This window comes from Rhodococcus sp. O3, assembly GCF_048897285.1.
Classification (GTDB): Bacteria; Actinomycetota; Actinomycetes; order Mycobacteriales; family Mycobacteriaceae; genus Rhodococcus.
Genome location: NZ_JBMBTE010000027.1, coordinates 1 through 53,134 on the forward strand (window position 1 = coordinate 1; position 53,134 = coordinate 53,134).

Below are 53,134 nucleotides of genomic sequence, written 5' to 3' on the forward strand. Positions count from 1 at the left end.
CGCGTCGCGTCCGGTCCGGTGCACGGCGCCCGCGTCGTCGGCACCTCCACCCCCTGACCCTCTCGATCCCCGAAAACCGGAAGGCACTGCTCCGCGTGGCGAATCTGATCAATCTCGAACAGGTCTCGAAGTCCTTCGGCATCAAGCCGTTGCTGGACTCGGTGTCCCTCGGCGTGGAGGAAGGCGAGCGCATCGGTGTCGTCGGCCTCAACGGCGGCGGCAAGACGACGATGCTCGAGGTGCTGGCCGGGCTCGAGGAACCGGACTCCGGCCGCGTCAGCCGCGTCGGCGGCCTGCGGATGGCCGTCGTCACCCAGCGTGGGGTGCTGCCGGCCGGCTCCACCGTCGGCGACGTGGTGCTCGGGCCGCTCGGCGTCGCCGAACACGAATGGGCGGGCGATGCCCGCATCCGCTCGGTGCTCGCGGGCATCGGCATCGACAATCTCGGCCTCGACGCGGTCGTCGACGGGCTGTCCGGCGGTGAACGCCGCCGGGTCGCGCTCGCCGCCGCGCTCGTGCAGGAGCTCGACCTGCTGGTGCTCGACGAGCCCACCAACCACCTCGATGTCGAGGGGGTGCAGTGGCTGGCCGAGCATCTGTTGTCGCGGCGCAGCGCCCTCGTCGTGGTCACCCACGACCGCTGGTTCCTCGACACCGTCGCGACCCGCACGTGGGAGGTCGTGGGTGGCAAGGTCGAAAGCTACGACGGCGGCTACAACGACTGGATCTTCGCGCGGGCCGAACGGGCCCGCCAGGCCGACGCCATGGAGGAGCGGCGCCGCAATCTTGCCCGCAAGGAACTGGCGTGGCTGCGGCGCGGTGCCCCGGCGCGCACGTCCAAGCCGAAGTATCGGATCGAGGCCGCGGAGGCGCTCATCGCGAACGTGCCGCCGCCGCGCGACTCGGTGGCGCTGGCATCCTTCGCCAAGCGCCGGCTCGGGCGGATCGTGGTCGAGCTCGAGGACGCGACCCTGACCACGCCCGACGGGCGGGAGCTGGTGCGTGACCTGACGTGGCGTCTCGGGCCGGGGGAGCGGATCGGTCTGGTCGGGGTCAACGGCTCCGGCAAGACGACACTGCTGCGCACCCTCGCCGGGGAACTCGAACCGGCGTCGGGTCGCCGGGTGCAGGGCCAGACCGTCGAGATCGGTTGGCTGCGGCAGGAACTCGACGATCTGCCCACCGACATGCGGGTGCTCGAGGCGGTCAAGGACGTGGCCGAGCGAATCACCCTGGGCGACAAGGAGATCTCCGCCGGCCAGCTCGCGGAACGACTCGGCTTCACGCCCGCCAAGCAGCGCACCCCCGTCGGCGATCTGTCCGGTGGTGAGCGTCGGCGCCTGCAGCTGACCCGGGTACTCATGGCGGAGCCGAACGTGCTGCTGCTCGACGAGCCCACCAACGACCTCGACATCGACACCCTGCAGCAGCTCGAGGACCTGCTCGACGGCTGGGCCGGGACGCTGGTCGTCATCAGCCACGACCGGTACCTGATCGAACGCATCTGTGATTCGACGTGGGCGCTGTTCGGCGACGGCAAGCTCACCAACCTGCCCGGCGGTATCGACGAATACCTGCGCCGCCGTGCGGAACTCGGAACCGGCGCCGCGCCGTCCGTCGCGTCGACGGTCAAGCAGTCCGGCACGGCGGACGCGGCGGCGGCTCCCAAGCGCGACGGCGCCGCCGAGCGCGCGGCCCGCAAGGAACTCGCCCGGCTGGAGCGGGCGGTCGCGAAGTTCGCCGAACGCGAGGAGAAGCTGCACCACCAGCTCGCCGAGGCGGCAACCGATCCCGATCGGCTCCAGAAGCTCGACGCCGAACTGCGCCAGGTGGTCGCGGAGAAGGAAGCCGCCGAGGAGCAGTGGATGGAGCTCGCCGAAGAACTGGGCTGACGCCCCGGTGTGCCTTTGTGGCGCCCCGGGCCGCCACAAGGGCACACCGGCGGCGAAGCCGCCCTCTTGACCTCGAGTCGACTCGAGGTCGCACGATGAGTCCTGTCAGCAGACAACACTCATCAGGAGGATCGATGTCCACAGTCGAAACATCCAGTTCCTCAACTGTTCTGCACCGTTCGTGGACGACCGGACGGCCCGTCGTCGTGGTCGCAGCGGTCGCGGGAGCGCTCGTTCTCAACCTCGTCCTGTGGCTGATCGGCCTGGCCACGGGTGGTTCGTTCGAGCACACGGACGCCGGCGCGACCGTCAGTGCCGCACCCGGCGGCGTCGTACTCATGACCGTGGTGCCCCTCGGTATCGGACTCACGGTCGCGGTCCTGCTCGGCCTGTGGTGGCGAGGATTCCTGCGGATCGCCCAGGTGGTGGGGGCGTTGCTTCCGCTCGCCACGATCACGGGCACGCTCTCGGCGGACTTCGACGCGGCCAGCACCGTGACGCTGACCCTCATGCACGTGGTGATCGCCGCCGTCGCCGTCCTCGCGCTGGAAAAGGTCCGCTGAAAACCTGCGCTTGAAACACCGAGTGCGTCCTTCGAGCCCCCCATCGGCCCGAAGGACGCACCGGCGCCCGAGACTGGCTACAGCCCCAGAAGCTTGCTGATGATCTCGTTCATGATCTCGTTGGTGCCGCCGCCGATGCCGAGGACGCGGGCGTCGCGGAAGTGGCGCTCGACCTCGCTCTCACGCATGAGGCCGATACCACCGGCGAGCTGGACGGCCTCCATCACGGCGTGGTCGCACGCCTTGACGGCGTTGTTCTTCGCCATCGAGGTCTCGAGCAGCATGCCTTCGCCGTTGACCCACCGCTCGGCGACGGACCGGCAGAAGGTCTTCGCCGCGGTGATCTCCGTGGCGAGCTCGGCGAGGCGGTGCCGCACCACCTGGCGCTTGGACAGCGGACGGCCCATCGTCTCGCGGGACTTGACCCACTCGACGGTCAGGTCGAAGCAGCGCTGTGCGGTCGCGACGGCCTGGAAGGCCAGCGACAGCCGCTCGCCCTGGAACTGCTGCGCGATCTGGGCGAAGGCCGTGTTCTCGGCCCCGATGAGGTTCGAGACCGGAACCCGCACGTCGTCGTAGAACAGCTCGGCGGTGTCCGAGCACTGCCAGCCCATCTTGTCGAGCTTGCGGGAGACCGTGAAACCCGGTGTGTCCGTGGGGACGACGATCAGCGAGATGCCGCCGGCGCCGGCGTCGCCCGTGCGCACCGCGGTGGTGACGAAGTCGGCGCGCGTGCCCGAGGTGATGTAGAGCTTGGCGCCGTTGATGACGTACTCGTCGCCCTCGCGCCGCGCGGTGGTACGGATGTTCGCGACGTCGGAGCCGCCGCTGGGTTCGGTGATCGCGAGGGAGGCGACCATCCGGCCCTCGAGTGCCGGGCGGGCGAACCGGTCGATGAGGTCCTGGTTACCCGAGGCGATGATGTGGGGCGTGGCGATGCCGTGGCTGAACAGCGCCGAGATCAGGCCCGACGAGCCACCGGCGAGGATGATCTCCTCGAGGATCGCGAGCATGTCGAGCGGGTTGCCGCCCGATCCGCCGTGCTCCTCGGCGACGGAGGCGCCCAGCAGGCCCGCGTCCGCGGCCTTGCGGTGCAGTTCGCGCGGGATCTCACCGGTCCGCTCCCACTCGTCGAGGTGGGGGACGATCTCCTTGCGGGTGAAGTCGGCGGCGAGCTGACGCAGTGCCTTCTGCTCGTCGGTGTCCCAGCGAATCACTTCGGTGGTGGTCATGCTCATTCGCCCTTCCAGACGGGTTCGCGCTTCTGCATGAAGGCCATGACGCCTTCGAGAGTGTCGGCGCTGGTGGTGAGACGTGCGAGGGCCTTGTCGGTGAGCTCCCAGGGCAGGTCCTCGGCGGGGATGTTGCCGTCGATGATGCCGCGGGCGACGGTCTTGCTGGCCTGCACGGCGAGCGGCGCGCCCTTCGCGACGTCGGCGGCGAGGGCCAGCGCGGTGTCGAGAACCTCGGCCTGCGGCACCACGCGGTTGACCAGACCCCAGCGCAGGGCGTCGGCCGCGGACATCGGCTTGCCGGTGAGGACGAGCTCCATCGCGACTGCGCGCGGGATCGCCTGGCCGATGCGGAACACGCCGCCGGCGCCGGCGATGAGCCCGCGATGCACCTCGGGCAGGCCGAATTCGGCGCTGTCCGCGGCGACGACGAGATCGCTCGCGAGCGCGAGTTCGGTGCCGCCACCGAGCGCGGTGCCGTTCACCGCGGCGATCACCGGCTTGCGGATGTGGTGCTTGACCACACCGGCGAAGCCCCAGTGCGCGGTCTCGGGAGGGGTGACGCCGTCGGGTCCGGCGGTGCCGAGGGCCTTGAGGTCGGCGCCGCCGCAGAACACGCCGTCGCCTGCACCGGTGAGCACGACCGCCCGGACGCTGTTGTCTTCGTCGGCGCGCTCCCACGCCTCGCCGAGTCCCTGGTGCACCTCCGCGTTGATGCTGTTGGCGGCGCGGGGACGGTTGATGGTGACGAGCAGGGTGTGGTCCCGCTGCTCGACGAGAACGACCGGTTCGGTCACGATGCGGACTCCTCGGAGGGTTGATCGACGAGAGTGATGGTGAGCGCGCCGCCGGCGTCGGCGACGTGGAGGGTCTGGCCGATGATGCCGGGGCCGGCCGCGAGGATCGCGGCGCCCGCGGCATCGGTGTGTCCGGCGACGCGGCGGCCGTCGGGGGTGAGGCCGACGAGGAAGCCGGTGGCCGGATTGCCGTCACGTCCGTATTCGGCTGTGGCGGTGACGACTTCGACGTCACCCTCGTAGTCGAGGGAGGCTTCGGGTCCGGTTGCCGGCAGCAGCACCGGTTCCGGATCGCCGATGTAGCCGTCGGTGTGCGGCGCCGCGGCGAGGATGACGGTGTGCTGGTACGTCAGGTATCCGCCGTTGCCGTGCACGAGGGCGAGCTCGCCGTCGGCGCGCAGCCGTCGCGCGACCGCGACGATCGAGTGCAGCGTGTAGCTGTTGAGCGGTCCGCCGAAGAACGAGTGCCCGCCGGTGACGCTGGGCACGGTCTCGCGCGGCAGCCCGAGATGCTCGACGAGCAGCTTCGGTACCACCGGGAAGCAGCTGTAGGCGTCGACGATGTCGAGGTCGCGGGCCTTGATGTCGGCGCGGGACAGGGTGCGGGCCAGGGCGTCGGCGAGCGCGGTCGAGCGGCCGAACTCGGCGCGGGCGAGCACGTCGGCGGGTTCGGTGGCGCCGGCGCCGCCCCACACGTACACGATCTTGTCCTCGTCGATGCCGAGGTCGCGGGCGACGGCTAGGGACGTGACCACGGCCGCGGCGGCCTGGTCGACGAACGGCATCGCGTTCATCAGCAGCGGGTACGGATCGGTCACCATTCGGTTGCGGGGACCGGGGGTGGCGATGTCCTCGGCGGTGCGCAGGTCCGGGTTCCACGCGGCCGGGTTGGTGGCGGCGATCTCGGAGAACGCCGCGTACAGCTGCGCGGACCAGGCGACGGATTCGTCGTGCCCGTGCCCGGCCTCGAAGCTGAGCCGGTTCTCGAACAGCGGGTAGACCCGGGTCGGGGCGATCATCGCGGCACGCTGCATGGCGAGGCTGCCCAGGTCGTCCGGGTCGAACGCGGGCGGACCGCCGGGCGCGGTTGTCCAGCCGAGTGCGGCGGGGTCGGTGCCGGACTTGGCGGCACCGGTGACCGACGCCTGCGCCTCACCGCCGACGAGCAGCGCGATCGAGCTCGTGCCTGCGGCGATGTCGTGGGCGATCCGGTCGAGCAGCGCCGCGGGCCAGTGCCCGCCGATCGGCGTCGTGGAGGTGCGGTCGGGGTTTGCGCCGAGACGGTCGGCCAGCAGGCCCGGCAGGTCGTCGTACGCCCAGCTCGCGGTCTTGACGGCGCGGATCGTGTCGACCCGGGCGGCGAGGGCGGCGGAGTCGGCGACGCCGGTGTCGGCGAGGGCCGCGGTGGTGGCCTCGTGGATCAGGTCGAGCGGTTCGCGGGGGTCGGCGGGGGAGCCGGCACGACCGGATCGGAGGTCGCCGACACCGATCACGACCGGTACACGGGTGGGGTCTGCCATCACTGTCCTTAGGGAAGACGCGGTGTTGAACTGACCGAAGAGTAATACGGACTGATCCAGTCTGTAAATAATTCCGAGGTCTGGCACACTGCCGGTGTGACCGAAGCATCACCCCGACGCCGTGGCCGGCCGCGTGACGCCGACCTCGAGGACCGCGTGTTCGACGCCGTGCTCGAGGTCTACTCGGAGACGAGCTGGCGCGGCTTCACCCTCGACGCCGTGGGCCGCCGGGCCCGCGTCGGCCGCGCCGCCCTGTACCGGCGATGGGATTCCAAGGACGATCTGCTCGTGCAGGCCCTCGAGGCCCGCAGTCCGCTGCCGGACCCGATCGACACCGGCAGCCTGCGCGCGGACCTGGTCGAGCTCGCGGGCCAGCTGCTCCGCGGCTACCGCACCACCTCCGGGCTGGTGAGCCTGCGTGTCGCACTCGACGCCCGCGCTCATCCGGAGCTGCTGGCCCGGCTCACCGACACGCTCAACCGCAGCCGGGTGCTCGCGGCTCGCACCATCGTGCACCGCGCGGTCGCGCGCGGCGAACTGCGTGCGGACGCGTCCGTGACCCTGCTGCTCGAGATGGTCACCGGGGCGGTGCTCAGCCACGTCCTGTTCGCCCTCGGCAGCCCGGCCACCGCCGCCGAGGACGAGGCGTACGCGGAGACCATCGTCGACGCGACCATCCGGGCGCTGGCCCCGCCGCAGCCGGACCATTAGCACGGCGACACGGACCGGACACGGCGCACGGGCGACCACGTCGGCGACGTAACCGAACTGCAATCGAATTGACCGGCGAGCCTCCGAAACCGATACCCCCCGACGGGAATCCGGGATAGCCTGGCTGTCAGGTACCAAAAGGTTGTACGGGCTCGGGAGGTCGACGATGGATCGGGAGGCCGTCAGTGCGATCGAGCGGGTCAAGTACCGCTATGCTCGCGCGCTCGACACCAAGGAATGGGCCGAGTTCGCGGACACACTGACTCCGGAGGCCACCGCCGTCTACGGCGAGCATCTCAGTTTCGAATCCCGGGACGCCTTCGTGGGTTTTCTCGCGAACACGCTCGGCGCCCACATCGTCACCGAGCACCACTGCAGTCACCCCGAGATCGACGTCGCCCCCGACGGGAAGAGCGCCACCGGCGTGTGGCTGCTCGCGGACACCGTCGTCGTGCCCGAGGACGGGATGCTGCTGCGCGGTTCCGCGTACTACCACGACCGCTACGCGCTGTGCGACGACGGGAAATGGCGCATCTCGCACACCTCCTACGAACGGAACTGGGAGACAGTCGTTTCCCTCGACGACCTGCCGAGTTTCCGGCTCACCTCCAACCGCTGGGATCTGCTGGAGGTTCCGCGCGCATCATGACGTTCGACGGGATCGACTTCCCGAGACCGGGAGCGCTGCCGTATCTCACGGTCTCCGAGGCTCGTACGGCAATCGACTGGTACACAAAGGTTTTCGATGCGCAGCTCGCGGGTGATCCGGTCGTGATGGACGACGGCCGGATCGGTCATGCGGAACTGATCTTCCCGACCGGCATGGTGTACGTCGCCGAGGAGTTCCCGGAGATGGGGCTGACCGCCGCCGAGGCGGGTTCGACGTCGGTGAGCCTGATGCTGCCGGTCGACGACACCGATGCCGTCCTGGCCCGTGCCCGCGACGCCGGCGGCACCGTCGAACGCTGGATCACCGAAAGCCACGGCAACCGCAACGCGACGCTGCTCGACCCGTTCGGGCATCGCTGGCTGCTCATCGGTCCGGTCACGGGCAACCCCACCGGCGACACCCCGTAGTGCGCGAACACCGTGTGTCCGGCCGGTGACGGCCTCGCCCGGTAGGCTCCCGCCCGTGACAGAGTCGTCCTTCATTCGTGCCCGCGTCGCCAACGGCGTCGGCGAGGTGGTGCTCGATCGGCCCGCGGCGCTCAACGCCCTGGACAGTTCGATGATCCGTGACCTGTACGCGCCGCTGTCGCAGTGGCGCGACGACCCGCAGGTCACGGCGGTACTGGTGACCAGCGCCTCCGACCGCGCGTTCTGTGCGGGCGGGGACATCAAATCGGTGCGGGACGCGGCGCTGGCCCGCGACACCGACCGGGTCCGGGCGTACTTCGCCGAGGAGTACCGGCTGGACGAGCTCGTCGCCACCTACCCCAAGCCGTACCTGGCGCTGCTCGACGGCGTCACCATGGGCGGCGGGCTGGGCATCTCCGTCCACGGAGCGGTGCGGGTGGTGTCGGAGAATGCGATGCTCGCGATGCCCGAGACCGCGATCGGATTCATCCCCGACGTCGGCGCGAGCCACTTCCTGCCGCGGCTGCGCGGCACCACGGCACGCTGCGACGCCGTCGGCATGTACCTGGGGTTGAGCGGCGCCCGCGTCACTGCCGGCGACGCCCTCGCGGTCGGGCTGGCCACGCACTTCGTGCCCAGCGACCGCATCGGTGCGCTCGCCGACCGCATCCGCGCGGGCGAATGGCGGGACGCTCTCGACGAGTTCGCCGAGCCGGCCCCCGAGTCGGCGCTCGCCGACCGGTTCACCGACATCGAGCAGGTCTTCGGCGACGGCACCGTCGCCGACATGGTCACGCGACTCGACGACGACACGCTCGGCGACCCCGCCTGGGCCACGCAGACCCGCGACGCGCTGCGGGAGCTGTCGCCGACGAGCCTGTACGCGACCGCCGAACTGCTGCGCCGCGGCGCCGAGAGCACCCTGAGCGAATGCTTCGCGCGGGAGCTCGACGTCGCCGTCCGGATCTGCGGCGAACCGGACTTCGCGGAGGGGGTGCGGGCCGTGCTCGTCGACAAGGACCGCAACCCGTCGTGGTCGCCGAAGACCATCGAAGACATCGACCCCGCGAGGATCGCCGCGCTCTTCGAGGACTAGGGCATGTCTCCCGGTGCATCCGAGAAGAAGGATCGGGAGACACGCCCCCGCACCGGGTGACGGCTTCCGTCACCCGGAGGGCGGGAGTTCGTTCAGCGCGTGGGGCGCTGCGGTGCCTGCAGGTCCACGACGATCGGCTGCCCGCCGAGGGTCGCATGGATCTCCGGCTTCTCGAGACCACCGGCGAGCAGGTACTCGCCGAGCAGGCTCAGCAGTTCGTCGTTGTCGACGGTCGGGTCCGAGGCGTGACTGCGGTGGCTCCGGGTGGCCAGCTCGCCGTGCGCGAGCCGCGCGGCGATCCGCACCGACGCCTGCCCCATCGAGTTGCGCCGTGCCGGGCCGACCGCCGGCCCGGTCGTCGGCAGGCTGCCGAGTTCGGTCGTGGTGGCCGGCGTTGCGCCGATACCGTTGGTGCTCGTGCCGTTCGTGCTGGTGCTGCTCACCGGGGATGTCCCTTCCGTAGTGGTGCCGGCGCCCACCCCGCCGGCCGGGTTGCGATCGGATGCGTGACTGACCTCGGCGCGCGGGCCGGGGCTGCTCGTCATCGGGGTGCTGCTCGGGAGCGGCGTGCTGGGCAGCGGATAGATGAAGGTCCCCGAGCGCTTCGGCGAATCGCTCCGCTTGGCGGAACCGGTGCGGGCGCGCGGCGGTCTCCCGCCCGGCCCGACGGCCGAGGTGTCGTCGTTCATCCACAGCTCCTGAAAATCCCCCGAGCCAGCGTCAGCTCGACGGCAGGAAAATACCAGTAATCGGAGTCACATGCACTGCCGCTGCAACAACCTCAGTCGGTGGTGGCGACCAGCGGTTCCAGCGTGAGATCCGGAAGCTCCTTCTGGATGTACTGCAGTCGCCACTTGTCGCTGACCAACGCGAGCAGTACCCCGTCGGACCGGGTGAACACCTCGACGCCGCGCTGCCGGTTCAGTTCGTCCCGCGAGGCGGCGTCGGTGCGCCGGGCCAGCGCGTAGCCGAGCGGTTCGATCCGCGGTTCGACGTTGTACTCGGCCTTCATCCGCGCCGAGACGACCTCGAACTGCATGGGGCCGACGGCCGCCATCACCGGCGAGGCGTCGCCGCGCACCTCGTTGCGCAGGATCTGCACGACGCCTTCGGAGTCGAGCTGGTCGACGGCCTTGCGGAACTGCTTGTACTTCGACGCGGCGTCGACCCGCAGGACCGCGAAGTGCTCCGGCGCGAACGACGGGATCGGCGGGAACTCGACCTTCCGGTCCACGAACAGGGTGTGCCCGGGCGCCAAGGCGGTCGCGTTGACCAGACCCACCACGTCGCCCGGATAGGCGGCCTCGACCGTGGACCGTTCCCGGCCGAACACCGTCAACGCGTACTTGGTGGTGAACGGCTTGCCGGTCTGGGCGTGGGTGACGACCATGCCGCGCTCGAACACCCCGGACACCACGCGCATGAACGCGAGGCGGTCGCGGTGCGCGGTGTCCATGCCGGCCTGCACCTTGAACACGACCGCGCTGAACGGGTCGTCGACGTTGCGCGGCTGGTCGTCGATGTCGAGGCGGGCGCGCGGCGGCGGCGCGAGGGCGACGAGGGTGTCGAGGATCTGCCGCACGCCGAAGTTCAGCATCGCCGACGCGAAGATCACCGGCGACGTCTGACCGGCGAGGAACAGTTCCTGGTCGTGGTCCTGGCCGCTCGCCGACAGCAGTTCCGATTCCTCCGCGGCCTCGGCCCACGCGTCGCCTTCGCGCTCCAGCGCGGCGTCGGAGTCCAGGTGCTCCTCGGGGGCGATCTTCGCGCCGCCCGCGGTGCGGGTGAACTTGATGTACTCCTCGGCCGCGCCGTCCTCACCGCGCCGCAGCAGGCCGCGGAAGTCGCCGGCGATGCCGACGGGCCAGAACAGCGGGGTCGGGGTCAGGCCGATCCGTTCGTCGATCTCGTCGAGCAGTTCGAGCGGTGCGCGACCGGGACGGTCCCACTTGTTGATCACGGTGATCACCGGGATACCGCGGTGGCGGCACACCTGGAACAGCTTCAGCGTCTGCGGCTCGAGGCCCTTCGCAGCGTCGATGAGCATGACCGCGGCGTCGACGGCGGTGAGCACGCGGTAGGTGTCCTCGGAGAAATCCGAGTGGCCGGGGGTGTCGACGAGGTTGATGACGTTGCCCGGGTCGTCCTCGTCGGCGGTGGACTCGCTCGAGCGGTAGTTGAACTGCAGTGCGGTGGAGCTGACGGAGATGCCGCGGGCCTTCTCCATCTCCATCCAGTCCGAGACGGTCGACTTGCGGCCGGCCTTGCCGTGCACGGCGCCGGCTTCGGAGATCACCTTCGCGTGCAGCGCCAACGCCTCGGTGAGCGTGGACTTACCGGCGTCCGGGTGGGAGATGACGGCGAACGTGCGGCGCCGAGCGGCCTCCGCGCGCACTTCCTTGGACAGGGCGGCTGTGCCGGAGTCGCTGATGGCGGTGCCGGTATCGCCGGTGGCCGAGGCGGGCGGGGTACTCAACGCGGAACTGACCTCTCGAAACGGGGGTGGGGTGCGGGTATCGCAGGCAACTTCTCCATGTTACTCGGCGATTCGATGTCGATTTTCGTGAGATTCGGTCACGTTTGCCGGGACACCGTTCCTCATCGGTCCCGGCGCGGGGACCCTGGACCACAGAGCCACCGGATCGAGGAGTGCCCGTGAGCAGATTCACCGACGAGATGTACGCGACGGCGGAGAGCACACGCCGTGGGCTGATCACCGGGGAGCCGGACGAGCCGCTGCGGCAGACCTGGGGCGAGATCCACCGGCAGGCGCGCTGCATGGCCGGGGCGCTGGCCGCGGCCGGCATCGGGCACGGCGCCGCGGTCGGTGTGCTGGCAGGCAATCCCGTCGACATCGCCCCGGTGTGTCAGGCCATCTGGATGCGGGGCGGCAGCGTCACAATGCTGCACCAGCCGACGCCGCGCACCGACCTGGCCGCGTGGGCGCGTGACACCGAAACGGTCGTCCACATGATCGACGCGCAGGTGGTGGTGCTCGGGGCGCCGTTCGACGCGGCCGAACCCGTGCTGCGCGAACGCGGCATCCGCGTCGTGACGGTCGCGCAGATGCGGGCGGGTTCGCCGATCGACCCGGTCGACACCGCCGAATCGGATATCGCGTTGCAGCAGTTGACGTCCGGATCGACCGGATCGCCGAAGGCCGTGCTGATCTCGCACGAGAACTTCTATGTCAACGCCTACGCGATGATCGACCGCATCAAGTACTCCCTCGACGACGACGTGATGATCAGCTGGCTGCCGCTGTTCCACGACATGGGGATGGTCGGGTTCCTCAGCGTGCCCATGCAGGTCGGCGCGGAGGTCGTGTCGGTGACACCGCTGGAATTCCTCAAGGCCCCGCTGCTGTGGGCGCAGCTGATCGGCAAGTACCACGGAACAGTCACGGCCGCACCGAATTTCGCGTACTCACTGCTCGCCCGCAAGCTCGCACAGGCGCCGGACGGCGCCGTCGATCTGTCGTCGATGCGGTGGATGTGGAACGGCGCCGAACCGGTCGATCCCGACACCATGATCACGCTCGCCGAGGCCGGTGCGCGTTTCGGGCTGGACCCGATGGCCCTGGCCCCTGTCTACGGCATGGCCGAGACAACCCTGGCGGTGTCGGTCCCGGACCCGGGGCACGGGCAGGTCCTCGACATCGTCGACCCGGATCTGCTCGAAGCCGGCGGCATGGCCGTGCCCACCACCCGGCCGAACGGGCGGCGGCTGGCCACGCTCGGGCATCTCGTCCCCGGGCTCGAGGGGCGCGTCGTCGGCCGCGACGGGCAGGTTCTTCCCCCGCGCGGTGTCGGCATCATCCAGCTGCGCGGCAAGGCCGTGACCTCGGGTTATCTCACCGTGGACGGGCCGGTCGCGGCGCAGGACGCCGACGGCTGGTTCGACACCGGCGACGTCGGCTACTTCACCGAGGAAGGCCGCGTGGTGGTGTGCGGGCGGGTCAAGGACGTCATCATCATGGGCGGCCGGAACGTGTATCCGACCGACATCGAACGTGCCGCGTGCAGCGTCGACGGGGTGCGGCCCGGGAACGCCGTCGCGATCCGTCTCGACGCCGGCGACAAACGCGAATCCTTCGCGGTCGCAGTCGAAACCAACCGGATCGACGACCCTGCCGAGGTCCGCCGCATCGAACACGAGGTGGTGCACGCCGTCGTCGCCGAGGTCGGGGTGCGGCCCCGGACGGTCGCGGTGCTCGGTCCCGGCAGCATCCCGAAGACGTCGTCCGGCAAGCTGCGGCGCGGCAGCTCGGCCGCCCTCCTGGCCCGGTGACCCGTGCGCGTTCTCGGTAGCACCCGCTACCGAAAACGCGCACGAGGGGCAGCGCTCAGTGGATGCGGTTCTGCGCGCCCTCGAGGCCCAGGCGCAGCAGCAGCTCGACGGCGTCCGCCCCCTCCTCGCAGAACACGTCGAGTTCCTTGCGCTCGGTCGTCGAGAACGGCTTGAGCACGAAATCGGCCGGATCCTGCCGGCCCGGGGGACGGCCGATGCCCATCCGCACCCGCAGGTAGTCCTTCGTACCCAGCGAACTCGACGTCGACCGCAACCCGTTGTGCCCGTTCTCGCCGCCGCCCAGCTTGAGCCGGATGGTGCCGAAATCCAGATCCAGCTCGTCGTGGATCACCACGATGTTCGCCGGGTCGACCGAGAAGAACTTCGCCAGTCCCGCGACCGGGCCACCCGACAGGTTCATGTAGGTGCGCGGTTTCGCGATGATCACCTGCCTGCCGTCGAGGCGGGCCTGCACGATGTCCGAGTTGCTGCGCTTGTGCGCGCCGAACGAACCGCCCACGCGCCCGGCGAGCACGTCGGCCACCATGAAACCGATGTTGTGACGGGTCTTCTCGTACTTCGGCCCGGGATTGCCGAGGCCGACGACGAGCGCGGTGTCCTCGCTCACGTTCGTGTGTTCCTTCCCGACCGGTGGCGGTTGCGGCGACCGGTCACACGCGCGCGGCGCGCCATCCCGCGGGGGATGACGCGCCGCAACGAATCATGTGGAGCCGTGGGTGGCTCAGGCCTCCTCGGCCGGAGCCTCGGCCTCGGCGCCCTCGACCGCTTCGCCCTCGAGGGCCTCGGCGGACGGTGCCACGACGATGTTCACGAGCAGCAGATCGGCCTCGTCCTGCAGCGACGCGCCCTTGGGCAGCTCGACGCCACCGGCGAGGATCTGGGTGCCGGCCTCGGCGCCCTCGATGGAGACCTCGACCTGCTCGGGGATGTGCAGGGCCTCGGCCTCGAGCTTGATGGTGGTGACCTCGTTGACGACGAGGGTGCCGGAAGCGGCCTCACCGGTGATGACCAGCGGCACCTCGACGACGACCTTCTCGCCCTTCTGGACGACGAGCAGGTCGGCGTGCTCGATGTAGTTGCGGATCGGGTGCACGACGACCGACTTGGTCAGCGCCAGCTCCTCGGAACCGTCGACATCGAGGGTGAGCACGGCGTTGGTGCCGTGGGCGCGCAGCACGGCCGCGAACTCGCGGGCCGGGAGGGCGAGGTGCTTGGGCTCGGTGCCGTGGCCGTACAGCACGGCGGGGACCTGTCCGTCACGGCGGGCACGGCGGGCAGCGCCCTTGCCGAACTCGGTGCGGACGGCGGCTACGAGACGGTTCTCGTCGGACATGATGTAACGGCTCCTACGCTTGTGGCTCTCACTGGGTCGGTCTTCTCGACGATGCGGGACCGGACGCGCGCGGGCCGGGAGCGTGGAACGCTCGAGCGGAGCCGCAGCCGCGTCGATCACGGTGAGCCAGCGATTTCGCGGTTCACCCTCGCCGAGACAACTCGAAGTACTTTACCGGATCGGCGGGGGTAAAGCGAACGGCCCCCACCCCGTCACAGGCTCCGCACCGCGGCGAGGAATCGGTCGACGTCGGCGGGGGAGACGAAGTAGTGCGGTGACGCGCGCACCACCGCGTCGAGTGTCCGCGCGGTCATGTCCAGCAGCGTCGAACTGCGATGACTGACGGTCACCGTCATCGACTGCTCGGCGAGCGCGTCGCGTACCGCCGTGGGTTCGCGACCGTCCACGGTGAACGAGACGATGCCGCTGCGGGGATCACCGAGGTCGCGGACCTCGACCCCGGGGATGCGGCCTAGGCCGTCGCGCAGGTGTTCGGAGCGGTAGGCGATCGCCTCGGTGACCGCGTCGATCCCCAGGTCGAGCAGGTAGTCGACTGCAGCCCCCAAGCCCAGGCGCGCGGCGACGTCGGCTTCCCACAGTTCGAAGCGGGTGGCGTCGGGTGCGATCTCGTATTCGTCGGCTCCCGACCACCGGGCGCTGTGCAGGTCCAGCACGGCGGGCTCGAGTTCACCGATCAGCCGCGGCCGCACGTACAGGAATCCGGTGCCGCGCGGGCCGCGCAGCCACTTGCGCCCGGTCGCGGACAGCGCGTCCACGTCGAGTTCGGGCACGCTGACCGGGAGTTGCCCGACGGACTGGCACGCGTCGAGCAGCACGAGCGCCCCGACCTTGTGCGCCGCATCCGCGACCTCCCGCACCGGGTTGATCAGACCGCCGTTGGTGGGGGCGTGCACGAGCGACACCAGTTTCACGCGCTCGTCGAGCATCGCGGTGAGTGCGTCGACGTCGATGCGACCGTCCGGGCCGGACGGGATCTGCTCGACGGTCGCGCCGGTGGCGCGGGCGCGCTGCAGGGCGGCGACCGCGTTGGCGGCGTATTCGACGCGGGAGATGAGGATGCGATCGCCGGGGTGCAGCGGCACCGCGTAGAAGAACGACGTCCACGAGCGGGACGCGCTGTCGGTGAGCGCGACCGAGGTGGGATCGACGTCGAGCAGCCGGCCGATCGACGTCTTCACGGCGTCCAGCGCGTCGAGCCGCTCGTTCGCTGCGACGTAGCCGCCGACCTCGGCTTCGCGGCGCAGGTGCGCGACGACGGTGTCGAGTACGGGTGTCGGGGGCAGCGACGAACCGGCGCTGTCGAGGAACACGCGCTCGAAGCAGCCGGGGGTGTCCCGGCGAACCCGTTGCAGATCGAGCACGGTGCGACCACCTCTTCCGCGTCCGGTACGGACAGTCCGTACGCCTGGAATGTAACCCCGGACCGCGTGTCGCGGCCGGTGTTCTCACGGCGCTGCGGCAACGGGCGCGTTAGGCTCGTCCCAGTCCTGGCTCGGCGGCGAGAGAGGGTGATCGAGTGGCGACTGCGATCAACACTGCGTACTCGCGCGCTGCCCTCACGTCGCGGGCGGAAGCGGTGGCGCACGTTCGCCGCAGCAGTTTCCGGTTCGGGCCGCCGCGGTTGATCGGGGTGGAGCTGGAATGGCTCACCGCCCGTGCGGACGGCACGGCGGCCCGTCCCGAACTCCGGTCGATCGTCGATTCACTCGGTTCGCATGCCCCGCGGACGGTGGCTCCGACGTCGTCGGCGCGACCGTTGCCGTCGGGCAGTGTGGTCAGCCTCGAACCCGGTGGCCAGGTCGAATTGTCCAGCGTGCCGTGTGCGTCGGCGCGGCAGGTGTGCGACCGTCTCGTCGCGGATGCCCGGATGCTGCGCTCGCTGCTGGCCCGACGGTCGCTGCTCATGCTCGATTCCGCCGGTGACGGCGTGCGGCCGCCGCACCGCTTGCTGCGCACTCCGCGTTACAGCGCGATGGAACTGCGGTTCGACCGGATCGGCCCGATGGGGCGGCTGATGATGAACAGCACCGCCGCGGTGCAGGTCAGTGTCGACGCCGGCGCGGACGACGACGAAGTGCGCCGCCGCTGGCACCTCCTGCACGCGATCGGTCCGGCGATGATCGCCGCGTTCGCGTGTTCGCCTGCGCTCAACGGTGTTCCGGACGGCAGCTGGGCGTCGCAGCGCATGCGGACGTGGCTGAACCTGGACCCCGGACGCACCACCCCGGTCTCCGACCCTGCCGACTACCCGGCGTGGGCGCTCGACGCGCCGCTGCTGTGCGTCCGATCGCCCGGCCCCGACTGGAATGCGCCACCGGATGCGTCGTTCGCGGACTGGCTGGACGGCTCCCTGGATGCGGATCTGGGTCGCCGCCCCACCGTCGAGGACCTGGACTATCACCTGACGACGCTGTTTCCGCCGGTGCGGCCGTGCGGGCACTTCGAGGTGCGTTATCTCGACGCGCAACCGGGGGATCTGTGGCAGGTCCCGGTCGCGGCGATCGAGGCGTTGCTGAGATCCCGTGCGGTGATGGACGAGGCAAAGGCGATCGCGGCCCCGGTCGCGGACCGGTGGGAGGAAGCCGCGCAGCACGGCCTCGCCAGTCTCGAAATACGTGCTGCGGCAGTCGGTTTGCTGGCGCTGGCGGCGGAGGCGTCGCCGGACATGAGATTCACGGCGGCGCTCGATGCCGCGGCGGTCCGGTGCTGCCGCGGTCGCGGACCGGAGGATCAGAGCCGGTGAGCGCGCTGCGGGCACAGGTGATGCGGGATCTCGCCCGCGCCCGTGTCCGCACGGCTGCGCTGACCGACCTCGACGATGCGGAACTGACAGCGCAGCATTCGCCGCTGATGAGCCCGCTGGTCTGGGATCTCGCGCACATCGCGAACCAGGAGGAACGCTGGCTGCTGCGCGAAGCCGCCGGACTGGAGGCCGAGCGCGCCGATCTCGACGATCTGTATGACGCGTTCCGTCATCCGCGGGCCACCCGGAACGGTCTGCCGCTGCTCGATCCCGCGCAGGCCCGCCGGTACGCCGACGATGTGCGAGCGCGGGTGTCGGAATCGTTGGAGACGTGCGCATTCGACACCGATCTCACCCGCGACGGATTCGTTTATTCGATGATCGCGCAGCACGAACAGCAGCACGACGAGACGATGCTCGCGACCCACCAGTTGCGTTCGGGCCCACCGGTGTTGTTCGCCCCGGAGGCGCCGCGCACCGGACGTCCGGTCGCGGCGGACGAGATCGCGGTCCCGGCTTGCGAAGTCGAGATCGGGACGTCCACCGATCCGGCAGCGCTGGACAACGAACGGCCCGCGCACCGCGTGCACGTGCCGGCCTTCCGCATCGACACTTTCCCCGTCACCAACGGCCGCTACCTCGAGTTCATGGCCGACGGCGGATACGACCGCCCGGAACTGTGGAGCGAAACCGGTTGGGAGCACCGGCTCCGCGCGGGTCTCGAGGCCCCGCAGTTCTGGACGCGGCAGCACGACGGCACGTGGTGGCGACGCAGTTTCGGGGTCATGGTGCCGGTGCATCCCGACGAACCGGTCGTCCACGTGTGTTTCCACGAGGCCGACGCCTACGCGCGCTGGGCCGGGAAGCGGCTTCCCACGGAGGTGGAGTGGGAGACGGCAGCGCGGTGGAACCCAGCGGAGCAGCGCAGCACTCGATACCCTTGGGGTGACGCCGAACCCGGCCCCGAGCACGCGAATCTCGGGCAGCGTCACCTCGGGCCCGCGGTCGTCGGCGCGTATCCGGCGGGGGCGTCGCCGCTCGGGGTGCAGCAACTGATCGGTGACGTGTGGGAGTGGACGTCGTCGGGTTTCGAACCCTATCCGGGGTTCCGGGCGTTTCCGTATCGTGAGTACTCCGAGGTGTTCTTCGGCGGCGACTACCGGGTTCTGCGCGGTGGTTCGTTCGGTACGGACGCGGTGGCGTGCCGCGGGACCTTCCGCAACTGGGACCATCCGATCCGGCGCCAGATATTCTCCGGATTCCGTTGTGCCCGAGACGTTCCCGACACGCCGGACGTCGCGGATGTGTAGGCACCTGGGCTACCTGGGCCCGGTGCGTACGGCCCGGTCGCTGATCACCTACGGTCCGCACTCGCTGTTCCGTCAGTCGTGGGCGCCGAAGGACATGCGCGGCGGCGGCACCGTCAACGCCGACGGGTTCGGGGTGGCCTGGTGGACCGCCGACGGCATCCCCGGCCGGTACCGGAGCGAGAAGCCGATCTGGTCTGATCCCTTTGTCACCGAAGGTTTGTCCTCGATCCGGACCGGGGCGATGATCGCCGCGCTCCGATCCGCGACCGAGGGTATGCCGGTGGAGCGGTCGGCGGCCGCTCCGTTCACGGACGGCCGGTGGGCGTTCAGTCACAACGGGCGGGTCGTCGGGTGGCCCGGGACGCTCGTGTCGCTCGCGCAGCGGCTCCCGGTGTCGGAGCTGCTGCGGCTCGAATCGCCCACCGACGCGGCGACATTATGGATGCTGCTGCGATCGCGGCTGCGCACCGACAGGCCCGAGGCCGCGCTCATGCGGCTCGTCCGTGACGTGATCGACCTTTCGCCGCATTCTCGTCTGAACCTGTTGTTGGGCAACGGGTCCGGACTGTGGGCGACCGCGTGGTACCACTCGCTGTGGGTGCTCGTCGACGAGCGCATCGCGGTGGTGTCCTCGGAACCGTACGACGATGATCCGCGCTGGAAGCAGGTGCCGGACCGGCATCTGGTCAGCGCCCGACCGGGACACCTGATCGTGTCCCCCCTGGAGGTGCCGAGCGTATGACCGTCGACGTCTATCTGACCCCGGCCGAACTCGACGAGGCGTTGCGGGCCGACGCGCGCCGCGGCCTGACCGCGACCCCGAAGTGGCTGTCGCCGACCTGGCTGTACGACGAGCGCGGCGGCGATCTGTTCGAACAGATCACCCGGCTGCCCGAGTACTATCCGACCCGCACCGAACGTGCTCTGCTGAAAGCGTTCTCGGCGGACATCGCGGACGCGATGCGGCCCGAGCTGCTCGTCGAACTGGGGTCCGGATCGTCGGAGAAGACCCGGTTGCTGCTCGACGCGCTCGCCCCCTACCTGCACACCTACGTACCGCAGGACGTGTCCGAGTCCGCCCTGCAGGGCGCGGTCGCCCGCCTGTCCGCCGACTACCCCGACCTCGCGGTCCGCGGGGTGGTCGGGGACTTCACCGGTTCGCTGAGCCATCTGCCCGACGGGGGCCGGCGGATGATCGCGTTTCTCGGTGGCACCATCGGCAACCTGGTCCCGGCCGAGCGGGCCGAGTTCCTGGCCGAACTCGCCGCGACCCTCGACAAGGGGGAGTGGCTGCTGCTCGGCGTCGGTCTCGTCGTCGACCCGGAGATCATCGTCCCCGCGTACGACGACGCCGCCGGCGTCACCGCCGAATTCGACCGCAACGTGCTGCACGTGCTCAATCAACGGCTGGGAGCGAACTTCGAACCGGACCGTTTCCGGCACGTGGCGCTGTGGGACGCGGACAACGAGTGGATCGAGATGCGGCTCGAGGCCACTGCGACGATGACAGTGCAGATCCCCGGCCTGGGGCTCGAGGTGTCCTTCGACGAAGGCGAGCAGCTACGCACGGAGATCTCCGCGAAGTTCCGCCTCGACGGCATCGCCCGCGAACTCACCGACGCCGGGTTCGTCGTCCGCCACGAGTGGGTCGACCCCGACGACCGGTTCGCGCTGATCGGGGCGTCGCGTCGCTGATCCGCCTTCCCCGGTTGGATCTCGCTGTGTTCGCCAGCGGCCCTGTAGGTGCTGGACAACGCGACTCCATTTATATCATGATGAATATGCGCTACTGTGGTGCAGGTAACAGTCGCGACGGAACGTCGGCGACGCCGCGAGAAGAGGTGAAGCGTGCCGTCCATCGGTCTGAGCGCGTACGGGGCGACCTGCGCAGAACTCGTCGAACTCGCCGTGTGCGCCGAGGAGGTGGGATTCGACGCGCTGTGGTTGGGCGAGCACGTCCTGCACCCGGTCGGTCATCAGAGCGAGCATCCGTCGACGGGTAGCCGGCAACATCACACCGGCCCCCTCGTCGACCCCACGACGGACCTGCCGGACCCCCTGGTCGTGCTTGCGGCCGTCGCGGCGGTGACCGAAACGCTCGAGCTCGGGACGGCGGTCTACCTGGCACCGCTCCGTCATCCATTGCTGTCGGCGCGCGCGGTCGCCACCCTGCAGGAATTGTCCGGAGGCCGGGTTCGTCTGGGCGTAGGAGCGGGATGGCTCGCGGAGGAGTTCGAAGCGCTCGATGTCCCGTTCCGCAGTCGCGTCTCGCGCACCGAGGAGTGTGTCGAGATCATGCGTAGGGCGTGGGTCGGTGTCCCGTTCTCCCACGAGGGTGCGCATTTTCGGTTCGACGAGGTGCAGGTTCACCCGCGACCGGTGTCGGTGCCGGTGGTCTTCGGTGGCAACGGACCGAAAGCGCTCGCTCGCGCGGCCGTTCTCGGGGACGGTTGGTTTACTTCGGGCACACCGGATTTCGCCGAGTCGTACCGGATGGTCCGGGAGATCGAGCGCCTCCGATCCGAAGCCGGTCGCGCCGACGAATTCCGGTGCTATGTCCGCGTCGACCCGGCTGATGCCGGCGATCTGCATCGCTATCGGGAGAACGGGATGGACGATCTGGTGTTGTGGGCGGACAAGTTCTGGGTCGGGGAGACTCTCGCCGAACGGCGAGCGTCGCTGGCCGCGGCGGCCGAGAGGCTGGAAGTCGGGTGCCGGGTGAGCCGGTAGATGCCGGTGCGTCGATAGCATCGACGGGCACAGACGGAGCAACGCCCGCTCGGACGCCGCGTGCGGCAGCCGAGCGGGACGCGAGTACGGAGGGGAGACCATGCCGAGAACCGGGGTTCGGCGCAGCAACAACGGAAGTGAGGGCGGTGGCCGAGAGGTATCGCTGCTCCGGCCGTTGAAGGCCGCGGAAATCGTCGCACGCTCGATCGTGGGGGACATCCAGACCGAGGGGCTCGAGCCGGGAACATGCCTTCCGTCGGAAGCGGCGATGCTGGACAAGTACGGGGTCAGTCGTGAATCCCTCAGGGAGGGATTGAGACTGCTCGAGGTCCAGGGAATGATTACGATCAGGCGCGGCCCGGGGGGTGGACCGGTGGTCGGCTCGGTCGATTCGGCTCACCTGGGCCGGGTTTCGGCCCTTTTCTACAACATGTCCGGAGCTACGTACGGGGAGTTGTTCGAGGCATGGGTCTGGGCCGAGGGTGAGCTCGCGGATCGGGCCGCTCGTAATCCGGATGCTGCGTTGCGCGTAAGCACGATGAGTCGTTTCGTCGTGGACGGTGCCCATGTCGAGCCCGAGAGCCTGGATTCCTACCTCGAGGCCCACGCGGGCTTCCATCATGCGGTAGCAAAGTTGTCCGGAAATCGTGTTCTGGCATTGAGTCTCGAAGCGTATGGGCAGATCGTTGCACACCATGTCGCGATGGTGGACGATCCGCGCAAACTCAACGATGTGCTGTTGGACGATCACCAGCATGTGGCGAAGGCGGTCAGTGCAGGTCATTCGCGTAGGGCGCGTGAACTGATGGAGGAACACCTGCGCCGTGTCGTCGAGTACTGCAGTGAACGCTTGAACGGAACTCTCGAATCTGCTGTCGAGTGGTTGTAGCTTCGCGACCCGCACTGCAGTAGCGAAACCGATCGCACTCTCACAGATGCCCGGCCGTGAATTACGCGGCCGGGCATCGTGTTTCTCCCGAATCGGGACCTTCGACGCGGGACCGACGTCCCCGTTGCGCAAGCTGCGGAGGGGAATCCGGGATATATCGAGCGATCCCTTGACTTCCAAGTTCATCATGAGCAATATGGGTTTCATTGAAACCAAGTGATTTCCGTCACCGGTCGATCCGGTTGCTGTTCTCGTAGTGGACGGCGGCATCTCTTCTCGTTCCCCGCAGGACTCGGTGTCCGGTTGCAGGCAATCCACAGCAGCGCTCAGGAGGCGTACATGAAACGGTTGGAGGGCAAGGTCGCATTCATCACCGGTGCGGCACGTGGTCAGGGCCGCACCCACGCGGTGCGACTGGCGCAGGACGGCGCGGACATCGTTGCCGTCGACCTGTGTAGGCAGCAGGATCAGCTGGACTACTCCCAGGGCACCCCGGAGGATCTCGAGGAAACCGTCCGTTTGGTGGAGAAGGAAGGCCGACGGATCATCGCGCGCGCCGCGGATGTCCGGGATCTCTCCTCGCTCCAAGCGGTGACGGACGAGGCCGTCGCCGAGTTCGGGCGCATCGACATTCTCGTGTCGAACGCCGGCATCTCGAATCAGGGTCAGGTTGTCGGTCTGTCCGACCAGCAGTGGTCCGACATCCTCGACACCAACCTCGTCGGTGCCTGGCATGCGTGCCGCGCCGTGCTTCCTCAGATGATCGAGCGCGGCGAGGGCGGGTCCGTCATCTTCGTCAGTTCGACAGTCGGACTGCGCGGTGCCCCGGGACAGTCGCACTACGCCGCCTCCAAGCACGGTCTCCAAGGACTGATGCTGTCATTGGCAAACGAAGTGGGAGCGCACAACATTCGGGTCAATTCGGTCAATCCCGGCGCGGTCAACACCCCTATGGCGATCAACGAGAGCCTGCTCAAGATGTTCCTTCCGCACCTCGAGAATCCGACCGCGGACGACGCGGCCGACCTGTTCGCTCAGCTGACGCTGCTGCCGATCCCGTGGGTCGAGCCCGAAGACGTCAGCAACGCGGTGGCGTGGCTGGCGTCGGACGAGGCGCGATACATCCACGGCGTGGCCATCCCGGTCGACGGCGGCCAGCTGGCTCGATCCTAGGAGGTGACGATGTCCAGAATTGCTGTAGACGTCGACTACTGCCAGGCCCACGGACGCTGCTACGCACGATTCCCCGAACTGTTCGATGCCGACGACGAAGGCCGGGCCGTCCTCCTCGGTGGAGGCGCGGTACCTGTGAACGTCGATCCGGAAGAGATCGTATCCGTGTGCCCCGAAGCGGCAATCACTCTGGTGTGAAAGGGATCCGAACATGACAGAACAACTGACCCCCGACGTGCAGGCGCGGACCGGATGTCCCGTCGATCTCTGGTCCGGTGAATTCAACCAGAATTTCTGGCCCGAAATCAGCCGGATGCAGGACTCCGACACGCTCGACGTGCACATGCAGGGCGATACACCGTGCTACGTCGCCACGCGCTACGAGGACGTCTTCAAGATCCTGCGGGACTGGAAGCGGTTCTCGTCCGAGTACGGTGTTGCAATCCTGGGCGGGGACAACCGTTCCGAAGCCCCGAAGAACGAGGGCCGATTCCTACCCGAAGACCTCGATCCGCCCGCGCAGACCGACTGGCGCAAGCTTCTCAATCCCGAGCTGACCGAAGAAAAGATGCGTCGCTTCGTGCCGACGTTCACCGCTGCGATCGACACATTGCTCGATGCCGGGATCGCGGCCGGCCGCTTCCGCGTAATGGAGGATTTCCTGCGCCCGCTCCAGTTGCGGGCTGTGTTCACCAACCTTCTGCTGCTGGGTGACGACCGGATCGACGACTGGATGCGGTGGGCTCACGACATCTTCGTTGCCGAAACGCCCGAGGCCTCGGGCGAGGCCTATGTGAGCCTCTACACCGCCATCGAGGAACTTGTCCAGGAACGGATGGCGAATCCCATCGACGGGGACCTCGTCAGCATGGTCGCCACTGTCGAGACCATCGACGGCCGCGAACCCACCCTTTCCGAGCGTGTCGCGGTCGTCCTGCCCTTGTCGATCGCCGGCCTCGAATCCACCGGAACCGTCCTCGGCGGAACGATCCACCACTTCGCAACGCACCCTGACGACTGGGCCGAAATCGTTGCCGACCCCAGCTTGGTCCCCGACGCGGTCGAAGAAGGATTGCGCATGTTTGCGAACGTCACTGTTCTCCAGCGCACCACGACTTGCCCCGTCACGATCGGCAGCACCGAGCTCGCCGAAGGAGCAAAGGTCTGGACGTCCTACAACGGCGCGAACCGTGATCCTCGAAAGTTCGACGACCCCCACACGTGGAACTTGCACCGCAAGGAGAAGAACCACATTGCTTTCAGTATCGGTCCGCACCGCTGCCTCGGATCCAACTTCGCCCGCGTCATGATGACGACGGTCCTCGGACGAATGGTCGAGCGTCTCCCGAAATTTGCGCTCTCGCAGGGACAGGAGATCGAATACCACTCCATGCCGACGCGCGGAATTCACGAGTTCACCGTGGACGTCGTCTCCGATTGACGAGCGGATTCCGGTAACGCGTAACTCCGGCGCCCGCGACGGTCGCGGTCGCGATGATCTAGCCCGACCTACCCCTTCCCCCATAGGACATTTCATGACAACCACTCAGCCGCAGGAACTCCTGGATCTGGCGCTGGCAGTCGTCGACGCCTGGAACCGCGTCGACCTCGACACATTGCGTGAACTCGTCGACGAGAACATCACCGTGGTCCACCAGAACCGCGGGGTGGCCGCGACCGGCCGTGACCTGATGCTCGAGACCGTGGAGCAGATGAAGGCGGTATTCCCGGACCGCTCGATCGGTGAGACGACCCGTTGGGCCGCCACCGGCAACTCGATCATGCGTGAGACAACCTGGCAGGGAACCGCGACCGCCGACGTGCCGGGTTTCGGCCAGGCAGGCGAGTTCTGCAAGCTCAACGTGCTCTCGATCATGTCGTTCGAGAACGGTCGCCTCACCGAGTGGTGTGACTACGGATGATTCACGTGCGCGCGGTGCCGGCCTCTGTCGGCACCGCGCGCCACCCACCCTCCCCGCAGTGTGAACCGGAAAGTGAACCATGGATCTCGAACTGTGTGTCGTCGCGCGCCGTCTCGTCGCGGACTCCGTCGTCGAACTGACTCTCGCCCTGCCCGAGGGCGGCGACCTGCCGTGCTGGGAACCCGGCGCACACATCGATCTGCACGTCGGTGATCTCGTCCGGCAGTACTCTCTGACCGGTCTGGAGACCACGCCCGACACGTGGACCGTCGCGGTCCTGCGGGAGCCGAACAGTCGCGGTGGGTCGGATTACATCCACGACCGTCTCGTCGAGGACAGTCGCGTCGTCTCCGCCGGTCCGCGCAACCACTTCGCATTCCGGCCCGGCAACGGCGGAGTGCTCTTCGTCGCCGGGGGAATCGGCATCACGCCCTTGCTGCCGATGATCGCCCGGGCAGACGAGGCCGGAACCGACTGGCGCCTGGTCTATCTCGGACGTGCCCGAACCGGGATGGCGTACATCGACGATCTCGTGAAGTACGGCGACCGCGTCGAGGTCCGCCCCGACGACGAATACGGGCTTCCGGATGTGGCCGCGCTGATCGCGGCCACTGCACCGGATACTTCGATATATGCGTGTGGGCCCGAGGGGCTGCTCTCGGCTCTGGAGTCGGTGTGCTCGTCGGCGGAGTCACCGCGCCCACTTCGCCTCGAACGATTCGTGCCGAAGGTTGTGGAGACGGACGGACCCGAAAACGAGTTCGAGGTCGAGTTCGCCCAGAGCGGCCTGACGGTGCTCGTGCCCGCGAACCGCTCGATCCTCCAGATCGCGGAGGAGGCGGGCGTCGTCATCATCTCCTCCTGTAGCGAAGGCACTTGCGGGACCTGTGAGACAGCGGTTCTCGACGGTACTCCGGATCACCGAGACTCGGTCCTGACCGCCGACGAGCAGGAATCGGGCATGACGATCATGCCCTGCGTCTCTCGGTCGAGGACTCCGAAATTGGTGCTCGACGTCTGAGTGCTGTTACACCACAACCTTTCCCTTTCGACAGGAGATTCCATGACAGCGGACATCACGGCATCCGGCGTGTTGGCCGGCCAGTACGCATTGATCACCGGCGCGAGTGAAGGCATCGGACTGGGTATCGCCGAATCCATGGTGCGCGCGGGTGCGCATGTGATGATCGCAGCCCGGCGCCGCCCGCAACTCGAGATCGCCCAGAAGAACCTGCGTGAATTGGCCGGACCCGCCCAGCGGGTGGAGATCGCGGAGGTGGACATCCGGGAGCCGCAGTCGGTCGCCGCGTTGTTCGAGCAGGTGGACACGGTGTTCGGCGAATTGAACGTCTTCGTCGCCAATGCGGGCAGCGGGTCGATGGTGAAGTTTCTCGACATGACGGAGGAGATCTGGCAGTCCACCATGGAACTGAACATCAACGGGACCTTCCGCTCGTGCCATCAGGCCGCCACGCGGATGGCAGCACGCCCCGACAAGTCCCGGAATGCGTCGATTCTCGTCGTATCCTCGATCCGCGCTCTCGGTACGCGTCCGGGCACAATCCACTATGCGACTACGAAGGCCGGACTGAACCAATTCGTGCGGGTCGCCGCCTACGAGCTCGCCGAGTACGGCGTTCGTGTGAATGCGTTGTCACCCGGCATCACCGCAACTCCGATGGCACTGAACCGGAATCCCGAGGTTTTCGAGAAGATGGCTGCGACGGTGCCGATGGGCCGCGCAGGCAGTATCGACGACATGGGTGCAGCCGCGGTGTATCTCTGTGGCGCCGGCTTCGTGACCGGCGTCAATCATATCGTCGACGGCGGCGAATCGCTGTACTGATGTAGCGAGCCGGGGCACACGGTTCCCGGCTGGGAAAGGCGTGATCGTGACGATCGACCGAAACAACTTGCAGGGCAAGGTTGTCCTGATCACTGGGGGCAGCCGCGGTCTCGGCGCGCAGATGGCGTGGGCGTTCGCCGAGGAGGGTGCGCACGTCGTAGTCGCGAGCCGGAAGGCGGGATCCTGCATCGAACTCGCCGCGGAGATCGAAAGGACGACCGGCGTCGAGGCGCTCGGACTCGCCGGCCATGTGGGGGATTGGGACTCGCTTCCCGCCATGGTGGACGCGGTGTACGAACGGTTCGGCCGGATCGACGTTCTCGTCAACAATGCCGGCATCGCACCACTCTACGACGAGGTCGTCGGAGTGGGGGAGGCGCTGTTCGACAAGATTATCGACGTCAATCTCAAGGGGCCCTTCCGTTTGTGTGCGTTGGTCGGTGACCGGATGAAGGCCGCTGGAGGCGGTTCGATCATCAATATCAGCAGCAACGCGTCGGAACGGCCTGCGCCCGAGTATGTACCGTACGGTGCGGCGAAGGCCGGACTGAACTCGCTGACGAAGGGATTCGCGGCCGCGTACGGGCCGGAGGTGCGGGTCAACTGCATCATGGCCGGCGCCTTCTTCACGGATATCAGCAAGGGTTGGGACCGTGACGCATTCGAGGATCTGGCATCGAACTGGCCGATCCCCAGGGGTGGAGATCCCCGCGAAATCGTAGGAGCGGCCCTCTATTTCGCCGGAGATGCGGCCAGCTACACGACCGGAACGATTCTGCCCGTGGACGGTGGGCGTATGGCCGTGGGCTGACCGATCGGCCTGCGCGCGGAATCTGTTGGGACACTGATAAACCCCACACACCTAGGTGTGTGGGGTTCGGTGTTTCCAGGCTTGAATAATTCATCATGACGATTTAGTGTGAGTGCATCGAGGGTGACCGTGATCACCCGCCTGGGCGGCGCGCGATCGCGCCGATCCGCACATCGAGAGAAAGGCACGCGATGACTGCAGTGGAAAGCCCCTCGGAGGTGGATCGGAGGCCGCGCCCGCGTGTCGGTCCGCTCTCGGGTATCAGGATCGCCGACTTCTGCTGGATGGGCGTAGGCGCCGTTGCGACGCGCATGCTCGCGGACTTCGGTGCCGAGGTCATCAAGATCGAAGCGCGCGATCGCCTGGACATGCCCCGCCGGCTACCCATCTACAAGGGCGAGGCACGTTCCTACGGCGAGGAAGATCCGAACCCGGATCCGAACAAGGGTGGCTTGTTCAACAACTACAGCCGGAACAAGCTCGGCGTGACGATCAACATGAAAACCGAACGGGGCCAGCAACTCGTTCGGCAGTTGATCTCCGCGAGCTCGGTGGTCACCGAGAACTTCGCACCCGGTGTGATGGAGAAGTGGGGCCTGACCTACGAAGAGCTCAACCGGCTGAGTCCCGAGGTCATCTACGCCCGCATGAGCGGCTTCGGTCACGACGGCCCGCACCACCAGTACAAGAGCTACGGCCCCGTCGTGCAGGCGGTTTCAGGGATTTCCTTCATCTCAGGACTGCCCGACCGCGAGCCGTCGGGCTGGGGTCTGTCCTACATGGACAATCAAGCGGCCTACTACAACTCGGCGGCTCTGCTGATGGCGGTGCTGCATCGCAATGCCACCGGCCGCGGGCAGGAGATCGACGTGTCGGCAGTCGAGGCGGGGATCAACCTGCTGGGCTCCGACCTGCTCAATGCCTCCGTCAACGGAGTGGCAACCCGGCGTCCGGGCTACCCCGCAGGCAACCGTCTGCTCGACCGGCCGGCAGCACCGCACGGGGTGTACCCCGGATCCGCCGAGGACACCTGGGTTGCCGTGGCGGTGTTCGACGACGAGCAGTGGACGCGGCTGGTGGGGGTGCTCGGCGACCCGGAGTGGGCGCGCGCTCCTCGGTTCGCGGATCGGGAGTCGCGGTTCGTACATCAGGAGGAACTCGACGAGCACCTGTCCCGGTGGACGGCCCAGCACACGCCACACGAGACGATGGAACTGCTACAAAATGCGGGCGTACCGGCCGCGGCGGTCCAGAATGCGCGGGATCTCGCGGAGACCGATCCCCAGATCGCGCACCGGGGCACATTCTTCGAACTCGACCACCCGGTGATCGGCGTTGCGAAGTTCGAGGGCACTCCGATCCGATTCACCGAGACGGTTCAGGAGAACTGGCGTTCGGCGCCGTTACTCGGTGAGGACAACGAGTACGTGTTCGGCGAGATCCTCGGGCTCGATCCCGACGAGATCGCGCGGCTGAGCGAAGAGGGTGTGATCTGATGGAACTGATCTTCAACGGACTGGTGGTCGTCGAGATTGCTGACGACCCCGGCGGGGAATACACCGGAAAGTTGTTCGCGGATCAGGGCGCGACGGTTATCAAGATCGAACCGGGGGACGGGGTGTCGAGTCGGCACATCGGTCCATGGGCGGGTGACACCGAAGACCCGGATCACAGTCTGAATTTCTGGACCTACAACACCTCGAAGCGGTCCGTCGTGCTGACGGACGACGACGAGGGGCGTGCGCGTCGCGCCGAACTCATCGCGACCGCGGATGTTCTCCTCACGACGGGCCGACCGGTCGACCTCGCCGAAGCAGGTCTCGACCTCGAGGACCTGTGTGCACGTCACGAAAAGCTCGTTGCCGTCTCGGTGTCGCCGTTCGGGCTGACTGGCCCTTGGGCGAACTACCTCTCTTCGGACCTGGTAGGTCTCGCCGCGGGTGGCCTGCTCAACAGTTGCGGATACGACGATCACACCATTCCCCCGATCCGTCCGGGTGGAAACCAGGCCTATATGACAGCGGCGAGCTTCGCGTTCTGCGGAGCGTTGCTGGCACTGATCGAGCGGCAGGGGACGGGCCGGGGCCAGCTCGTCGACGTGTCGATGCACGAGTCCGTCGCGGTGACCGGAGAGCTCGCCAACCCGTACTGGTTCTATCCGAAGGCCATCGTCCAGCGGCAGACCTGCCGGCACGCCCAACCCACTCTGACACAGCCGGCGCTGTTCCAATGCGCGGACGGGGTCTGGGTCTACTTTGCGCTCATTCTCGCCGACCAGTTCGCCTGGAAGGCCCTGACCTCGTGGATGGACGAGGTCGGCGTCGCCGCAGACCTCGTCGACGAGGCCTACCTGTCGCTTGCCCACCGGCAGGAGAACTTCCCGCACATCCAGGGCCTGCTGGAAGCGTTCTTCCTCATCCAGGATTCCGACACCATCTACCGGGACGGACAGCGATGGGGCCTGCCCATCGGTCCGCTGCGTGCCCCCGAGGAGGTGCTGCGCGACGAGCATCTCGCCGCGCGCGAGTTCTTCGTCCCGGTCGAGATGGCGGACGGCAGCACGGCGACCTTCCCCGGTGCGCCGTTCCGCTTCTCGGGCGGATTCGGCAATCCGATTCGTCCTCCGCTGCTCGGCGAACACACCGAAGAGGTGCTGACCCATGGTTGACGGATGGAAGCGCGACGCGTGCGCGATCGTCGGCATCGGCGAATCCGCGTATACCAAGAACTCCGGCACCAGCGTCACGGCGCTGGCAGCCGAGGCTACGCTCGCCGCGCTCGCCGATGCCGGAATCTCTCCGTCCGAGGTGGACGGTGTCGTCCGCAACGATATGGACCGTGTGTCCTGCGCCGCGCTCGCCGACGCGATCGGTGCCCGGAACCTGACGTACTACGGCGACGCGGGGCCTGGAGGATCCGGACCGTGCGCGATGGTCGCGCAAGCGGTGGGTGCGGTAGTGAGCGGGCAGGCCGAGACGGTGGTGGTCTTTCGATCACTCAACGGCCGCTCCGGCACCCGGTTCGGGCTGTCGTCCGAGCTGGCGCGCACAACCGGTGGCGGCGAGAGCATGACCGAGTTCTACGGGCCGTATGGTTTGCTCTCACCCGGACAATTCTTCGCTCTGCTCACGCGGATGTACATGAACCGCACCGGTTTGACGTCCGAGCAGCTCGGTCATGTCGCGCTCGCAGCGCGGCGTCATGCGAACAATAATCCGCGCGCCCAGATGTACGGGCGCAAAATGACACTCGACGACTATCTCGGATCCCGGATGTTGTCATCGCCGCTGCGCCTGTTCGACTACTGCCTCGAAACCGATGGCGCGGCCGCAGTCGTCGTCACCAGTTCCGCGCGGGCTCGGGATCTCCGCCAGGCTCCTGCTCTGATCCGGGCGGCGGCAATGGGGACGGGCCCGAGCCCGCAACCCGGCATGATGTACCCGGTCCTGAACCGCAGGGACCCACTGTCCATGCCCTCCCGATATTGCGCGGAAACACTGTATGCACGAGCAGGTCTCGGACCGGAAGACGTCGACTCGGCGCAGATCTACGACTGCTTCACAATAACGGCGCTTCTACAACTCGAAGACTATGGCTTCTGCGCGCCGGGTGAGGCGGGCGACTTCGCGGCGGCCGGTGAACTCGAGATCGGCGGAGCGTTGCCGTTCAACACCAGTGGGGGCCATATGTCCGAGGGATACATCCACGGAATGAATCACATCGTCGAAGGTGTCCGCCAGATCCGCGGAACCTCGACGACTCAGGTCGACGGAGCCGAAGTTTCGCTGGTCACTTCGGCGCCGCCGCCGGCTACGTCCGCTCTGATGCTGGTGGCGGCATGAACGAGCGGCTGGCTCCGGTCGTGAACGATCCGGCGACCCGGGGATATTTCGAGGCGGCGGCGCAAGGGCGTCTCGTGGTGTCGACATGCGTACAGTGCCACGCTCACAATCATCTGCCGCGACCTCGGTGCGTGAATTGCGGTGGTATCGAACTCCGTTGGGAGGACGTACCGAAGCGTGGCCGGGTGGTGTCATGGACGGTTGTCGAACACCAGGTGCACCCCTGGTTCCCGGTGCCGTACACCATCGTAATCGTCGAGATCGACGATTGTTCGGGCGTGCGTATGACCGGCTATCTGGAAGGGCGTGTGGAAGTAGGCGAATCTACTTACCTTACAGCAGATTTCGAAGAACTAGGCAGTGACGACGAGGGAAACGTGGTTGTCCTGCCCCGGTGGAACATCGAGGTAAGTCGATGACGGATGAACAGACCCTCACCGAGCTGGCTCCGGTCCGCTCGGGTGAAGAACTCGAGTGGGACAGACTGGAGAGCTACCTCCGAGCGACTCTTCCCGAACTCGAGGGAGAGTTCTCGGTCCTCCAGTTCCCCAGGGGTTCTGCCAATCTCACCTACCGTGTGCAGTTCGGCGACACCCACCTGGTCGTACGCCGACCTCCCTTCGGGAAGCTCGCACCCGGCGCGCACAGTATGGAGCGTGAGTACCGGGTTCTGTCGCGGCTCCACGCGGCGTATCCGCGTGCACCCCACGCGCTGCTGCACTGTGCGGATCCCTCGGTGATCGGCGCGGAATTCTTCGTCAACGAGTACCGCAGTGGAACCGTGGTCTGGGATTCGGTACCCGACTCCATGGCCTGTCTTCCCGACGTCGGCCGTCGGCTCGGTCTGGCCGTCGTCGACGCACTGGCCGATCTCCACGAAGTAGACGCCGACGAGGTCGGGCTGTCCGACCTGGGGCGTCCCGAAGGCTACCTCGAACGGCAGCTGACGGGCTGGCAGAAGCGGTGGGCAGCGGTCGAAGCGCAGTGTAGTGACGGCGAGACGATCCGAGTAGTCCGCGAGGTCGCGACACGGTTGATCGGCCGTGTGCCCCGCAGTCAGCGGAGCGGCATCGTGCACAACGACTACAAGGTGGACAACTGCCAGTTCGCTCCGGGTGACCCGGATCGGGTCACGTCGGTGTTCGACTGGGACATGGCGACGCTCGGAGACACCCTCGTCGATCTCGGGACCTTACTCAACTACTGGCCGGATACCACCGTCGACCAGTCGTCCGACGATGCGTTCATCGTCGTTCCTGGGATGCATGCCCTGGGGCTTCCGAGTCGTCGCGAGGTGGTCGAGCGGTACGCGACGAACAGTTCGCACGATCTGAGCGATATCGCGTGGTACGAGGCGTTCGGTTGTTGGAAGACCGTAGTCATCCTCCAGCAGCTTTACGCCCGATATGTGCGCAGTGAAACCGCAGACGAGCGGATGCGGGAACGCGGTGACGACGTGGCGCCGCTCGCGCGGCGTGCACTGGGACTGTTGTCCGGAAGCGGAGGTATCTGATGCGCGACTCGGCACTTGCGGAGTTTCGGGAGCAGGCGCGGAGCTGGCTGGCGAGTTCCAGAGTCCCCTACCGTGCGACGTTGTCGGACGGTACGGACGAGACGGTCGGATCTGACGACGTTTCGGTGTTCCACAATCTCTCGTTCGACGACGAGAAGCGATTACTGGACCGGCTCTGTGCCTGGCAGCGGGTCAAGTTCGACGCCGGCTACGGGGCGCTGACCTGGCCCGAGGAGTTCGGGGGGCGGAGCCTGACACCGGAGTTCGAGGATGCGTTCGCCATCGAGGAGCGTGCTTTCGACACGGGCGGATCCCACGAACTGCTCTCGGTTACCCTGCATCTGATCGCCCCGACGATCCGCCTCCTGGGCACGGACGAGCAGCGGCGCCGGTTCATCGTGCCGCTGCTCAGGGGTGAGGAACTGGCATGTCAGCTGTTCTCCGAGCCGTCCGCAGGGTCGGATCTCGCTTCGCTGGGCACCCGTGCGGTCCGCGCCGGCGACGACTGGATCGTCACGGGTCGGAAGGTGTGGACCTCTGGTGCCCGGTTTGCGCAGTGGGGCGAGCTCATCGCGCGCACCGACCCGGATGTCCCCAAGCATCAGGGAATGACTGCTTTCATGGTGCCGATGGATGCGCCGGGCGTGGAGATACGGCCACTGCGTCAGATGTCGGGTGGTACGAGTTTCAATGAGGTCTTCCTCGATCGTGTGCGGATACCCGACGGTCAGCGGCTCGGTGCCGTGGGGGAGGGTTGGAAGGTCGCGTTGACCACCTTGGGTTTCGAACGCGGCGCCAGTTCGACGAGCGGTGGAGTGGGTGGCAGCCTGCAGCAGACGTTGGCCCTCGCGTCCTGTACCGGGGCGGACGCGGATCCCGTGCACCGCCAGCGTCTCGCGGACATCGTCATCGCGCACAAACTCGGCGAGATCGCCAATGCGCGCGACAAGCAGGCTCGGGAGTCGGGGGAACCACTCGGTGCGATCGGTTCGGTACGCAAGATGCAATGGGTGGGAAGGATGCTCGGGATCTCCGACTTCGTCGTGGCGGCGTTGGGGCCTCGGCTGGTTGTCGATTCGGGCGAGTGGGGTACCTATGCATGGGGACAGCATGTGCTCGGTGCTCCCGGTTACCGCATCGCGGGTGGATCCGACGAGATACAACGCAACATCATTGCTGAACGGATGCTGGGCCTGCCCGCCGAGCCTCGCGGCGACCGAGTCACGCCGTGGCGGGATATTCGTCGCTGAGGGGTAACCAGGTGTTGTCATATTTCATCATGAGGATTACTGTGAGCATCATCGGGATGTGACCCGGATCATTCTCTCGACCGGATTCCGCCGCAGTGAAGACGCGTGAAAGTGGCGCATCCGGATATCGGGTTTCAAGTCATCCCAGACGATTTCAGACGAGGAGCATCGCCGATGACGGCATATCGGTTGGTCGATCGCACGCTGTTCGCAGAACTCGTCGCGGCAGACCCGGATTCGCAGCCGACGCTCCGTGGTGGGCGGTGCGCCGAATGCGCAACGGTGACGTTTCCCTTTCAGGACGGGTGCCCCCGCTGCGGAACCATCGGGATGGAGGCGACCGATCTTCCGGCGGAAGGCGAGTTGTGGTCCTTCACCGTTCAGGGATTCGAACCGAAGGCCCCGTACCGAGGCGACGGGCCCTTCGAACCCTACGGTGTCGGCTACCTGGATCTCGGAGACGTTCTCGTCGAGTCGATCCTGACGGAGAACGACCCGAACGAACTTCGCATCGGGAACCGCATGCGACTGCGTCTGGTGCCGAGCTTCACCGACCCCGACGGAACCGTGGTGCTCACCTTCGCGTTTGCACCCGTCGATCCGGAAGACGAGGTCGTCCGATGAGTACACCGGATATCGCCGTGGTCGGTATCGGCATACATCCCTTCGGCCGGACTCCGGGGGTCAGCGGGCGGGCACAGGGTGCCTTCGCGGTACGTCGGGCATTGGACGACGCCGGAATTCAATGGAGTGACGTGCAGTTCGCGTTCGGTGGCAGCTACTCCGCCGGTGACGCAGACTCGCTGGTGTCGGATCTCGGTATGACGGGCATACCCTTCATCAACGTCTCGAACGGTTGCGGCACCGGCGGATCGGCGTTGACCGCGGCGTGCGATTCGATCCGTTCCGGGCGCTACGACCTGGGTATCGTCGTCGGCTTCGACAAGCATCCGCCGGGCGCGTTCAACGAAGATCCCGAGAACCTGGGTCTGGGTTCGTGGTATGGCGAGACCGGAATGATGGTCACCACTCAGTTCTTCGCCATGAAGATCCAACGCTACATGTACACGTACGGGATCGAGCGCTCGACGCTCGCCGAGGTGGCCGCCAAGGCATTTCGCAACGGGTCTCTCAATCCCAATGCGTGGCGGAGGAAATCGCTGACAGTCGAGGAAATTTCCGAGGCCGCGATGATCAGTCACCCGCTGACGCAGTACATGTTCTGCTCGCCGGCCGAAGGGGGCGTTGCCCTCGTGATTTCCCGCGCAGACCGGGCGAAGCAGTACACCGACCGGCCGGTGTACCTGCGATCGTGCGAATTCCGTTCGCGCCGATTCGGTTCCTTCGAGGTATACAGTCCCTGGAGTTCGCCCGAGGTAGCCCCCGGGCCGACGACAGAGGCCTCCACTGCGGCATTCGAGGCAGCCGGCGTCGACCCGGGCGAGGTGGATCTGGCGCAGATCCAGGACACCGAGTCCGGTGCCGAAATCATGCACATGGCCGAGACCGGTCTGTGCAAGCACGGTGAGCAGTCAGCGCTGATCGCCGCCGGCGAAACCGAGATCGGGGGCCGGCTGCCGATCAACACCGACGGCGGTGTGCTCGCGAACGGTGAGCCGATCGGCGCAACCGGCCTGCGCCAGGTATACGAGAACGTTCTGCAGCTTCGGGGTGATGCCGGCAGCCGCCAGGTGCCCGGAGACCCCGGTGTTGCTTTCACCCATGTCTACGGTGCACCCGGTATCAGTGCGTGCACCGTGATGACGCGCTGACATCGACCAGAGGAGATCTCATGAGCTTCGGATTCGAACCCGACGACGAGTACCGCAAACAACTCGACTGGGTCGAGGAGTTCGTCACCGACGAGGTCGAGGCCGTCGACCGGGTGGTGGGGCACGCATGGAACGTCCAGGACCCCGTCCGCAACGCGTTGATCCGCCCGCTCCAGGCGCAGGTGCGCGAGCGCAACCTGTGGGCGTGCCATCTGGGCCCGGAGTTGGGTGGACCCGGTTACGGACAGCTCAAGCTGGCGCTTCTCAACGAGAAGCTCGGTCACACCCACAGTGGACCCGTCGTCTTCGGTTGCCACGCACCGGATTCGGGCAATGCCGAGATTCTCGCGCACTACGGTACCGACGAATTGAAGGAACGCTATCTCGCGCCGCTCCTGGAGAACGAGATCGTGTCCGCGTACTCGATGACCGAGCCGCAGGGTGGATCGGACCCGACCGCCTTCGTCACGAGAGCCGAACTCGACGGCGACGAGTGGGTACTCAACGGCGAGAAGTGGTTCTCCTCGCACGCCGACTTCGCGTCATTCCTCATCGTGATGGCGGTGACGGACCCGGATGCCCCACGCCATCGGCGGGCGTCGATGTTCGTCGTCCCCTCCGACACCCCAGGTATCGAAATCATCCGAAACGTCGGGGTTGCCGGCCACGAGAACCTCGGCGGTACACACGCCTACATTCGTTACACCGACGTCCGCATCCCGAAGGACCACCTGCTCGGCGAGCGCGGCCAGGGATTCGCCGTTGCTCAAACGCGACTCGGTGGAGGAAGGATCCATCATGCGATGCGCACCGTCGGACTTGTACGGAAGTCCCTGGACATGATGCTCGAACGTGCGGTTTCCCGGAGCAGCCGCGGTGGCACTCTCGCCGACCACCAGCTCGTTCAGGAAATGATCGCGGACTCGTGGATCCAGTTGCAGCAGTTCCGCCTTCTCGTTCTCGACACCGCATGGAAGATCGACAGGCACAACGACTATCGCAAGGTCGTCACCGAGATTTCCGCGGTCAAGGCCGCGATGCCGAAGGTGCTGCAGGATGTGGCCGGGCGTGCGATCCAGCTCCACGGCTCGCTGGGTATCTCCACCGAGATGCCGTTCGGAGCGTGGGTCATGGAGAGCTACCACATGGCATTGGCGGACGGCGCGACCGAACTGCACAAGATTCAGGTCGCCAAGCAGTTGCTGCGCGATGTGGAACCGGTACCCGGACTGTTCCCGACCGGCCATCTCCCCGCTCGTACGCAACGCGCCGTCGAGAAGTTTCGCCACGTGCTGGACGACGACGCCCTGGTGCTCTGACAGATGTGCCCGCGGCGTTCCCTCCGCGGGTTACCGAACCGGAAGGTGAAGCAATGAAAACCGGAATCCGACTCCACAGCGTGGTGTGCGATACGTCCGTCGTGGTTGTGCGAGCCGTCGAGGGGATCGTCCTCGAGTGCGGGGGACACCCCATGTCCGAAACCCCGGATGCGGCTCGCGCCGAGGCTGCTGCCGGTGCCACTGCCGGTACCGTGATGGGGAAGCGCTACGAGGACGCCGAGCTGGGGCTCGAGGTCCTGTGCGTCAAGGCCGGCGCCGGTACCTTGTCGGTCGCGGGTCGCGCGCTGACCTTCAAGGAAGCCAAGCCCCTGCCCTCGTCCGATTGAGGACCGATTGCCATGAACCTCACGATGCTTCTCGAGATGGCAGCTGGTTCCGATCCCGATCGGATCGCCGTCGGAACCAGGAACGACGGACTCACGTACAGGGAACTGTCTGCGCGGTCGACGGCACTGGCCGGCGAGCTCCGGAAGTCCGGTGCGCGGCATGTGGCATTGCTCGATCTGAACTCGCCCACGGTTCCGGTGGTGCTCTTCGCTGCGACCGCCGCCGGACTTCCGCTGGCTCCCTTGAACTACCGGCTCACCGACGAGCAGATCGACCACGCAGTCGGACGGCTCGAGCCGGTCACGGTCGTCGTGGGAGAGTCCATGGCGAACCGGGTGCCCACACGCGCCGGTATTTCGCTCATGCCGATTGCCGATGCGTCGGGAACAGGTTCGGGTGCAGACGGTCTGCAGGAGTTCGTCGCCCCAGACGATCCTGCTGTGCTGCTGTTCACCAGCGGTACCACCGGCGCTCCGAAAGCGGCCGTGCTCCGTCACCGTCATCTGACGAACTACATCCTGGGGACCGTGGAGTTCTGGAACGCCGACGAGAACGAAGCGATCCTCGTCTCCGTTCCGAACTACCACATCGCAGGCATCAGTTCGATTCTCAGCTCCGTGTACTCGGGTCGCCGCATCGTGTACATGCCGTCGTTCGATCCCGAAGGGTGGGTGGAACTGGCATCGCGCGAATGTATTACGCATGCGATGGTGGTTCCGACGATGCTCGGCCGGATCCTCGATGTGCTCGAGTCGACGGGCACCCGTCTCACCGCATTGCGTTCACTGTCGTACGGCGGAGGCCGAATGCCGGTTGCCACCGTCGAACGGGCAATGCGTCTGCTGCCGGACACCGACTTCGTCAACGCGTACGGACTGACCGAAACGAGTTCGACCATCGCCGTTCTCGGACCGGAAGATCATCGGGTGGCGCTTGCCTCGGATGATCCGGCTATTCGCGGGCGCCTCGGTTCGGTCGGCCGTCCGCTGCCCACGCTCGAGATCAGCATCCGGGACCGCTCCGGCTGTGAGGTATCTGCCGGTGAGCCAGGCGAGGTTTTCGTGCGTGGAGAGCAGGTGGCCGGCGAATACACCTCGCACAGTGCACTCGACGACGACGGCTGGTACCCGACGCGCGACCGTGGGTGGCTCGATGCCGACGGCTTCCTGTTTCTCGACGGCAGAGCCGACGACCTGATCGTCCGCGGCGCCGAGAACATCTCGCCGGGCGAAATCGAAGACGTACTCGTCGAACATCCCACCGTGGCCGACGCTGCCGTGATCGGGATCCCGGATCGGGAATGGGGTGAACGGGTCGAGGCGGTGGTCGTCGCGGCACCACACCGGAGTCCCGCGGAAGTTGAACTGCAGGAGTGGGTCCGGGTGCGTCTGCGTTCGACCCGGGTTCCCGCCCGGATCCATGTGTGGACCGAGCTGCCGTACAACGACACGGGCAAATTGCTGCGCCGGGTACTGCGTGACGAGCTCGCTGCTCGCACCGAGACGAGTGAGGTGGCTCGATGATTCTGGCCGAGAACGAAGATCTCGTCGAATTGCAGCAGGTCGCCCGGGAGTTCCTGGGCTCCGGCGAACTCGCGGCACCGCTGTCGGGCAGTGTGCGGTTCGATCGCGCGAAATGGTCGCGTGCCTGTTCCGAGATCGGTATCGCGGGGGTCTCGGAGCCCGACGAATTCGGGGGAGCAGGTTTCGGCTTCGCGGCGCTCGCCGTAGTGCTGGAGGAGGCGGGCCGTAGCCTGTCCTCCCTGCCGATTCTCAGTTCGGTCGTACTGGGGCAGGGTTTGCTCGCGCTGGCAGGCGACGAACGTGCCCGCGCCGAACTGCTCCCGGCGCTGCTCGACGGCTCCCGGACCGCGACCGTCGCGACCGGAGCCGTGCGCAGTGACAGGGCGGCATGGAGCGATTCGGTGACGGCCAACTGTTCCGGGGACGACTGGACGCTGACCGGCACGGTCGGTGCGGTGCTCGACGGTGCGACGGCGGATTGGCTGTTCGTGCGGGCGGAGACCGCGATGGGCCCTGCGATCCTCGCCGTCGAGACGGATGCCGCCGGGGTGGGCCGTACGGTGCAGGACTCGATGGATCTGACGAGGTCGTTCGCGCGGATCGACCTGCACGACGTTCCTGCGCGGCTCATCCGGACAGCCGCGCCGCCGGACACTGTCCTTGCATCGCTGGCTGATGTAGTGGCCGTCGCCGTGGCGTGCGAGCAGTTGGGCGGAGCCGAGGAGGCACTTCGTACCGCGGTGGCCTATGTGGCAGAGCGGGTGCAGTTCGGCCGCAAGATCGGATCGTTTCAGGCGATCAAGCATCGCTGCGCAGACCTCGCGATCGCGGTCGACGAAGCACGTTCGGCCGTGGCCCACGCGGTGTGGGCTCTTCACGAAGGCGACGACGCGCTGCGTTTGGCAGCTCCGCTCGCGGCCGTGGTGGCGGGGCGGACCTTCTTGGAGTGTGCCAGGGAGAACGTCCATCTTCACGGAGGGATCGGCTTCACATGGGAACACTCCGCTCACTTGTATTTTCGGCGTGCGACGAGTGACTCGACCCTGTTCGGCGATGCGGAGCGTCACCGTGAGCGGGTCCTGTCCGGGGTGCTGTAGCGGTGCGGGACGGAAATGTTGTTCGTTGCCGTGAACGACCGGCAATCTGTGCCCGCACGACCGTCTCGTGGTGGCAGGGGCGTCGTCGCAGGCGCTGACCGGTTGTGTACCGTGGTTGTCGCGCAAAGGATCACGGCGGCGCCACCGACGACAACGGACACCGTCGGCGGTTCGCCGAGAAGCACCGCGGCCCAGCAGATCGTCATCACCGGCTGGGTGAGCTGGATCTGGCTCACCCGCGTCATCGGGCCGATCGCCAGACCCCGGTACCAGGCGAAGAAGCCCAGGAACATGCTCACCACGGCCAGATAGGCGAATGCCGCCCACTGGGTGGCCGTGCCGGTGGGCCGGTGGTCGGCGACGGCGAGCACGGTCACGGCGAGGGTGACCGGTGCGCTGAGCACGAGCGCCCACGAAATGGTCTGCCAGGAACCGAGTTCGCGTGCCAGCAGGCCACCTTCGGCGTAGCCGATCGCGGCGGCGAGGACGGCGGCGAGCAGCAGTAGATCGGCCGGGTGCAATCCGCCGAACTCACCCGACTGCAGCATGCCGAATGCCACCGCGGCGGTCGCGGAAACGGCGGCGGTGACCCAGAACGACGGCGCCGGCCGCTCCCGGCCCCGCACCACGGCGGCGACCGCGGTCGCCGCGGGGAGCAGGGCGATCACCACCGCGCTGTGAGTCGCGGACGTTGTGGTCAGCGCGTATGCGGTGAGGACGGGGAACCCGATCACGACCCCGCCGGCGACCACCGCGAGCCGAATCCATTGCGCGCCGCGGGGTCGTCGTTGCCGGGTGAGGGCCAGTGCGGCGGCCGCGAACAGGGCCGCGACGACCGCGCGGCCGATTCCGACGAAGATCGCGGACATGGCGCCGTCGTGCACCGCGATCCGGGTGAGCGGCAGGGTGAGGGAGAACGCCACCACACCCGCCAGGCCCCACCCGAGGCCGCTCTTCGGGGTCGATAGCACCTGGCTGTGCGCGGTAGTAGCGCTACTATTGGCTCTCATGTCCGACGATAGCAGTAGTGCCCGGATCGTGTCCGATCTTCGGCGCTGGATCGCGACGGCACCGCCGGGCGCGAAACTCCCGGCGACGCGCGCCCTCGTCGCGAAGTACAGCGCGAGCCCCGTCACCGTGCAGGCCGCCCTGCGGACTCTCCAAGCGCAGGGATCGGTGGAAAGCCGCCCCGGGGTAGGCACTTTCGTCCGGTCCGTCCGGGTGGCGGGACCCAGGGACTACGGGTGGCAGACCGCGGCGCTGGGTTCGCCGGACCGCCGCGTCCCGCGGCTGCCCGCCTCGCTCCGCACCCTCCCGAACGATGTGATCGCGCTGCACTCCGGCTACCCCGACCGGGAACTGCTACCGGAACGGCTGGTACGAAGTGCCTTCGGTCGCGTCGCCCGCAGCGACGCCGTCGTCGGGCGCCCACCGACCGCGGGCCTCCCCGAACTCCAGGCCTGGTTCGCGACCGAACTCGGGGCCGCGACCCCGCTGGGTGTGGCACCCCCGACGCCGAGCGACACCGTCGTCGTCCCCGGCAGCCAGAGCGGGCTCAGCGCCGCATTCCACGCGCTGGTCGGAGCGGGCAACCCGCTGCTCGTGGAATCACCCACCTACTGGGGCGCGATGGTCGCGGCCGCGCAGGCCGGCGTGCAGGTTGTGCCCGTCCCCAGCGGGGCCGGCGGTCCCGACCTGGGGGAACTCGCCCGCGCGTTCGAGCGCACCGGAGCCCGCGCCTTCTACGCGCAACCGAACTTCGCGAATCCCACCGGCGCGCAGTGGTCGCCGGACCTGGCCGACGACGTCCTCCGCCTCGTCCGCGACGCCGGGGCCTTCCTGGTCGAGGACGACTGGGCACACGACTTCGGGATCACCGCCGATCCGGTGCCGCTCGCGACGCGCGACGACAACGGGCACGTCGTCTACGTCCGGTCGCTGACCAAGAGCGTGTCCCCGGCCGTGCGGGTCGCCGGGATCGTCGCGCGGGGACCCGCCCGCGACCGCATCCTCGCCGAGGTGCAGGCCCAGTCGATGTATGTCAGCGGTGTCCTCCAAGCGGTCGCCGTCGATGTCGTCACGCAACCCGGGTGGCGCACCCACCTGCGCGGCCTGCGGCCGCAACTCGCCGCCCGCCGGGATCTGCTCGCCCGGTCCCTCCGCGAGCACGCGCCCGGGCTGCACCTCGACGCCCTGCCCGCGGGCGGCCTGAACCTGTGGGCGCGGCTGCCCGAGCACACCGACGTCACCGCACTCGTCCGCGACTGCGAGGCCGCGGGGGTCGTCGTGACCGCGGGCGACGAATGGTTTCCCGCCGAACCCACGGGCCCGCACCTGCGGATGAACTTCTCCGGTCCCGACCCCGGGGCGTTTCCCGACGCGGCCCGGATCATCGGCGAGGTCCTGGAACGTCAGCGAAAGGACTGAGCCGGGCGGGGACAGGCTGCGCCGGTTGGATAGACACGGCCGGTTGGACAGACACGGGTGGGGCACGGAAGCCTGATCGGTATGGCTTCACCGCGACCCGCACTGACGACCCCGGTTCTGCTGCTCATGGCGTTGGCGACCGGATTGTGTGTGGGCGCGAACTACGTCAACCAGCCGCTGCTCGACACCATCGCCACGGCTCTCGGCACCTCGCACTCGGCAGCCGCGTTCACCGTCACCGTCGCCCAGGTGTCCTATGCGCTCGGACTGCTGTTCCTCGTGCCGCTCGGGGACATGCTCGACAAGCGACGACTCGCCGTCGGCCTGATGATCCTCGCGGCCGCCGGGCAGGTGGCCAGCGGATTCGCTCCGAACATCGGCGTCCTCACTGCCGGTATCGCCGTCACCGGTCTGTTCTCCGTCGCCGCGCAGGTGCTGGTGCCGTTCGCCGCGACCCTCGCCGAACCGGAACGGAGCGGACGGGCCATCGGCACCGTGATGAGCGGGCTGCTGCTGGGGATCCTGTCGGCGCGCAGCGTCGCCGGACTGCTCGCCGAACTCGGTGGCTGGACCACCGTGTACCGGGCCGGGGCGGTCGCGCTGATCGTCGTCGCGGTCGCGCTGTGGCGGAAGCTGCCGAGCTCGCGGCCCACCGCATCGACCGGTTACGCGGCGACGCTGCGGTCGCTCGGCACCCTCGCGCGCACGCATCGGCGGCTGCGCACCCGCGCGCTGCTCGGCGCGGTGTCGTTCGGATCGCTGGCGGTCCTGTTCTCGACGATGACGTTCCTGTTGGCCGGCGAACCCTACGGATTCGGCGACGCGCAGATCGGCCTGGTCGGTCTCGCCGGGGCGGCCGGTGCGCTCGCCGCGAGCTTCGTGGGAAGGGCCGCGGACCGCGGATACGCCCGGCTCACGACCGGCATCTCCGTAGTCCTGCTCGTCGCGTCGTGGGCCGCGCTCGCCGCCGGTGGCCACAGCCTTGCGTGGTTCCTGATCGGGTTCGTCGCCGTCGACCTCGCGGTGCAGGGCGTGCACATCACCAACCAGAATGTCGTCTTCGCGCTGGAGCCCGCGGCGCGGGCCCGCATGAACTCCGTGTACATGGTGGCGTACTTCGTCGGTGGGGCCTCAGGCTCGGCGCTGGGGACCGTTGCGTGGACGACGGGCGGGTGGTCCGGGGCGTGCATCGCCGGTGTCGCCCTGGCGGTCTCCGCGGTGGGCGTGTGGGCACTGGATCTGCGTGCCGAGCGCCTCGCGGCCACGACACCGCCGCAAGACACTGTCACCGCCGGCCGGGCCTAGGGTCGTGCTCCCACACCGGTGGCCAGTTCCTGTATCCGGCCGCGCACGCTGTCCGGCGCCAGCGGCGGGGTCGGCAGGCCGGCTCCGGAGCGCAGTCCGTCGACGAACTCCCGGAGAACCTCGGCGGGGGAGTGGGCCGGTGACCAGCCCAGCTCGGATCGTGCCCGGGCACAGTCCATCAGCGGCAGCCGGAGCACGGTGTCGAACAGCCCGGGCTCGGCCGGCGCGAGGTGGGTGTGCCATGCGGCCGCGGCCGCGGACCGTACGAGACCGCTGCGCACCGGGACGACCCGGGCACCGAGCAGATCCCCGAGAGTGTGGGCGTCGACCGGGGGTTCGGCGGCGACGTTGAAGGGACCGCGCACCGGTCGCAGCACGGCCCGGACGTAGGCGTCGGCGACGTCGTCGGCGTGCAGAATCTGCATGCTCAGGCCGGGCATGTCGGGCACCACGGGGATCGCGCGCACCAGCGAACCGGGGACGAACGGACCCCCGAAGATGCGGCGCTGCGCCGACGCCGAGCCGCGCTGGAAGATGAAACCGGGCCGCATCCGCACGACCCGGATGTGCGGGTGCTCGCGTTCGAACACGTCGAGCCACCGTTCGAGATAGGCCTTCTCCCGCGGATACGCTGCGCCCGGCCAGCCGTGGGTCGGCCACGACTCGTCGACGGCGTGCCCGTCCTCCGGGCCCGGCGAGTAGGCGCCCACCGACGACGCGACCACGATCACCGGAACCTGCGCGTCCGCCGCAGCGGTGAGCGTCCGGATCGTGCCGAGGACGTTGTTCTCCCACGTCTTCTCGGGTTTGTGCGTGGGATGGAACAGCCACGCGAGATGGATCAGAGCGTCGGCGCCGTGCATCGTGGAGTCCAGCTCCCCGGTGGCGACGTCGACCGCGTCGAACCGGGCCTTCGGAGCGGTCCACTCGGTGGCGCGACGCGCAACGCCGAGTATCGATTTCACGGCGTCCTGCTCGCCGAGCGCCCGCACCACGGCGGTGCCCACGTTGCCCGTCGCGCCGGTCACCACCACGTGGAGTTCCGACGGTGCCGCCTGTGTCTCCACGCGCTGTGTCTCCACGCGCTGTGTCTCCTCGCGCTGTGTCTCCTCGCTCATGGACCGGGGCATACCCGCAGCGTGACACGGCCAATCGGCGGGCCGCGACGGTCAGGTCAGGTCGGTCGTGGGAAGCAGCCGCAGCTCCCGCGCGCGGCCCACCGCTTCGTAGCGCGTGTGCACACCGAGTTTGCGGTAGATGCTGCGCAGCTGGGTCTTCACCGTGTTCGGGGAGACGAACAGTTCCTTGGCGATCTCCCCGAGCGTCGATCCGCGCGCGAGCAGTGCCAGCACTCCCGCCTCCCGCGGCGACAACTCGACCCGGGCGATGGTGTCGACGAATATCGACTCGACCGCTCCACCCGGCACCGGCGTGCCGCTCCACGCGACCAGCGTCTCGATGTAGCGCGGGGGCAGCGTCGTGAACGCGCGGCGATTGCCGAGCCGGACGGAGAGCATGCACGCGCGGTTCCAGGCACGCACGGCGTCGTCGTGCCCGTCCCGATCGACCTGGGCCGCAGCCTCGAGCAGCAGTGCCTCGAGGTGGGCGCGCGGATAACCGCAGTCGGTCCAGGAGACCCGTTTGAGCAGTTTCGACGCGACCTCGGGGTGACCGGTGAGCAGTTCGACGCGCGCGGCCGCCACCACCAGGAACGGGTGGTTGGACGGTTCCTCGTCGACCGTCGCACGCGCCAGATTGCCGTTGCCGAGTGCGAGTTGCAGGTCCACCTCGACGGCGGTGAGCAGGACCCGCGAGAACGCACCGGCCGAGTGCTTGTCACTGTGTGCAGCGATGGCCTGGTGCAACCAGGTCAGACCCGAGTAGGCGTCGTGGGTGGTCAGCGCGTACTGCGAGTGGGCGTAGGCGACGAACGCCCACAGTTCTTCGCGCACACTCGGCCGGCCGAGGAGTTCGAGCGTTTCCTTCGCGGGGGCGAGGTCGAGCACATCGAGATGCTGCAGGACCGCCGCCGCCCGGCCGGAAACCTTGGCTGCGCCGGACCACGACCCGGCGTTGTCGTAGCGGCGGGCCCGGTCGAGCCATTCGCGGACCCGGGTGTTGTCGCCGGCCAGCGCCCAGCCCAGCGCCGAGCCCCCGGCGGATTGATGGGCCACGAAACCCAGTTCGTACGACACGCCGCTCTGGTAGGCGCGCCGGAAGATGGTCGTCGCCTCGGGCAGGTGCCCGGCGAGCTGCAGGGTCAGGGCCCACTGCATCCGCAACAGCGGCAGCTGTTCACCGAAGACGGCGGGCCGACGGGCCGTGATGCTCGACACGAGCGGTTCGAACTGCAGAGTGCGCGTCGCGGCCTCCGCGATGTCGCCGGCCCGGCGCAGCGCGATCGTCTGCGCGGTCGCCACGTACAGGTGGTTGACGGCTTCGGTGTGGCGGGCCGGATCCGTGAGCGTCGAGGGGTCGTCGGCGAGTTGCTCCCCCAGGAGCGGATGGTCGTCGATCATCGAGGTGACCAGGGCCCGCCCGGCCCGCAGCTCGGGATTGTCGACGACCACGTCGTCGGGCAGCGCCCGCATCACCCGGACGAGCTCACCGAACCGGTTCGAGGCCATGTCCACCCAGGAACGCTGAACGATTTCCGCTGCGAGCGGCCAGTTCCCGGATTCGGCTGCATAGAGCGCCGCCGCCGAGGGCCTGCCCGCATCCATCTCGGACCGGGCGAGCCGGGCCAGCAACTCGTCGAGACGGCCGGGGTTCTCTCGGCGGGACACCGCCATCACGCGCTCACGGAGGGCCGGCGGCCACCACCAGGTGGGAACGTCGACGCCGAACGAGCCGACCATCAGGCCGACCGTCTCGAGGTGCACCATGAACCGGCCCGCGTCCGGGCGCCCGGTCAAGGCGACGGCGTCCTCCGGGGTGATGCGGCTCGCGGCGGCGATCGACAGCGCGAACGCCCGATGTTCGGGGCCGAGCCGTGCGAGACGCTCGTCGACGTACTTGTCGAGGAGCGCGGCCACACCCGGATCGGGCAGACCGTGCTGACCGGTACGGCTGGTCGGGCGGTTGCGCACGACCGCGGCCGCGGCGGACACCAGCGCCGGCACCCCGCCGAGCGTGTTGTGCAGGTCGCCGAGCGCCGCATCGTGCAAGGTGACCCCGTGCCGGTGGAACAGGTCGGTGGTTTCCTCCCGGGTGAACGCCAGGTCGTCGGCGGAGACGAACGTGGAGTCGATGCCGCGGGCGGTGATGCTCAGCAGCGCGGAGGTGCTGCCCTGCATGCACGCGATCACGTCGACGGTGTGGGACTCGTCGAGCAGATCGAGCAGAGGGGCGATGAGGGTCCGTCCGGTCGTGACGGGTACCCCGGACAGGACCAGCACGATCGGTGTCTCCGACGAGTCCAGGACGCGGACGAGAAGATCGCGCGGCCCCGCGGTGGCTTCCGGCACGGAGAGCCCGGCGCGCCGGCAACAATCCAGGACCACGGCCCAGACCTCGTCCTCGGTGGCATCGTCCGGCAGCGGCGGCACCCACAGCACGGAACGGTCGGGGGCGCCGCCGGCATGCAGCCACGACGCGACCAGCGTGCGTTTGCCGAAACCGGCGGGCGCGAAGACCATCGTCAGTGCCGACTCACGGTCGAGCAGGGCGGACAGCCGGGGTCGTGGCAGCGCACTGCGCAGCGCTCGCCACGACGGCACCCCGGCGCGACCGGGGGTCGGAACGCTCACGCGGACTCCTTCGACAAAGCACGAGCTGAACGAAGGCCACCGCTCCCGATAGGTGCGTCCCCTCCGGGCCGTCGTCAGCTCAGGGTATCCAACAGCATGACGAATCGGACAATCTGCCCCGATGTCGTCTCACTCCATGATGGTGGTGGTGGGCAGCGACTTTTGCAACGGCCTATATGTAAAACCCGGGTCGCCGGGAACGCAGTCGACCCGAACTCGGGAGTTCCGGTCACGGCGAGTACATCCCTGGGCTTCGCGGCCGGCGGGCGCGAGACTCCGTCGGGTGCGCTTCCAGATCCTCGACATCATCTTCAATCCGCCGCATCCGGTCACCGGCCGGGTCGTCCCACCTGCCGACCGGCTCGAACGGGTCGTCGAGATGGCGGTGCTGGCCGAGCAGCTCGGCATCGACAGCTATTCGGTGGGGGAACGGCACGCGGGTGACGTGCTGTCGTCGAGCCCGACGGTCGTGCTCGGTGCGATTGCGCAGGCCACCGACCGGATTCTGCTGTCCACCGGCGTCACGGTCCTGTCCGTTCTCGATCCGGTCCGGGTCGCCGAGGATCTGAGCACCGTCGATCAGCTCAGTCGCGGTCGCCTTGAGATCGTGATCGGCAAGGGCAACGAGGTACTGCAGTATCCGCTGTTCGGGCTGGACATCGGCAGGCAGTACGAATACCTGACGGAGAACTACGAATTGCTGCGCACGTTGCTGCGCGAGGAGCACGTCGACTGGACCGGGGAGCACCGGCCGCCGCTCACCGACGTGACGACGCTGCCGCGACCGTTCGCCGGACCGTTCCGGATCTGGCACGGCTCGGCGACGTCGGCGCACGCCGTCGACCTCGCCGCGAAGTGGGGCGATCCGATCGTGACCGCGAACGCGCTGCAGCCGCGGGAGAACTACAAGGTGCTCATCGACCGCTACCGGGAGCAGTACGCCGCGCACGGGCACGACCCCGCGCAGGCATACGTCGGTTCGGGTTCGGGCGGATTGTTCCTCGCGGACACCACGGAGCAGGCGATCGACGAGTACCGGCCGATCTACGAAGGGATCGTCCGCCAATCCGATCAGCGCAAGCACGATCCGGCGGCGGTCGGGAAGGTCACCAGCTTCCGCACCATCGAGGACGCGGTCGAACGCGGGCCGGCGCTGGTCGGTTCCCCGCAACGGGTCGCCGAGAAGATCCTCGACTACCACGAGAGTTTCGGGCACGTCCTGCAGTCGGTGTCCATCAACCACGTACTGGATTTCGAGCAGCAGAAGGACACCCTGCGCCGATTCGCGGAGGAGGTGATCCCGCTGGTGCGCGCCGAACTGCCCCCGACCACGTTGTGGTCCGACGTCGACATCGACCGCGCGAAGGGCTTCGTCGCGGCCTGACGAATCCGCACGAGTCGACGGCCGGCAATACCATCACGGCATGTCGACCGCCCTCTACTACGGTCTCGGCACTGCGCTACCGATGCTCGTCGGCGCCGTCATCGGCCTGCGCTACGACCTGCCGAAGCCGCTGCTGGCCGGACTGATGGCGTTCGGTGCCGGAGCGATGGTCGCGGCGGTGTCGACCGAACTGTTCCAGCCGGCGTTCGAGTCGGAGGGTGTCGTCGTCGCCGGGATCGCCCTGATGCTCGGTGCCCTGGTCTATGTGGTTGCCGACCACCTGATCGAGAACCGCCTCGGATCCGCGGCGCTCGGTTTCGCCCTGATGCTCGGCGCACTCCTCGACGGGATCCCGGAGAACACGGCCCTCGGTGTCTCGCTCGGTGCCGAGGGCGGTCTCGTCCTGCTGGTGGCGATCGCGGTGGGCAACGTGCCCGAAGCGGTCGCGGGTGCGGCGTCCATGCGCGGGCAACCGAACTTCGACCGCCGCCGGGCAGGTCTGCTGTGGACGGCGACCGCCATCGCGCTCGTACTGGTGGTGGTCGCTGCGAATGCCGCGGCGGACTCGATCTCGCCACAGCCGATCGCGGAGATCCAGGCCTTCGCCGGGGGCGCGACGATCGCCGTGCTCGCGGATTCGCTGATGCCCGAGGCGTATCGGGAGGGCGGTTGGTGGGTCGGCTTGTCGACAGCGGCCGGCTTTCTCGTCGCGTTCGCGCTCGGTGGCTGACACCGCGGTATCCACGGAACGTTCAGCAACAGCGGGCGCCGGGATTCGAATCGGTCGCCGCGTGCCGGTCCCGCCAGTACTCGCGTTCGGTCGGCACCGGTTCGCCCGGGTGGAGCCGCCGGTGCAGTTCGACGTACCGCGCGTAGTCGTGGTCGCCCATCAGCGCCCCGACCCACCACCAGACGCGGCGAAGCCGAGCGGTCACGACCCACCGTCCTCGCTGTGCGGATGCGTATGGTCCCGGTGCGCATGGTCGGGGTGCACGTGCGCCGCACCGGGCACCCGGACCTTCCCCGCGTGGATCAGTTCGTCCCACTGTTTCTGCAGGTCCCGTTCGGCAGGGGTGGGCACGAATCCGGCGGGCGCGAAGATCTTCGACGGGACGTCGGGGGTTTCGGTCGTGGGCAGGCCACCGGCCCGCACCGCGCGCACGCACACCACCACCCCGGCGGCAACGACGATGAGCACCAGCACCGCGAACACGATCGACAGGGTGCCCTGGATGAACGTGTTGCGGATGACCGCGTTGATCGCCTCCGGTGTGCGGGCCGATCCGAAGCTGGTGGCGCCCGAGTTCTTCGCGTCGACGAACGCGCGGTGCTGCGCCCAGTAGCCGACCGCCCGATCGGACGAGAAGATCTTCTGCCACGACGCGGTCATCGTCACCACGAGATCCCACACGAGCGGCACCGCCGGAATCCACGCCCACTTGAGCAGGCCCTTCTTCACGACGATGGTCAGCACCACGGTCAGCGCGATCGCGGCGAGCAACTGGTTGGCGATACCGAACAGCGGGAACAGCGTGTTGATGCCGCCGAGCGGGTCGGTGACACCCATCAGCAGGATCGCACCCCACAGCCCGACGACGACGAGCGTGCAGAACCATGCGCCCGGACGCCACGACGGATCCTTGAACCGGCGGGCGGGCCCACCGAAGTTGCCGAGCGAATCCGACAGCATGAACCGGGCGACGCGGGTGCCGGCGTCGACGGTGGTGAGGATGAACAGCGCCTCGAACATGATCGCGAAGTGGTACCAGAACGATTTGAGGCTGTCGCCCCCGAACAGGTCGCTGAGCACCTGCGACATACCGAACGCGAGTGTCGGCGCCCCGCCGGTGCGGGAGATGATCGACTCCTCGCCGACCGCTTCGGCGGCGACCGTGAGTTGCTCCGGGGTGATGTCCGGGCCGCCGAGACCGAGGCCGTTGACGTAGGTCGCGGCGGTCTCCGGGGTACCACCGGTCAGGGCCTCGGGGGCGTTGAGCGCGAAGTACAGGTGCTGATCGATGATGCACGCGGTGACCAGCGCCATGATCGCGACGAACGACTCGGTCAGCATGCCGCCGTAGCCGATCAGCCGGATCTGCTTCTCCTTCTCGAGCAGCTTCGGGGTCGTACCCGACGCGATCAGCGCATGGAAACCGGACAATGCGCCGCACGCGATGGTGATGAACAGGAACGGGAACAGCGATCCGGCGAAGGCGGGCCCGTTGCCGGCGATCGCGAACGGGGTGACGTCGGGCATCTCCAGTGCCGGCCGGGCGATGAGGATGCCGACGGCGAGCAGCGCGATCGTGCCGACTTTCATGAACGTCGACAGGTAGTCGCGCGGGGCCAGCAGCAGCCACACGGGCAGCACCGCCGCGGCGAAGCCGTAGGCGATGAGCAGCCACGCGATCGTCACCTTCGACAGCGTGAACCAGTTGGCGCCCCACTCGGTTTCGGCGACCCATCCGCCGCCGATGATCGCCAGCAGCAACAGAACCACGCCGATGAGCGAGACCTCCGAGACCTTCCCGGGCCGCAGGTACCGCAGGTACACGCCCATGAACAGCGCGATCGGGATGGTCATGGCGATGGAGAACAGGCCCCACGGGCTCTCGGCGAGCGCGTTGACGACGACCAGCGCGAGCACCGCGATGAGAATGATCATGATGACGAACACGGCGATCAGTGCGGCGACGCCGCCGATCGGGCCGAGCTCGTCGCGGGCCATCTGGCCGAGGCTGCGGCCGCGCCGCCGCGACGAGATCCACAGCACCAGGAAGTCCTGGACCGCCCCGGCGAACACGACACCGACGATGATCCAGAGGGTTCCCGGCAGGTATCCCATCTGCGCGGCCAGGACCGGGCCGACGAGGGGACCGGCCCCGGCGATCGCCGCGAAGTGGTGACCGAACAGCACCCGGCGGTCGGTCGGCATGTAGTCCTTGCCGTTCTCCAACTCCTCGGCCGGTGTCGCCCGATCGTCGCGCGGCTGCACGATCTTGCGCTCGATGAACCGGGCGTAGAAGCGGAACGCGATCAGATAACTGCACACCGCCGCGATCACGAACCACACCGCGTTGATGTTCTCGCCGCGGACCAGGGCGATCATTGCCCACGCGATCGCCCCGAGAATCGCCAGGACGAGGAAGACGACGCGGGCGGTGGGGGAAATCGGCGTCCGGTCCACGACCCCGACCGGGGGAAGGTCGGGATCGGTCCGCAGATGCTCGATGTCCCCGCGTGTTCCTGCCGGTTCGACTGCCATGTCGGCTCCTCCCCGGATCGACCCGGGTCGGTGGTCCGATCAGCGGGGCGAACCTCTTCGGCTGCACGTGATGTGACAGCCGTCACGCTACCGTCTGGTGGCGGGCGGGAACCGGAAAAACCGGGGATGCCGCGTCCGGCGGCAGGGGATCAGGACAGGGCGCTGAGCCGCGCCTTCTCCAGCGCGCCGAGCGTGCGCATGATGGTGGCCTTCTGCTTCTCGAGGTCGCTGCGCCGGGCGCGCGCCGCCAGGCCGCTCTGCTCGGCGACCAGCGCGAGCTGCGCGTCGATCGCGGAGAGCTGGTCGAGCAGTGCGAGGGCGCGGGCCTGGATCTCGTCGACGTCGACGGCGTCGGTGCGCACG

49 protein-coding genes and 1 pseudogene are annotated in these 53,134 nt (G+C 67.9%); 36 read left to right on the forward strand and 14 right to left on the reverse strand.

What is annotated here, in order from left to right; genetic code table 11:
- Positions 1–95 precede the first annotated feature (95 nt).
- Together ACN675_RS10455 and ACN675_RS10460 are read left to right on the forward strand one after the other, a co-directional pair.
- On the forward strand, positions 96–1,892 hold the full coding sequence (locus tag ACN675_RS10455; RefSeq protein WP_420750845.1) for an ABC-F family ATP-binding cassette domain-containing protein: 1,797 nt from the start codon (positions 96–98) through the stop codon (positions 1,890–1,892).
- Positions 1,893–2,026: 134 nt separating this feature from the next.
- Positions 2,027–2,455, forward strand: coding sequence for a DUF6069 family protein (locus ACN675_RS10460; RefSeq protein ID WP_420750799.1), 429 nt, complete (start codon positions 2,027–2,029; stop codon positions 2,453–2,455).
- A gap of 77 nt (positions 2,456–2,532) precedes the next feature.
- On the opposite strand, the gene ACN675_RS10465 is transcribed toward ACN675_RS10460, so the two are convergent.
- Genes ACN675_RS10465 through ACN675_RS10475 form a run of 3 tightly spaced genes read right to left on the reverse strand, consistent with a single transcriptional unit; the run spans position 2,533 to position 6,004 of the window.
- Complete coding sequence (locus ACN675_RS10465; protein WP_420750800.1) at positions 2,533–3,687, reverse strand: acyl-CoA dehydrogenase family protein; 1,155 nt, start codon at positions 3,685–3,687, stop codon at positions 2,533–2,535.
- Positions 3,688–3,689: 2 nt separating this feature from the next.
- Positions 3,690–4,484 (reverse strand): enoyl-CoA hydratase-related protein, encoded by a 795-nt coding sequence (locus ACN675_RS10470; protein WP_420750801.1) that lies wholly within the window; start codon positions 4,482–4,484, stop codon positions 3,690–3,692.
- A complete protein-coding gene (locus ACN675_RS10475; protein WP_420750802.1) occupies positions 4,481–6,004 on the reverse strand; it encodes an acetyl-CoA acetyltransferase in 1,524 nt (507 codons plus the stop codon). The genes ACN675_RS10470 and ACN675_RS10475 overlap by 4 nt, the downstream gene beginning before the upstream one ends.
- Positions 6,005–6,100: 96 nt before the next feature.
- Here ACN675_RS10475 and ACN675_RS10480 point away from each other — a divergent pair, with 96 nt between their 5' ends.
- The 4 genes from ACN675_RS10480 (at position 6,101) to ACN675_RS10495 (ending at position 8,888) form a co-directional block, all read left to right on the forward strand.
- Positions 6,101–6,715 (forward strand): TetR/AcrR family transcriptional regulator, encoded by a 615-nt coding sequence (locus ACN675_RS10480; RefSeq protein WP_420750803.1) that lies wholly within the window; start codon positions 6,101–6,103, stop codon positions 6,713–6,715.
- Between the two features lie 166 nt (positions 6,716–6,881).
- Positions 6,882–7,364 (forward strand): nuclear transport factor 2 family protein, encoded by a 483-nt coding sequence (locus ACN675_RS10485; RefSeq protein WP_420750804.1) that lies wholly within the window; start codon positions 6,882–6,884, stop codon positions 7,362–7,364.
- Positions 7,361–7,792, forward strand: a complete 432-nt coding sequence (locus ACN675_RS10490) for a VOC family protein (protein WP_420750805.1) — start codon at positions 7,361–7,363, stop codon at positions 7,790–7,792. The genes ACN675_RS10485 and ACN675_RS10490 overlap by 4 nt, the downstream gene beginning before the upstream one ends.
- Positions 7,793–7,847: 55 nt before the next feature.
- Positions 7,848–8,888, forward strand: coding sequence for an enoyl-CoA hydratase/isomerase family protein (locus ACN675_RS10495; RefSeq protein ID WP_420750806.1), 1,041 nt, complete (start codon positions 7,848–7,850; stop codon positions 8,886–8,888).
- A 92-nt stretch (positions 8,889–8,980) separates the two neighbouring features.
- Here ACN675_RS10495 and ACN675_RS10500 read toward each other — a convergent pair whose 3' ends face one another.
- Together ACN675_RS10500 and ACN675_RS10505 are read right to left on the reverse strand one after the other, a co-directional pair.
- On the reverse strand, positions 8,981–9,577 hold the full coding sequence (locus tag ACN675_RS10500) for a hypothetical protein (RefSeq protein ID WP_420750807.1): 597 nt from the start codon (positions 9,575–9,577) through the stop codon (positions 8,981–8,983).
- Positions 9,578–9,669: 92 nt separating this feature from the next.
- Positions 9,670–11,319 (reverse strand): peptide chain release factor 3, encoded by a 1,650-nt coding sequence (locus tag ACN675_RS10505; protein WP_420750846.1) that lies wholly within the window; start codon positions 11,317–11,319, stop codon positions 9,670–9,672.
- 224 nt (positions 11,320–11,543) lie between these two features.
- Here ACN675_RS10505 and ACN675_RS10510 point away from each other — a divergent pair, with 224 nt between their 5' ends.
- Complete coding sequence (locus tag ACN675_RS10510; protein ID WP_420750808.1) at positions 11,544–13,178, forward strand: fatty acyl-AMP ligase; 1,635 nt, start codon at positions 11,544–11,546, stop codon at positions 13,176–13,178.
- A 55-nt stretch (positions 13,179–13,233) separates the two neighbouring features.
- Here the strand turns inward: ACN675_RS10510 and pth are convergent, their stop codons facing one another.
- The 3 genes from pth to ACN675_RS10525 all read right to left on the reverse strand — a co-directional run bounded on the left by pth (position 13,234) and on the right by ACN675_RS10525 (position 15,914).
- Complete coding sequence (gene pth, locus ACN675_RS10515) at positions 13,234–13,806, reverse strand: aminoacyl-tRNA hydrolase (protein ID WP_420750809.1); 573 nt, start codon at positions 13,804–13,806, stop codon at positions 13,234–13,236.
- Between the two features lie 114 nt (positions 13,807–13,920).
- Positions 13,921–14,532, reverse strand: coding sequence for a 50S ribosomal protein L25/general stress protein Ctc (locus ACN675_RS10520; protein WP_420750810.1), 612 nt, complete (start codon positions 14,530–14,532; stop codon positions 13,921–13,923).
- Positions 14,533–14,744: 212 nt separating this feature from the next.
- Positions 14,745–15,914 carry an aminotransferase class V-fold PLP-dependent enzyme gene (locus tag ACN675_RS10525; protein ID WP_420750811.1) on the reverse strand — a complete coding sequence of 390 codons (1,170 nt, stop codon included), beginning with the start codon at positions 15,912–15,914 and terminating at the stop codon, positions 14,745–14,747.
- 155 nt (positions 15,915–16,069) lie between these two features.
- Here ACN675_RS10525 and egtA point away from each other — a divergent pair, with 155 nt between their 5' ends.
- The 25 genes from egtA to ACN675_RS10650 all read left to right on the forward strand — a co-directional run bounded on the left by egtA (position 16,070) and on the right by ACN675_RS10650 (position 40,641).
- Positions 16,070–17,296, forward strand: coding sequence for an ergothioneine biosynthesis glutamate--cysteine ligase EgtA (gene egtA, locus ACN675_RS10530; protein WP_420750812.1), 1,227 nt, complete (start codon positions 16,070–16,072; stop codon positions 17,294–17,296).
- Positions 17,297–17,316: 20 nt separating this feature from the next.
- Positions 17,317–18,606, forward strand: a complete 1,290-nt coding sequence (gene egtB, locus ACN675_RS10535) for an ergothioneine biosynthesis protein EgtB (protein WP_420750847.1) — start codon at positions 17,317–17,319, stop codon at positions 18,604–18,606.
- Complete coding sequence (gene egtC, locus ACN675_RS10540) at positions 18,599–19,348, forward strand: ergothioneine biosynthesis protein EgtC (protein ID WP_420750813.1); 750 nt, start codon at positions 18,599–18,601, stop codon at positions 19,346–19,348. Before egtB ends, egtC begins: the two co-directional genes overlap by 8 nt.
- Positions 19,345–20,301 carry an L-histidine N(alpha)-methyltransferase gene (gene egtD / locus ACN675_RS10545; RefSeq protein ID WP_420750814.1) on the forward strand — a complete coding sequence of 319 codons (957 nt, stop codon included), beginning with the start codon at positions 19,345–19,347 and terminating at the stop codon, positions 20,299–20,301. The genes egtC and egtD overlap by 4 nt, the downstream gene beginning before the upstream one ends.
- A gap of 153 nt (positions 20,302–20,454) precedes the next feature.
- Complete coding sequence (locus ACN675_RS10550; RefSeq protein WP_420750815.1) at positions 20,455–21,336, forward strand: TIGR03619 family F420-dependent LLM class oxidoreductase; 882 nt, start codon at positions 20,455–20,457, stop codon at positions 21,334–21,336.
- A gap of 175 nt (positions 21,337–21,511) precedes the next feature.
- The gene (locus ACN675_RS10555; protein ID WP_420750816.1) at positions 21,512–22,225 is read left to right on the forward strand and encodes a FadR/GntR family transcriptional regulator; all 714 of its coding nucleotides are present in this window, start codon (positions 21,512–21,514) and stop codon (positions 22,223–22,225) included.
- Positions 22,226–22,564: 339 nt separating this feature from the next.
- Complete coding sequence (locus ACN675_RS10560; RefSeq protein ID WP_420750817.1) at positions 22,565–23,398, forward strand: mycofactocin-coupled SDR family oxidoreductase; 834 nt, start codon at positions 22,565–22,567, stop codon at positions 23,396–23,398.
- Between the two features lie 9 nt (positions 23,399–23,407).
- Positions 23,408–23,596, forward strand: a complete 189-nt coding sequence (locus ACN675_RS10565) for a ferredoxin (protein ID WP_420750818.1) — start codon at positions 23,408–23,410, stop codon at positions 23,594–23,596.
- 13 nt (positions 23,597–23,609) lie between these two features.
- Positions 23,610–24,839 (forward strand): cytochrome P450, encoded by a 1,230-nt coding sequence (locus tag ACN675_RS10570; RefSeq protein WP_420750819.1) that lies wholly within the window; start codon positions 23,610–23,612, stop codon positions 24,837–24,839.
- Between the two features lie 94 nt (positions 24,840–24,933).
- Positions 24,934–25,320 (forward strand): ester cyclase, encoded by a 387-nt coding sequence (locus tag ACN675_RS10575; RefSeq protein WP_420750820.1) that lies wholly within the window; start codon positions 24,934–24,936, stop codon positions 25,318–25,320.
- A 79-nt stretch (positions 25,321–25,399) separates the two neighbouring features.
- Entirely contained in the window at positions 25,400–26,341 is a 942-nt protein-coding gene (locus tag ACN675_RS10580) for a PDR/VanB family oxidoreductase (RefSeq protein ID WP_420750821.1), read from the forward strand.
- A gap of 42 nt (positions 26,342–26,383) precedes the next feature.
- The gene (locus ACN675_RS10585; protein ID WP_420750822.1) at positions 26,384–27,166 is read left to right on the forward strand and encodes an SDR family NAD(P)-dependent oxidoreductase; all 783 of its coding nucleotides are present in this window, start codon (positions 26,384–26,386) and stop codon (positions 27,164–27,166) included.
- A 46-nt stretch (positions 27,167–27,212) separates the two neighbouring features.
- The gene (locus ACN675_RS10590; protein WP_420750823.1) at positions 27,213–27,977 is read left to right on the forward strand and encodes an SDR family NAD(P)-dependent oxidoreductase; all 765 of its coding nucleotides are present in this window, start codon (positions 27,213–27,215) and stop codon (positions 27,975–27,977) included.
- A 191-nt stretch (positions 27,978–28,168) separates the two neighbouring features.
- Positions 28,169–29,473 (forward strand): CaiB/BaiF CoA transferase family protein, encoded by a 1,305-nt coding sequence (locus ACN675_RS10595; protein WP_420750824.1) that lies wholly within the window; start codon positions 28,169–28,171, stop codon positions 29,471–29,473.
- Complete coding sequence (locus ACN675_RS10600; RefSeq protein ID WP_420750825.1) at positions 29,473–30,645, forward strand: CaiB/BaiF CoA transferase family protein; 1,173 nt, start codon at positions 29,473–29,475, stop codon at positions 30,643–30,645. Before ACN675_RS10595 ends, ACN675_RS10600 begins: the two co-directional genes overlap by 1 nt.
- Entirely contained in the window at positions 30,638–31,819 is a 1,182-nt protein-coding gene (locus tag ACN675_RS10605; protein ID WP_420750826.1) for a thiolase C-terminal domain-containing protein, read from the forward strand. Before ACN675_RS10600 ends, ACN675_RS10605 begins: the two co-directional genes overlap by 8 nt.
- Complete coding sequence (locus tag ACN675_RS10610) at positions 31,816–32,238, forward strand: Zn-ribbon domain-containing OB-fold protein (RefSeq protein ID WP_420750827.1); 423 nt, start codon at positions 31,816–31,818, stop codon at positions 32,236–32,238. Before ACN675_RS10605 ends, ACN675_RS10610 begins: the two co-directional genes overlap by 4 nt.
- Entirely contained in the window at positions 32,235–33,332 is a 1,098-nt protein-coding gene (locus ACN675_RS10615; protein ID WP_420750828.1) for a phosphotransferase family protein, read from the forward strand. The genes ACN675_RS10610 and ACN675_RS10615 overlap by 4 nt, the downstream gene beginning before the upstream one ends.
- A complete protein-coding gene (locus ACN675_RS10620; protein ID WP_420750829.1) occupies positions 33,332–34,582 on the forward strand; it encodes an acyl-CoA dehydrogenase family protein in 1,251 nt (416 codons plus the stop codon). Before ACN675_RS10615 ends, ACN675_RS10620 begins: the two co-directional genes overlap by 1 nt.
- 174 nt (positions 34,583–34,756) lie before the next feature.
- Positions 34,757–35,206, forward strand: coding sequence for a Zn-ribbon domain-containing OB-fold protein (locus ACN675_RS10625; protein WP_420750830.1), 450 nt, complete (start codon positions 34,757–34,759; stop codon positions 35,204–35,206).
- Positions 35,203–36,354, forward strand: a complete 1,152-nt coding sequence (locus ACN675_RS10630; protein WP_420750831.1) for a thiolase family protein — start codon at positions 35,203–35,205, stop codon at positions 36,352–36,354. Before ACN675_RS10625 ends, ACN675_RS10630 begins: the two co-directional genes overlap by 4 nt.
- Positions 36,355–36,374: 20 nt before the next feature.
- Positions 36,375–37,673, forward strand: a complete 1,299-nt coding sequence (locus ACN675_RS10635) for an acyl-CoA dehydrogenase family protein (RefSeq protein WP_420750832.1) — start codon at positions 36,375–36,377, stop codon at positions 37,671–37,673.
- A gap of 53 nt (positions 37,674–37,726) precedes the next feature.
- Positions 37,727–38,020 carry a hypothetical protein gene (locus ACN675_RS10640; protein WP_420750833.1) on the forward strand — a complete coding sequence of 98 codons (294 nt, stop codon included), beginning with the start codon at positions 37,727–37,729 and terminating at the stop codon, positions 38,018–38,020.
- A gap of 12 nt (positions 38,021–38,032) precedes the next feature.
- Complete coding sequence (locus tag ACN675_RS10645) at positions 38,033–39,544, forward strand: class I adenylate-forming enzyme family protein (RefSeq protein ID WP_420750834.1); 1,512 nt, start codon at positions 38,033–38,035, stop codon at positions 39,542–39,544.
- Positions 39,541–40,641 carry an acyl-CoA dehydrogenase family protein gene (locus ACN675_RS10650; RefSeq protein ID WP_420750835.1) on the forward strand — a complete coding sequence of 367 codons (1,101 nt, stop codon included), beginning with the start codon at positions 39,541–39,543 and terminating at the stop codon, positions 40,639–40,641. The genes ACN675_RS10645 and ACN675_RS10650 overlap by 4 nt, the downstream gene beginning before the upstream one ends.
- Here ACN675_RS10650 and ACN675_RS10655 read toward each other — a convergent pair.
- A complete protein-coding gene (locus ACN675_RS10655) occupies positions 40,608–41,651 on the reverse strand; it encodes a DMT family transporter (RefSeq protein ID WP_420750836.1) in 1,044 nt (347 codons plus the stop codon). The two genes, ACN675_RS10650 and ACN675_RS10655, sit on opposite strands and share 34 nt — an antisense overlap.
- On the opposite strand from ACN675_RS10655, the gene ACN675_RS10660 reads away from it, so the two are divergent.
- The gene (locus ACN675_RS10660) at positions 41,650–43,068 is read left to right on the forward strand and encodes a PLP-dependent aminotransferase family protein (protein WP_420750837.1); all 1,419 of its coding nucleotides are present in this window, start codon (positions 41,650–41,652) and stop codon (positions 43,066–43,068) included. The two genes, ACN675_RS10655 and ACN675_RS10660, sit on opposite strands and share 2 nt — an antisense overlap.
- Before the next feature lie 81 nt (positions 43,069–43,149).
- Positions 43,150–44,373 (forward strand): MFS transporter, encoded by a 1,224-nt coding sequence (locus tag ACN675_RS10665; protein WP_420750838.1) that lies wholly within the window; start codon positions 43,150–43,152, stop codon positions 44,371–44,373.
- Here ACN675_RS10665 and ACN675_RS10670 read toward each other — a convergent pair.
- Complete coding sequence (locus tag ACN675_RS10670; protein ID WP_420750839.1) at positions 44,370–45,491, reverse strand: NAD-dependent epimerase/dehydratase family protein; 1,122 nt, start codon at positions 45,489–45,491, stop codon at positions 44,370–44,372. The two genes, ACN675_RS10665 and ACN675_RS10670, sit on opposite strands and share 4 nt — an antisense overlap.
- A 51-nt stretch (positions 45,492–45,542) precedes the next feature.
- A complete protein-coding gene (locus ACN675_RS10675) occupies positions 45,543–48,122 on the reverse strand; it encodes a LuxR C-terminal-related transcriptional regulator (RefSeq protein WP_420750840.1) in 2,580 nt (859 codons plus the stop codon).
- 283 nt (positions 48,123–48,405) lie between these two features.
- Here ACN675_RS10675 and ACN675_RS10680 point away from each other — a divergent pair, with 283 nt between their 5' ends.
- Both ACN675_RS10680 and ACN675_RS10685 read left to right on the forward strand, forming a co-directional pair.
- Complete coding sequence (locus ACN675_RS10680; RefSeq protein ID WP_420750841.1) at positions 48,406–49,506, forward strand: LLM class flavin-dependent oxidoreductase; 1,101 nt, start codon at positions 48,406–48,408, stop codon at positions 49,504–49,506.
- A 40-nt stretch (positions 49,507–49,546) separates the two neighbouring features.
- Positions 49,547–50,236: a ZIP family metal transporter gene (locus ACN675_RS10685; RefSeq protein WP_420750842.1), complete on the forward strand. Its 690-nt coding sequence runs from the start codon at positions 49,547–49,549 to the stop codon at positions 50,234–50,236.
- A 22-nt stretch (positions 50,237–50,258) separates the two neighbouring features.
- Here ACN675_RS10685 and ACN675_RS10690 read toward each other — a convergent pair whose 3' ends face one another.
- The 3 genes and pseudogenes from ACN675_RS10690 to ACN675_RS10700 all read right to left on the reverse strand — a co-directional run.
- Positions 50,259–50,441, reverse strand: a complete 183-nt coding sequence (locus tag ACN675_RS10690) for a YbdD/YjiX family protein (RefSeq protein WP_420750843.1) — start codon at positions 50,439–50,441, stop codon at positions 50,259–50,261.
- Entirely contained in the window at positions 50,438–52,771 is a 2,334-nt protein-coding gene (locus ACN675_RS10695) for a carbon starvation CstA family protein (protein ID WP_420750844.1), read from the reverse strand. The genes ACN675_RS10690 and ACN675_RS10695 overlap by 4 nt, the downstream gene beginning before the upstream one ends.
- A gap of 149 nt (positions 52,772–52,920) precedes the next feature.
- Positions 52,921–53,134 (reverse strand): annotated as a pseudogene (locus ACN675_RS10700) (hypothetical protein); the annotation flags it as partial.

Coding starts and splice junctions, on each gene's coding strand:
- ACN675_RS10460 (WP_420750799.1), top strand. CDS start 2,027: ATGTCCACAGTCGAAACATCCAGTTCCTCAACTGTTCTGCACCGTTCG.
- ACN675_RS10465 (WP_420750800.1), bottom strand. CDS start 3,687: ATGACCACCACCGAAGTGATTCGCTGGGACACCGACGAGCAGAAGGCA.
- ACN675_RS10475 (WP_420750802.1), bottom strand. CDS start 6,004: ATGGCAGACCCCACCCGTGTACCGGTCGTGATCGGTGTCGGCGACCTC.
- ACN675_RS10485 (WP_420750804.1), top strand. CDS start 6,882: ATGGATCGGGAGGCCGTCAGTGCGATCGAGCGGGTCAAGTACCGCTAT.
- ACN675_RS10490 (WP_420750805.1), top strand. CDS start 7,361: ATGACGTTCGACGGGATCGACTTCCCGAGACCGGGAGCGCTGCCGTAT.
- ACN675_RS10500 (WP_420750807.1), bottom strand. CDS start 9,577: ATGAACGACGACACCTCGGCCGTCGGGCCGGGCGGGAGACCGCCGCGC.
- ACN675_RS10520 (WP_420750810.1), bottom strand. CDS start 14,532: ATGTCCGACGAGAACCGTCTCGTAGCCGCCGTCCGCACCGAGTTCGGC.
- egtB (WP_420750847.1), top strand. CDS start 17,317: ATGCGGGATCTCGCCCGCGCCCGTGTCCGCACGGCTGCGCTGACCGAC.
- egtC (WP_420750813.1), top strand. CDS start 18,599: ATGTGTAGGCACCTGGGCTACCTGGGCCCGGTGCGTACGGCCCGGTCG.
- egtD (WP_420750814.1), top strand. CDS start 19,345: ATGACCGTCGACGTCTATCTGACCCCGGCCGAACTCGACGAGGCGTTG.
- ACN675_RS10560 (WP_420750817.1), top strand. CDS start 22,565: ATGAAACGGTTGGAGGGCAAGGTCGCATTCATCACCGGTGCGGCACGT.
- ACN675_RS10565 (WP_420750818.1), top strand. CDS start 23,408: ATGTCCAGAATTGCTGTAGACGTCGACTACTGCCAGGCCCACGGACGC.
- ACN675_RS10570 (WP_420750819.1), top strand. CDS start 23,610: ATGACAGAACAACTGACCCCCGACGTGCAGGCGCGGACCGGATGTCCC.
- ACN675_RS10575 (WP_420750820.1), top strand. CDS start 24,934: ATGACAACCACTCAGCCGCAGGAACTCCTGGATCTGGCGCTGGCAGTC.
- ACN675_RS10580 (WP_420750821.1), top strand. CDS start 25,400: ATGGATCTCGAACTGTGTGTCGTCGCGCGCCGTCTCGTCGCGGACTCC.
- ACN675_RS10585 (WP_420750822.1), top strand. CDS start 26,384: ATGACAGCGGACATCACGGCATCCGGCGTGTTGGCCGGCCAGTACGCA.
- ACN675_RS10595 (WP_420750824.1), top strand. CDS start 28,169: ATGACTGCAGTGGAAAGCCCCTCGGAGGTGGATCGGAGGCCGCGCCCG.
- ACN675_RS10600 (WP_420750825.1), top strand. CDS start 29,473: ATGGAACTGATCTTCAACGGACTGGTGGTCGTCGAGATTGCTGACGAC.
- ACN675_RS10605 (WP_420750826.1), top strand. CDS start 30,638: ATGGTTGACGGATGGAAGCGCGACGCGTGCGCGATCGTCGGCATCGGC.
- ACN675_RS10610 (WP_420750827.1), top strand. CDS start 31,816: ATGAACGAGCGGCTGGCTCCGGTCGTGAACGATCCGGCGACCCGGGGA.
- ACN675_RS10615 (WP_420750828.1), top strand. CDS start 32,235: ATGACGGATGAACAGACCCTCACCGAGCTGGCTCCGGTCCGCTCGGGT.
- ACN675_RS10620 (WP_420750829.1), top strand. CDS start 33,332: ATGCGCGACTCGGCACTTGCGGAGTTTCGGGAGCAGGCGCGGAGCTGG.
- ACN675_RS10625 (WP_420750830.1), top strand. CDS start 34,757: ATGACGGCATATCGGTTGGTCGATCGCACGCTGTTCGCAGAACTCGTC.
- ACN675_RS10630 (WP_420750831.1), top strand. CDS start 35,203: ATGAGTACACCGGATATCGCCGTGGTCGGTATCGGCATACATCCCTTC.
- ACN675_RS10635 (WP_420750832.1), top strand. CDS start 36,375: ATGAGCTTCGGATTCGAACCCGACGACGAGTACCGCAAACAACTCGAC.
- ACN675_RS10640 (WP_420750833.1), top strand. CDS start 37,727: ATGAAAACCGGAATCCGACTCCACAGCGTGGTGTGCGATACGTCCGTC.
- ACN675_RS10645 (WP_420750834.1), top strand. CDS start 38,033: ATGAACCTCACGATGCTTCTCGAGATGGCAGCTGGTTCCGATCCCGAT.
- ACN675_RS10650 (WP_420750835.1), top strand. CDS start 39,541: ATGATTCTGGCCGAGAACGAAGATCTCGTCGAATTGCAGCAGGTCGCC.
- ACN675_RS10660 (WP_420750837.1), top strand. CDS start 41,650: ATGTCCGACGATAGCAGTAGTGCCCGGATCGTGTCCGATCTTCGGCGC.
- ACN675_RS10655 (WP_420750836.1), bottom strand. CDS start 41,651: ATGAGAGCCAATAGTAGCGCTACTACCGCGCACAGCCAGGTGCTATCG.
- ACN675_RS10665 (WP_420750838.1), top strand. CDS start 43,150: ATGGCTTCACCGCGACCCGCACTGACGACCCCGGTTCTGCTGCTCATG.
- ACN675_RS10670 (WP_420750839.1), bottom strand. CDS start 45,491: ATGAGCGAGGAGACACAGCGCGAGGAGACACAGCGCGTGGAGACACAG.
- ACN675_RS10685 (WP_420750842.1), top strand. CDS start 49,547: ATGTCGACCGCCCTCTACTACGGTCTCGGCACTGCGCTACCGATGCTC.
- ACN675_RS10695 (WP_420750844.1), bottom strand. CDS start 52,771: ATGGCAGTCGAACCGGCAGGAACACGCGGGGACATCGAGCATCTGCGG.